This window comes from Escherichia sp. WS1368 (assembly GCF_046487485.1).
GTDB lineage: Bacteria > Pseudomonadota > Gammaproteobacteria > Enterobacterales > Enterobacteriaceae > Escherichia > Escherichia coli.
The window spans coordinates 1-57,671 of sequence record NZ_JBJQJI010000017.1; the positions used below are offsets into that span (position 1 = coordinate 1).

At 50.6% G+C, this 57,671-nt stretch carries 48 protein-coding genes, 3 tRNA genes, 1 pseudogene and 1 CRISPR repeat array (1 of these 53 running past the window's edge); of the genes and pseudogenes, 22 read left to right on the forward strand and 30 right to left on the reverse strand.

All coding sequences use genetic code 11. The features are described 5' to 3' along the window. Positions 1-236: IS3 family transposase (locus ACJHYD_RS20705; RefSeq protein WP_155104845.1), on the forward strand; the 236-nt coding region annotated here is incomplete at its 5' end. Between the two features lie 99 nt (positions 237-335). Here ACJHYD_RS20705 and ACJHYD_RS20710 read toward each other — a convergent pair. The 5 genes from ACJHYD_RS20710 to ACJHYD_RS20730 form a co-directional block, all read right to left on the reverse strand. Beyond that, positions 336-1,196: an electron transfer flavoprotein subunit alpha/FixB family protein gene (locus tag ACJHYD_RS20710; RefSeq protein WP_001521165.1), complete on the reverse strand. Its 861-nt coding sequence runs from the start codon at positions 1,194-1,196 to the stop codon at positions 336-338. Continuing rightward, positions 1,193-1,972 carry an electron transfer flavoprotein subunit beta/FixA family protein gene (locus ACJHYD_RS20715; protein ID WP_001521167.1) on the reverse strand — a complete coding sequence of 260 codons (780 nt, stop codon included), beginning with the start codon at positions 1,970-1,972 and terminating at the stop codon, positions 1,193-1,195. The genes ACJHYD_RS20710 and ACJHYD_RS20715 overlap by 4 nt, the downstream gene beginning before the upstream one ends. After that, on the reverse strand, positions 1,950-3,359 hold the full coding sequence (locus tag ACJHYD_RS20720; RefSeq protein ID WP_000147654.1) for an MFS transporter: 1,410 nt from the start codon (positions 3,357-3,359) through the stop codon (positions 1,950-1,952). The genes ACJHYD_RS20715 and ACJHYD_RS20720 overlap by 23 nt, the downstream gene beginning before the upstream one ends. A 21-nt stretch (positions 3,360-3,380) precedes the next feature. Then, the gene (locus tag ACJHYD_RS20725; RefSeq protein ID WP_000059301.1) at positions 3,381-4,835 is read right to left on the reverse strand and encodes an FAD-binding oxidoreductase; all 1,455 of its coding nucleotides are present in this window, start codon (positions 4,833-4,835) and stop codon (positions 3,381-3,383) included. 69 nt (positions 4,836-4,904) lie between these two features. After that, on the reverse strand, positions 4,905-5,690 hold the full coding sequence (locus ACJHYD_RS20730; RefSeq protein WP_001551559.1) for an SDR family oxidoreductase: 786 nt from the start codon (positions 5,688-5,690) through the stop codon (positions 4,905-4,907). Between the two features lie 318 nt (positions 5,691-6,008). On the opposite strand from ACJHYD_RS20730, the gene ACJHYD_RS20735 reads away from it, so the two are divergent. Together ACJHYD_RS20735 and ACJHYD_RS20740 are read left to right on the forward strand one after the other, a co-directional pair. Continuing rightward, positions 6,009-7,286, forward strand: coding sequence for an MFS transporter (locus ACJHYD_RS20735; RefSeq protein WP_001551560.1), 1,278 nt, complete (start codon positions 6,009-6,011; stop codon positions 7,284-7,286). Between the two features lie 26 nt (positions 7,287-7,312). Continuing rightward, the gene (locus ACJHYD_RS20740) at positions 7,313-8,791 is read left to right on the forward strand and encodes an FGGY-family carbohydrate kinase (protein ID WP_000039721.1); all 1,479 of its coding nucleotides are present in this window, start codon (positions 7,313-7,315) and stop codon (positions 8,789-8,791) included. Positions 8,792-9,428: 637 nt separating this feature from the next. Beyond that, positions 9,429-10,738: a CRISPR direct-repeat array (repeat unit 29 nt; unit sequence CGGTTTATCCCCGCTGGCGCGGGGAACTC). Between the two features lie 338 nt (positions 10,739-11,076). Here ACJHYD_RS20740 and queE read toward each other — a convergent pair. After that, on the reverse strand, positions 11,077-11,748 hold the full coding sequence (gene queE / locus ACJHYD_RS20745; protein ID WP_001199973.1) for a 7-carboxy-7-deazaguanine synthase QueE: 672 nt from the start codon (positions 11,746-11,748) through the stop codon (positions 11,077-11,079). Positions 11,749-11,886: 138 nt separating this feature from the next. Between queE and ACJHYD_RS20750 the strand changes: the two are divergent. Then, positions 11,887-12,028 (forward strand): annotated as a pseudogene (locus tag ACJHYD_RS20750) (hypothetical protein). Between the two features lie 13 nt (positions 12,029-12,041). Next, positions 12,042-12,914: a TPM domain-containing protein gene (locus ACJHYD_RS20755; protein WP_001551561.1), complete on the forward strand. Its 873-nt coding sequence runs from the start codon at positions 12,042-12,044 to the stop codon at positions 12,912-12,914. Positions 12,915-12,973: 59 nt separating this feature from the next. On the opposite strand, the gene eno is transcribed toward ACJHYD_RS20755, so the two are convergent. The 7 genes from eno to rlmD all read right to left on the reverse strand — a co-directional run bounded on the left by eno (position 12,974) and on the right by rlmD (position 21,332). Then, positions 12,974-14,272, reverse strand: coding sequence for a phosphopyruvate hydratase (gene eno / locus ACJHYD_RS20760; protein ID WP_000036723.1), 1,299 nt, complete (start codon positions 14,270-14,272; stop codon positions 12,974-12,976). Positions 14,273-14,359: 87 nt separating this feature from the next. Beyond that, positions 14,360-15,997 (reverse strand): glutamine hydrolyzing CTP synthase, encoded by a 1,638-nt coding sequence (pyrG, locus tag ACJHYD_RS20765; RefSeq protein ID WP_000210878.1) that lies wholly within the window; start codon positions 15,995-15,997, stop codon positions 14,360-14,362. Between the two features lie 227 nt (positions 15,998-16,224). Beyond that, positions 16,225-17,016, reverse strand: coding sequence for a nucleoside triphosphate pyrophosphohydrolase (gene mazG, locus ACJHYD_RS20770; RefSeq protein WP_001071643.1), 792 nt, complete (start codon positions 17,014-17,016; stop codon positions 16,225-16,227). Positions 17,017-17,087: 71 nt separating this feature from the next. Next, positions 17,088-17,423: an endoribonuclease MazF gene (mazF, locus tag ACJHYD_RS20775; protein ID WP_000254738.1), complete on the reverse strand. Its 336-nt coding sequence runs from the start codon at positions 17,421-17,423 to the stop codon at positions 17,088-17,090. Continuing rightward, the gene (mazE, locus tag ACJHYD_RS20780) at positions 17,423-17,671 is read right to left on the reverse strand and encodes a type II toxin-antitoxin system antitoxin MazE (protein ID WP_000581937.1); all 249 of its coding nucleotides are present in this window, start codon (positions 17,669-17,671) and stop codon (positions 17,423-17,425) included. Before mazE ends, mazF begins: the two co-directional genes overlap by 1 nt. Before the next feature lie 77 nt (positions 17,672-17,748). After that, positions 17,749-19,983 (reverse strand): GTP diphosphokinase, encoded by a 2,235-nt coding sequence (gene relA / locus ACJHYD_RS20785; RefSeq protein ID WP_001551562.1) that lies wholly within the window; start codon positions 19,981-19,983, stop codon positions 17,749-17,751. A 47-nt stretch (positions 19,984-20,030) separates the two neighbouring features. Continuing rightward, on the reverse strand, positions 20,031-21,332 hold the full coding sequence (gene rlmD, locus ACJHYD_RS20790; RefSeq protein ID WP_001551563.1) for a 23S rRNA (uracil(1939)-C(5))-methyltransferase RlmD: 1,302 nt from the start codon (positions 21,330-21,332) through the stop codon (positions 20,031-20,033). Positions 21,333-21,388: 56 nt separating this feature from the next. Here rlmD and barA point away from each other — a divergent pair, with 56 nt between their 5' ends. Beyond that, positions 21,389-24,145 carry a two-component sensor histidine kinase BarA gene (barA, locus tag ACJHYD_RS20795; protein WP_000186450.1) on the forward strand — a complete coding sequence of 919 codons (2,757 nt, stop codon included), beginning with the start codon at positions 21,389-21,391 and terminating at the stop codon, positions 24,143-24,145. Between the two features lie 240 nt (positions 24,146-24,385). On the opposite strand, the gene gudD is transcribed toward barA, so the two are convergent. The 7 genes from gudD to syd form a co-directional block, all read right to left on the reverse strand. After that, positions 24,386-25,726, reverse strand: a complete 1,341-nt coding sequence (gene gudD / locus ACJHYD_RS20800) for a glucarate dehydratase (protein ID WP_001551565.1) — start codon at positions 25,724-25,726, stop codon at positions 24,386-24,388. 20 nt (positions 25,727-25,746) lie between these two features. Beyond that, positions 25,747-27,087, reverse strand: a complete 1,341-nt coding sequence (locus ACJHYD_RS20805) for an enolase C-terminal domain-like protein (RefSeq protein ID WP_001551566.1) — start codon at positions 27,085-27,087, stop codon at positions 25,747-25,749. Position 27,088: 1 nt separating this feature from the next. Further along, positions 27,089-28,441, reverse strand: a complete 1,353-nt coding sequence (gene gudP, locus ACJHYD_RS20810) for a galactarate/glucarate/glycerate transporter GudP (protein WP_000097071.1) — start codon at positions 28,439-28,441, stop codon at positions 27,089-27,091. A 434-nt stretch (positions 28,442-28,875) separates the two neighbouring features. Beyond that, complete coding sequence (locus ACJHYD_RS20815) at positions 28,876-29,325, reverse strand: flavodoxin (RefSeq protein ID WP_000807756.1); 450 nt, start codon at positions 29,323-29,325, stop codon at positions 28,876-28,878. A 17-nt stretch (positions 29,326-29,342) separates the two neighbouring features. Next, a complete protein-coding gene (gene truC, locus ACJHYD_RS20820) occupies positions 29,343-30,125 on the reverse strand; it encodes a tRNA pseudouridine(65) synthase TruC (protein WP_000890001.1) in 783 nt (260 codons plus the stop codon). Next, on the reverse strand, positions 30,125-30,454 hold the full coding sequence (locus tag ACJHYD_RS20825; RefSeq protein WP_001551567.1) for a YqcC family protein: 330 nt from the start codon (positions 30,452-30,454) through the stop codon (positions 30,125-30,127). Before ACJHYD_RS20825 ends, truC begins: the two co-directional genes overlap by 1 nt. A 621-nt stretch (positions 30,455-31,075) precedes the next feature. Then, complete coding sequence (syd, locus tag ACJHYD_RS20830; protein ID WP_000342428.1) at positions 31,076-31,621, reverse strand: SecY-interacting protein; 546 nt, start codon at positions 31,619-31,621, stop codon at positions 31,076-31,078. 67 nt (positions 31,622-31,688) lie between these two features. On the opposite strand from syd, the gene queF reads away from it, so the two are divergent. From queF to xni, 5 genes are all read left to right on the forward strand, one after another. Then, the gene (queF, locus tag ACJHYD_RS20835; protein ID WP_000100411.1) at positions 31,689-32,537 is read left to right on the forward strand and encodes an NADPH-dependent 7-cyano-7-deazaguanine reductase QueF; all 849 of its coding nucleotides are present in this window, start codon (positions 31,689-31,691) and stop codon (positions 32,535-32,537) included. Positions 32,538-32,648: 111 nt separating this feature from the next. Beyond that, a complete protein-coding gene (gene ppnN, locus ACJHYD_RS20840) occupies positions 32,649-34,013 on the forward strand; it encodes a nucleotide 5'-monophosphate nucleosidase PpnN (RefSeq protein WP_000627995.1) in 1,365 nt (454 codons plus the stop codon). Positions 34,014-34,568: 555 nt separating this feature from the next. Then, entirely contained in the window at positions 34,569-35,858 is a 1,290-nt protein-coding gene (gene sdaC, locus ACJHYD_RS20845; protein ID WP_001551568.1) for an HAAAP family serine/threonine permease SdaC, read from the forward strand. Positions 35,859-35,915: 57 nt separating this feature from the next. Further along, on the forward strand, positions 35,916-37,283 hold the full coding sequence (sdaB, locus tag ACJHYD_RS20850) for an L-serine ammonia-lyase II (protein WP_001551569.1): 1,368 nt from the start codon (positions 35,916-35,918) through the stop codon (positions 37,281-37,283). 110 nt (positions 37,284-37,393) lie between these two features. Next, complete coding sequence (gene xni, locus ACJHYD_RS20855; protein WP_001314973.1) at positions 37,394-38,149, forward strand: flap endonuclease Xni; 756 nt, start codon at positions 37,394-37,396, stop codon at positions 38,147-38,149. A 54-nt stretch (positions 38,150-38,203) separates the two neighbouring features. Here xni and fucO read toward each other — a convergent pair whose 3' ends face one another. Beyond that, on the reverse strand, positions 38,204-39,352 hold the full coding sequence (gene fucO / locus ACJHYD_RS20860; RefSeq protein WP_000013588.1) for a lactaldehyde reductase: 1,149 nt from the start codon (positions 39,350-39,352) through the stop codon (positions 38,204-38,206). Between the two features lie 27 nt (positions 39,353-39,379). Beyond that, on the reverse strand, positions 39,380-40,027 hold the full coding sequence (gene fucA, locus ACJHYD_RS20865; RefSeq protein WP_000440775.1) for an L-fuculose-phosphate aldolase: 648 nt from the start codon (positions 40,025-40,027) through the stop codon (positions 39,380-39,382). A gap of 546 nt (positions 40,028-40,573) precedes the next feature. On the opposite strand from fucA, the gene fucP reads away from it, so the two are divergent. From fucP to fucR, 5 genes are all read left to right on the forward strand, one after another. After that, complete coding sequence (fucP, locus tag ACJHYD_RS20870) at positions 40,574-41,890, forward strand: L-fucose:H+ symporter permease (RefSeq protein WP_000528603.1); 1,317 nt, start codon at positions 40,574-40,576, stop codon at positions 41,888-41,890. 32 nt (positions 41,891-41,922) lie between these two features. Continuing rightward, on the forward strand, positions 41,923-43,698 hold the full coding sequence (gene fucI, locus ACJHYD_RS20875; RefSeq protein WP_001551570.1) for an L-fucose isomerase: 1,776 nt from the start codon (positions 41,923-41,925) through the stop codon (positions 43,696-43,698). A gap of 108 nt (positions 43,699-43,806) precedes the next feature. Beyond that, complete coding sequence (gene fucK / locus ACJHYD_RS20880; RefSeq protein ID WP_001551571.1) at positions 43,807-45,225, forward strand: L-fuculokinase; 1,419 nt, start codon at positions 43,807-43,809, stop codon at positions 45,223-45,225. 1 nt (position 45,226) lies between these two features. Next, on the forward strand, positions 45,227-45,649 hold the full coding sequence (gene fucU, locus ACJHYD_RS20885) for an L-fucose mutarotase (RefSeq protein WP_000920840.1): 423 nt from the start codon (positions 45,227-45,229) through the stop codon (positions 45,647-45,649). 57 nt (positions 45,650-45,706) lie between these two features. Next, positions 45,707-46,438 (forward strand): L-fucose operon activator, encoded by a 732-nt coding sequence (gene fucR, locus ACJHYD_RS20890; protein ID WP_000642344.1) that lies wholly within the window; start codon positions 45,707-45,709, stop codon positions 46,436-46,438. Positions 46,439-46,481: 43 nt separating this feature from the next. Here fucR and rlmM read toward each other — a convergent pair whose 3' ends face one another. The 4 genes from rlmM to ACJHYD_RS20910 all read right to left on the reverse strand — a co-directional run bounded on the left by rlmM (position 46,482) and on the right by ACJHYD_RS20910 (position 49,484). Further along, a complete protein-coding gene (rlmM, locus tag ACJHYD_RS20895) occupies positions 46,482-47,582 on the reverse strand; it encodes a 23S rRNA (cytidine(2498)-2'-O)-methyltransferase RlmM (RefSeq protein WP_001045520.1) in 1,101 nt (366 codons plus the stop codon). After that, the gene (locus tag ACJHYD_RS20900; protein ID WP_000203905.1) at positions 47,575-47,970 is read right to left on the reverse strand and encodes a DUF423 domain-containing protein; all 396 of its coding nucleotides are present in this window, start codon (positions 47,968-47,970) and stop codon (positions 47,575-47,577) included. The genes rlmM and ACJHYD_RS20900 overlap by 8 nt, the downstream gene beginning before the upstream one ends. Positions 47,971-47,988: 18 nt before the next feature. Then, on the reverse strand, positions 47,989-48,906 hold the full coding sequence (gcvA, locus tag ACJHYD_RS20905) for a glycine cleavage system transcriptional regulator GcvA (protein ID WP_000044401.1): 918 nt from the start codon (positions 48,904-48,906) through the stop codon (positions 47,989-47,991). 350 nt (positions 48,907-49,256) lie between these two features. Next, positions 49,257-49,484, reverse strand: coding sequence for a YgdI/YgdR family lipoprotein (locus tag ACJHYD_RS20910; protein WP_000750398.1), 228 nt, complete (start codon positions 49,482-49,484; stop codon positions 49,257-49,259). Positions 49,485-49,675: 191 nt separating this feature from the next. Between ACJHYD_RS20910 and csdA the strand changes: the two genes are divergently transcribed. Then, positions 49,676-50,881 carry a cysteine desulfurase CsdA gene (gene csdA, locus ACJHYD_RS20915; protein ID WP_001299106.1) on the forward strand — a complete coding sequence of 402 codons (1,206 nt, stop codon included), beginning with the start codon at positions 49,676-49,678 and terminating at the stop codon, positions 50,879-50,881. Further along, positions 50,881-51,324, forward strand: coding sequence for a cysteine desulfurase sulfur acceptor subunit CsdE (gene csdE, locus ACJHYD_RS20920; RefSeq protein WP_000184256.1), 444 nt, complete (start codon positions 50,881-50,883; stop codon positions 51,322-51,324). The genes csdA and csdE overlap by 1 nt, the downstream gene beginning before the upstream one ends. A gap of 50 nt (positions 51,325-51,374) precedes the next feature. Here the strand turns inward: csdE and tcdA are convergent, their stop codons facing one another. Both tcdA and mltA read right to left on the reverse strand, forming a co-directional pair. Then, positions 51,375-52,181, reverse strand: coding sequence for a tRNA cyclic N6-threonylcarbamoyladenosine(37) synthase TcdA (tcdA, locus tag ACJHYD_RS20925; RefSeq protein ID WP_000117728.1), 807 nt, complete (start codon positions 52,179-52,181; stop codon positions 51,375-51,377). Between the two features lie 75 nt (positions 52,182-52,256). Then, on the reverse strand, positions 52,257-53,354 hold the full coding sequence (gene mltA, locus ACJHYD_RS20930) for a murein transglycosylase A (RefSeq protein WP_000678646.1): 1,098 nt from the start codon (positions 53,352-53,354) through the stop codon (positions 52,257-52,259). Positions 53,355-53,562: 208 nt separating this feature from the next. On the opposite strand from mltA, the gene ACJHYD_RS20935 reads away from it, so the two are divergent. The 3 genes from ACJHYD_RS20935 to ACJHYD_RS20945 all read left to right on the forward strand — a co-directional run bounded on the left by ACJHYD_RS20935 (position 53,563) and on the right by ACJHYD_RS20945 (position 53,858). Beyond that, positions 53,563-53,639 (forward strand) — tRNA-Met (locus tag ACJHYD_RS20935). A 33-nt stretch (positions 53,640-53,672) separates the two neighbouring features. Continuing rightward, positions 53,673-53,749 (forward strand) — tRNA-Met (locus ACJHYD_RS20940). Positions 53,750-53,781: 32 nt separating this feature from the next. Continuing rightward, a tRNA-Met gene (locus tag ACJHYD_RS20945) sits at positions 53,782-53,858 on the forward strand. Positions 53,859-53,932: 74 nt separating this feature from the next. On the opposite strand, the gene amiC is transcribed toward ACJHYD_RS20945, so the two are convergent. Further along, on the reverse strand, positions 53,933-55,186 hold the full coding sequence (gene amiC, locus ACJHYD_RS20950; protein ID WP_000016907.1) for an N-acetylmuramoyl-L-alanine amidase AmiC: 1,254 nt from the start codon (positions 55,184-55,186) through the stop codon (positions 53,933-53,935). A gap of 231 nt (positions 55,187-55,417) precedes the next feature. On the opposite strand from amiC, the gene argA reads away from it, so the two are divergent. Then, positions 55,418-56,749, forward strand: coding sequence for an amino-acid N-acetyltransferase (gene argA / locus ACJHYD_RS20955; RefSeq protein ID WP_000237947.1), 1,332 nt, complete (start codon positions 55,418-55,420; stop codon positions 56,747-56,749). 61 nt (positions 56,750-56,810) lie between these two features. Here argA and recD read toward each other — a convergent pair whose 3' ends face one another. Next, on the reverse strand, positions 56,811-57,671 hold the 3' end of the coding sequence (recD, locus tag ACJHYD_RS20960; protein ID WP_000775943.1) for an exodeoxyribonuclease V subunit alpha. Its footprint extends 966 nt past the window's final position; 861 of the gene's 1,827 nt are visible here — the last part of the coding sequence; its start codon lies beyond the right edge, outside the window; the stop codon is at positions 56,811-56,813.

A 57,671-nucleotide genomic window follows, 5' to 3' on the forward strand; every position in this document is an offset into this window, starting at 1 on the left:
AAGGGTTAGTGCAGAGCATGTCGCGCAAGGGCAACTGTCTTGATAATGCGGTAATGGAGAATTTCTTTGGTCACCTGAAAGAAGAAATTTACTATCGCCGGGACTACAGAAATGTAGAAGAGCTGGAAAATGCCGTTAACGAATACATAACTTACTGGAATCAAAAAAGAATAAAACTCAGTCTTGGGGGACTCAGTCCGGTAGAATACCGGACTGAGCATCAAAAAGCCGGTTAACTGAAACTGTCCAGGTTTTGGGGTTCAGTTCATTGACGCGTCTTATCAGGCTTACAAGTCCCCAGCCCGAAACCGTAGGCAGGATCATCCGGCTGCACGTTATTGGCATTCTGCGTGAATGTTTGTCACCAGTGCCTCCAGCACCACTTTCCAGTCATCAACCACGCCAACATCTGCCTGTGAAAATACCGCTGCGCTGGCGTCATGATTAATCGCCACCACAAACTTGCTATTGCGTACGCCCGCCATTAACGCTGCTGCGCCGGAAGCGCCAACAACAATACACACCTCAGGTGCCAGCAGATGTCCAGAAATACCAATCACTTTTTCGGCATCAACGCCACCGTTCATCACTCGTGCCCGACTGTAGCCCACTTCGGCTCCCAGCTTTTCTGCCAGCATAGCGATTTCCTGGTTATCTGCCTCTCCGCCCTGCCCCACCACCAGCACCCGTCTGGCCTCAGCTAATGGGTCGCGGGTAACATTTTTCAGGTTTTCTATGCTAACCAGCCAGTCGGGAAGCGCACCTGGGACAATGTTCAGTTGCTGCATACCAGAGGGCAACGTGGCGTTTTTATCTGCTCCCGCCTGACGTGCCAGCGAAAGGCATAGCGGGCGTTTTTCTGTTTGCAGCGTCGCCGTTAGCGCATTTCCCCAGTGGGATTTGCGCACGCTTACGGTTGGAATATCTAACGAAGTCACCTGGCAGATGCTTGCACCATGTAAACGCCAGGCCAGCCGGGTCGACAGTTCATCGCCAAACGTTCCCGGCGGAAAGAGAACAACGTCCGCTGGCGTTCGCTGCCACTGTTCCACCAGCGCATCCAGCACCTGTTCCGCCACAGCGGGCTGAGGTTCAATCTTCCAGTGCGCCAGGGTACAACCGCTGAAATCCTGCGCCGCCTGCCAGCTCGCTGTTGCGGCATTCTCCTGATTTATTGTCACAATTGCGATATTCATGGCTGCATCCTTTGGCGTAAATAGTCCTGCCATAGCTTTTGCGCTTTTTCTGCTACCGTTTGCCCATCAATCAGCGTCGCTCCGCGTTGTTGCTCTGCTCTTGCCAGTTGCAGACACTGCATCGCTGGCGATTCGGCAGCAACAGTTTTACGGATAATTGCTGCTTTCCCCACCGCCATTCGCTGACGCATTCCCGGTACTGGCAAGGCCACTTCACCGCACTGACGCACGGCAATCACCGCAGGCAAGCGAACCCGGCAACAGCGCAGCCCGTTTTCAGTACGCTGTTCAAGGGTGATAAACGGCGCGTCGAGAGTAAAACGCTCCACCTGGGTGAAGCAGGGCCAGCCCAGCATTTCCGCCAGCAAAAATGGCGTTTGCCCATTCTGCCCTTCGCTGCTTTGGCAGCCAGTAATTATCAGCTCCAGCGGATTCTGGTACTGCCATTCGGCAATATGGCGAGCGACAAATTCCGGCGCAAAGCGCAGATCTGCCGCCGTCTCCAGCAATACAGCTTCCTCAAACCCAAGAGCCATAAGATAGCGCAGCCAGTGCAACGCCCGTTCATCCCCCATGCTCAACGCGGTTAAAGACATCGACGTACCGTTTTTTCTCTGCGCCAACAGCAGCGCGGCGGCAGCCTGTTCATCAGCACCGAGCAAACTTCGCAGAAGCGAAACATCCGGTCCGCTATTACCCTGAGCCGCCGCCTGCCACTCTTTTTCCGCCAGCATTCCGGCATCCGGTTCGGCTTTAAACGCTAACAGAATGTTCATTCGCACCTCCAACATTTCCCGCCGCCACCAGCGGGAGTGCTTTGGTTTCTGGTGCCCATAGCCAGGTCACGACAAAACCAACCAACAACACTGCCGCCAGGAGCAATAAGGTGACTTGCATTCCCCACTGCGCCAGCACCCACGGCAGCAGGCCAGTACTTACCGCCGCGCCCAACCGACTCATGGCGGTGGCAAAACCGACGCCCAGCGAGCGAATGTCAGTAGGAAAACTTTCCGCAGGCAAAATGCCCACCAGATTACTGACTGCCGAAATGGTGGTGCTGAAGAGAACAAAAAGCAGCAGCGTTAATGAACTGCCGGAAGGCAAACAAGCCATCACTACCAGCGTTGCCGCCAGCAGCAAAAAACTTCCCAGCAAAAATTTGCGATGTGCCAGCAGGTGCGTCAGAACTAATCCCAGCAGCGCACCCACAATTAACAACGCATTAAGCATCAGGCTAGCGGTCAACGCATCTTCCAGACCAATAGTCTGGGCGATAGTTGGCAGCCAGGTATAAATCACAAACCATGGGATTACGAGGCAGACAAAGAAGACGCTGTTAAACGCTGTGCGCCGCCAGTAGCGCGAAGAGAACAAGGTTTTGATGTGTTTATGGGTCGCCGTTGCCACTTCATCGCCCAGTAAAACATGGGGACCAAAATAGCGATGCACGATAGCGTGAGCTTCTGCAAAACGCCCCTGGCGCAGTAGCCAGCGTGGCGATTCTGGCGTTCCCCAGCGTAATAACGTAATCAACAATGCGGGCAGAGCTGCCGATGCCAGCAGCCAGCGCCAGGCCTCCGGGCTTTCGCTAATAAAGTGATGTCCGGCAATACTTGCCAGCACATAGCCTACAGTCCACACCACGCTGAACGCGCCCAGCAAAATACCGCGGTGGCGGCGCGGGGAAAATTCAGCCAGCAAGGTGTGACCGACTGAGTAATCGCCTCCCAGACCAATGCCAATCAAAATGCGCAGTCCAATAAGATGCTCTGGCGTGGTGGCAAAAAATTGTAAAAACGAAGCAAGCGTAATCAGCAAAAAGCTGAAGGTGAAGATTTTTTGTCGCCCAATATGGTCGGAGATCCAGCCCAGAACCAGGCTGCCAAGAAACAAACCAAGGAGTGCTGAGCCGCCAATCATTCCCGCCATAAACGGCGTCAGTTGCATGGCGGGCGTAAGCTGAATAATGGCGTAACCAATGACGCCGAGGACATAACCGTCGGTCAGGTGTGCGCCGAAAGTGAGCGCAGCAATGCGGCAGTGAAAACGGTTAAGTGGTAAATCATCCATTCGCACCGGTGAAGTGTTCATCTTTATCCCTTCATTGTCCGGTAATAAGAACGGCTTCTCGCCTGAGAAGCCGAAAAGGCAACGCCCCGTCATCGCGGAACGCTGCCTGACACATTATTTTTCAATCGGATAGATAGTACCCGTATTCATAATGCCGTTAGGATCGAACTGCTTTTTCAGACCTTCCAGCAACGTCCACGCGCTGCCGTGTTCCAGCTTGCTCCAGTGAACGCGATGTTTACCAATGCCGTGGTGGTGCACCATCGAACCACCGAGGCGAATGGTTTCTTCGCAGATGATTTTGTTGAGCGGATTGTGGTACTTGTCGATTTCCTCTTCCGGCTTACAGTCAACAACGTTGTAGTCGTAAACGAAGTACATGTTGGTGCCGTTCTGGTAGCTGTGAGAGGAGTGACCGCCCAGCATGGTGATGTCGTCGGCGTGCGGGAACTCGGTACGAATACGGTTAATAACGCTTTCGTAGATTTCGTGAATGCAGCTCCAGCAGCCGGACACTTCGGTGGTAAAGCCCATGTTGCCGGTTTTGAGGATCTGCACACGTTCGGCAGCTACTTTATCCGGTCCCCAGTTCAGGTTGTTAAACCAGGTTTCGATCAGCTTGCTGTCCACTCGCTGGCATTGCGGGTAACGTGCCACGATTTCAGCAATCCCTTCGCCCGTCGCCTTCGCAATGCGAGGGTTACCTTCAGCCATAAAGATCAGCACGCATTTTCCGTCAGCAAAATGGGTGAAGTGTTGGGTGCCATCTTCAGCGTCATACAAACGAGCGATCGACGGACGATACCCTTCCACCATGATTTCACGCAGGATGTTGAAGCCGGTTTTCATGTCTTCCAGGATATAGCCGTAGAAGAGGTTGTTTTCCGGGGTGAACTTAAAGATTTTCACAGTTACTTCAGTGATATAGCACAATGCACCTTCGTTGCCGATGATGATGTGACGAATGTCCGGGCCTGCCGCGCGGCGTGGTACGTTTTTAATGCGTGTTACGGTGCCATCAGCCAATACTGCTTCCAGACCAACGACCATATCTTCGATTGCGCCGTAGAGTGTGGAGAACTGCCCGATACTGCGGGTTGCTACCAGGCCGCCCATCTGCGCCAGCGGCTTTGACTGCGGAGAATGCCCCGTGGTGTAACCTTTTTCACGCAACGCGTTTTCCAGCACTTCCAGCGGAACTCCGCATTGCGCCGTGGCCTGCATATTCTCAATATCAATATTAATGATTTGATTCATGGCAGAGCCGTCGAGCACCACCGAGTTTTCCACAACGGTTTCCAGCCCACCTTCGGTAGCGGAAGCACCGGTACGCGGCACACCGTTAATTTTGTGCGCATTCATAAAATTCAGCACACGGGATACTTGTTCTGTGGAACCGAGTTTTACGACCGCTGCCGGAATCGGCAAAGTATAAATGCCATGAATATCCGGAAATTTGCGAAAACGGTCAATACTGTTCTTCTTTAATACTGTTTCATCGGTAATTACGCGATCTGCACCAACAATTTCCTTTAGCTGGTCGACAATCGCTGCGCGAGATAAAGACATAGTAATTCCTTCCTGATAATAAAAATGGAATAATCATTAATAAGAGAAAACAGAAACCACCGTTATGGATTAGCGCACTAAATAACCACCATCAACCACTAATAAATGTCCGTTGACATAATTCGATGCCGGACTTGCGAGGAATACGGCTGCGCCCATTAAATCCTGAGTATCGCCCCAACGGTTTGCCGGAATATGATCAAGAACGCGCTGATTGGTTTCTGGATTACTGCGTGTCGCCAGCGTAATATCTGTTGCATAATAGCCAGGGGCAATACCATTTACCTGAATATTATATTGACCTAGTTCATCACAGTAAGCTTTGGTGAATCCGGCAAGAGCATGTTTAGTGGCAGAATATGCAGGTGACCATTGTCCACCTAAGTAAGAGAATAATGAACAGATATTAATGATTTTACCGCTTTTCTGCGGGATCATAATTTTTGCAGCTTCATAGCTTAACTCGAATGCGGCGGTCAGGTTCACATCAATCATCGGGTCCCAGTCGGCACGACCGAAGTTCAGCACCTTATTCAGCTTACAAATACCGGCATTGTTAATCAGAATATTGACGGTACCGAAACGTTCGCAACAGGCGGCGATTATCTTCTGCGGCGCGCCTTCTGCGGTGATATCCACCTGCATGAAGTCCACCTCAACACCCTGTTTTTCAATCATTTCCTTTGTTTCGCCGTTATCTTTAACGAAGCTTGGAATAAAGATATTTGCGCCTGCTTTGGCCAGCGCCATGGCAAATGCCTGGCCTAAACCGCTATTCCCGCCGGTAACAATTGCGGTTTTACCTTTCAGGGAGAAAAAATCCATTGAGAACGCATTGAGAGATTCGATTGACATAGTTAGCTCCAATTTCCGTAAGGCAAAAAAAAAGAAAGGTAACTTCCCCCGCGAGAGGGAAGTTACCTTTCTCATTATCTCTGGTAACTGGAGATAATTTTTATCATAAGGGCATAATCGCTAATGTGATCGTAATCACAGTGTGATATTCGAATTGTCAAATAATTTTAAAAAGCAGAAGCGTGATTACTCTCACACAACACCACTGCTTTCCATGTTATTTCTTATTGCAATTACTAGAGACCTGAGAAAAGTAATCCACCTGAAAGGGCGGCTTACTTTTCTCTTTTTTTTGTCTATTACAAATGGGAATACGATATGCAACACAACTCATATCGCCGTTGGATAACCCTCGCGATAATTAGTTTTAGCGGCGGCGTTAGTTTCGACCTGGCTTATTTACGTTATATTTATCAAATTCCCATAGCGAAATTTATGGGATTCAGCAATACCGAGATAGGTTTAATAATGAGTACATTTGGTATTGCGGCCATTATTCTTTATGCCCCCAGCGGCGTTATTGCCGATAAATTTTCACACCGCAAAATGATTACTTCCGCGATGATCATTACCGGATTACTGGGTCTGTTAATGGCAACATATCCACCGCTGTGGGTAATGCTCTGTATTCAGGTCGCCTTTGCGATAACCACTATTTTAATGCTGTGGTCGGTGTCGATTAAAGCCGCCTCATTGCTGGGCGATCATAGCGAGCAAGGGAAAATTATGGGCTGGATGGAAGGGCTGCGCGGCGTCGGTGTAATGTCGCTGGCGGTGTTTACCATGTGGGTCTTTTCTCGCTTCGCTCCGGATGACAGCGCCAGTCTGAAAACGGTCATCATCATCTATAGTGTGGTTTACATCTTGTTGGGGATTCTGTGCTGGTTTTTTGTTAGCGATAACAACAATCTGCGCAGTGCCAATAACGAAGAAAAACAGTCATTCCAGCTTAGCGACATCCTGGCCGTTTTGCGCATCAGCACCACCTGGTATTGCAGCATGGTGATTTTTGGCGTCTTCACCATCTACGCCATTCTGAGTTACTCCACCAACTATCTGACCGAAATGTACGGCATGTCGCTGGTGGCGGCGAGCTACATGGGGATTGTGATCAACAAAATCTTCCGCGCGCTGTGCGGCCCACTTGGCGGCATTATCACCACCTACAGCAAAGTGAAATCCCCTACCCGCGTGATCCAAATCCTTTCCGTACTCGGCTTGCTGGCGTTAACTGCCCTGCTCGTCACGAACTCTAACCCGCAATCGGTCGCGATGGGGATTGGCCTGATTTTACTGCTGGGATTCACCTGTTACGCCTCACGCGGGCTGTACTGGGCCTGCCCTGGCGAAGCGAGAACACCGTCTTACATTATGGGCACCACGGTAGGTATTTGTTCGGTGATTGGATTCCTGCCGGATGTCTTCGTTTACCCGATTATCGGCTACTGGCAAGACACCCTGCCCGCTGCAGAAGCCTACCGCAATATGTGGCTGATGGGCATGGCGGCGCTTGCCATGGTGATCGTCTTTACCTTTTTGCTGTTCCAAAAAATTCGTACTGCTGATAGCGCCCCTGCTATGGCTAGCAGCAAGTAAGTCCAGAAAATTACAGGAGAAAAATCATGTCGAAAAAATACATCATAGGGATTGATGGTGGAAGTCAGAGCACAAAAGTGGTGATGTACGATCTGGAAGGTAATGTGGTTTGCGAAGGCAAAGGCTTATTGCAGCCGATGCACACGCCAGATGCCGATACCGCAGAACATCCTGACGACGATTTATGGGCATCATTATGCTTTGCCGGTCACGATTTGATGAGTCAGTTTGCCGGAAATAAAGAAGATATTGTCGGTATTGGTCTGGGATCCATCCGTTGCTGCCGTGCGTTATTGAAAGCCGATGGCACGCCAGCTGCGCCGTTGATTAGCTGGCAGGATGCACGCGTTACACGCCCTTACGAACATACGAATCCTGACGTGGCATATGTCACCTCTTTTTCGGGTTATCTGACGCATCGCTTAACCGGCGAGTTTAAAGACAATATCGCCAACTATTTTGGTCAGTGGCCGGTGGATTATAAGACCTGGGCATGGAGTGAAGATGCCGCAGTCATGGAGAAGTTTAATATCCCCCGTCATATGCTGTTTGATGTGCAAATGCCGGGCACTGTTCTTGGGCATATCACTCCTCAAGCCGCGCTGGCGACACATTTCCCGGCTGGGCTGCCGGTTGTTTGTACCACCAGTGATAAACCGGTAGAAGCACTGGGAGCCGGGTTACTGGATGATGAAACTGCGGTAATTTCTCTTGGCACTTACATCGCGTTGATGATGAACGGCAAATTACTACCGAAAGATCCGGTAGCGTACTGGCCGATTATGTCTTCTATTCCGCAAACCTTGCTGTATGAAGGTTACGGTATTCGCAAAGGCATGTGGACGGTGAGCTGGCTACGCGACATGTTAGGCGAGTCGTTAATTCAGGATGCCAAAGCACAGGATCTTTCACCGGAAGATTTGCTCAACAAAAAAGCGTCTTGTGTGCCGCCAGGCTGTAATGGTCTGATGACGGTGCTGGACTGGCTGACCAATCCGTGGGAACCGTACAAACGCGGGATTATGATTGGCTTTGATTCCAGCATGGATTACGCATGGATATATCGTTCGATACTGGAAAGCGTGGCGCTGACGCTGAAGAACAATTACGACAATATGTGTAATGAAATGAATCACTTTGCAAAGCATGTGATCATTACTGGCGGCGGTTCGAACAGCGATCTGTTTATGCAGATTTTTGCCGACGTGTTCAACCTTCCGGCACGCCGTAACGCCATTAATGGTTGTGCAAGCCTGGGGGCAGCGATTAATACGGCGGTAGGTCTGGGGCTATACCCGGATTACGCAACGGCTGTCGACAAAATGGTTCGCGTGAAAGATATCTTTATGCCTGTTGAGAGCAACGCCAAACGCTACAACGCGATGAATAAAGGCATTTTCAAGGAGTTAACCAAACATACTGATGTAATCCTGAAAAAATCGTATGAAGTGATGCATGGGGAATTGGGGAATGCGGATTCGATCCAGAGCTGGTCGAATGCGTAAGTGAGGAAGACCGGGCGGGAAACTGCCCGGCCTGAACATACCTGAATGGTTATCCCCGCTGGCGCGGGGAACATAAGTTCGACAACTTAAAAAATGATAACAAGTCCGGTTTATCCCCGCTGATGCAGGGAACATAATAAAAACTTTAACTAGTTCGGTTTATCCCTGTTTTTACAAGGAATATTAACTACACTCGATGTCTTTAGAATAAAAGACAATACGAATCGCACTTTATCAATTTTCACTTAAAGTATGAACTGGATATCTTTATTCATAAGAACTATTCATCAACAGCGTATAGAGGCGATTATGTAAAACCACTCATTAGCCTCAAAACAAAGACAAATTTCCAGATTTATTACTTAATCAATGAATAACAAGCTTAAAAAATACACTGTTATTCTAAAGAAAAAATTAACAGGCATTAATTAATATTAAAAAAATAATATGTTAAAATTTCTTAACGGTTTAAGGATTATACAAATAACACTTTGATTAAATTTGATTTTTTGTATCGATAATTGTGAACTTCTCATATATGGAGAGCTATTTTGAACATGAGGTGTTACGTGGATATGTTGCTTAATACGAGTACTGCTAATATAAAAACTTGAGAAAGAGATAACGGGTTATATGGTGGTTTATTCCCGCTGGTGCGGGGAACTCATCAGTGATATCCAACATTGCGGAGCTAAACGCGGTTTATCCCCGCTGGCGCGGGGAACTCACGAACGCGGCACACCAGGGCGTCTCATCGTCCGGTTTATCCCCGCTGGCGCGGGGAACTCGGCACATGCCTGATCATATGTGTAGCAACGGTCGGTTTATCCCCGCTGGCGCGGGGAACTCACGATGTATGACCGGAAAACCTCAGACTGGCGCGGTTTATCCCCGCTGGCGCGGGGAACTCCCATTCTGGAATTTGTAATCTGGACTCCCATGCGGTTTATCCCCGCTGGCGCGGGGAACTCATCCAGCGCATTCCTGTGTGCCGTATCTAAATCGGTTTATCCCCGCTGGCGCGGGGAACTCAGCACCATTTACCCACCATTGCTCAACGGTACCGGTTTATCCCCGCTGGCGCGGGGAACTTTGCCACTGGTTTCATGCAGGCCGCGCAAAAATCGGTTTATCCCCGCTGGCGCGGGGAACTCCAATTCATATACTGATAAATCATCAAAACAAACGGTTTATCCCCGCTGGCGCGGGGAACTCGCAGTACCATTACATCAAAGAGTGCAGAATCCCGGTTTATCCCCGCTGGCGCGGGGAACTCGGTGCTGTCTTTACCGTACATTGCGCGAATCTCGGTTTATCCCCGCTGGCGCGGGGAACTCATATCCTTATTGGAATACATGAGCTGCGCCCACGGTTTATCCCCGCTGGCGCGGGGAACTCCGCGACACGCTGGCAGAGCAGCTATCCCACCACGGTTTATCCCCGCTGGCGCGGGGAACTCTTTTTCCAGCTCCAGCATTGCTGTTGTATTGACGGTTTATCCCCGCTGGCGCGGGGAACTCTTAATCAGGTCGTCGTACTCAGCGCCGCTGGCCGGTTTATCCCCGCTGGCGCGGGGAACTCAGCACGGCAGGCCATATGAAATACCTGTTGCTCGGTTTATCCCCGCTGGCGCGGGGAACTCGCACCCATCAAGGAATAACGCGTTTATTTTCCCGGTTTATCCCCGCTGGCGCGGGGAACTCTAATATCCCTGGCGATAATCAACCGGCTTACTCGGTTTATCCCCGCTGGCGCGGGGAACTCGAGAGCGAGGGGAGATTCCGGCAGGGCGTGCACGGTTTATCCCCGCTGGCGCGGGGAACTCAAAACCGATATTTACCAGGTTGTTACTGATAGCGGTTTATCCCCGCTGGCGCGGGGAACTCTGATGTTCAAGTGTGTATGCACACTCAGCAAACGGTTTATCCCCGCTGGCGCGGGGAACTCACTAAACATAACCTATTATTAATTATTGATTTTTTAAGTCAGTCACAATCTACCAACTTAACAGAAACACACAAACAACACATCCATTATGTTAAAGAGCACTTAATTCATTGATTGAAAAGCCAAATATTTAAAGTAATTCTATACCGACTAAAATCCACCAAACTCCGACGTAATAATTTTCACTCCAACGAAAAATTAACGCCACAGAATTTGTAGAAAATGATAATGATTAGTCCAGGATGGGCAAAATGGAGGTTTTTTAGAGGCGACAAAGAATATAAATGAGTAGAAGTCTTTACAGGTTCCACCCATTTATAACGCTTATAAATGTGTAATCAGGCAATATTTAAATATTTATGTGTTTGCATCGACAAACGCCAATTACGCGCAATGCAGGTTTCAATGCACAAACGTGTGGCATCATCCTTTTGGCTAATCGGCTGCAGTGCAATGACTCGCGGTTTATCATCGGTCAGCGTCGCAAGCAATTCATCCAGTGCTTCGATATCACGTACGCGTCCAACTGGGTGTTTGATTTCGTTAGCTCGCTCCAGGGCTTGCGACAATACTTCATAACCACCACGCATATTTAGCTTTGGCGACACGGTGACCCAGGTATTCGGCGTACAACGCACTTCATGAGTACCGCTGGTTTCTATCTGGCAGCTAAAACCGTTCTTTTCGAGCAGGTCAGTCAGTGGCAGCAAATCATGAATGCAAGGCTCACCACCCGTAATCACCACATGCCGCGCGGTGTATCCCTGGCGACCAATGACAGCCAGCAAGTCTTCACTGCTCGCCGCCCCCCACTTATCACTCTCTTTGGTCTTCGCCAGAATGCTGAAAAGGGAGACTTCCCGATCCTCAAGCTTTTCCCAGGTGTGTTTGGTGTCGCACCAGGCACAGCCAACCGGGCATCCCTGTAAACGAATAAAAATGGCGGGGACGCCGGTAAAGTAACCCTCACCTTGCAGGGTCTGGAACATCTCGTTAATCGGGTACTGCATAGCATTCTCTGTGAAGTGGATAATTGTTAATTATTGCAGATCCTGCCACAACAATCATGTCTTATTAACATTCTGTTACAGGCAGGTTTAAAGAAAAATGAGAAACAGATCGTTAATAATAAAAGGGAGTAACGTATTATGTCAGAAATAAATAAAGTAAAGGGATTTAATCATGTCAAAAACATTCACCAAAATTATACTTATTTTTTCTGTGTTCGTTTTTAATTATAACGAATCTCAAATTACCGATGCCGCCGTCAATTTATTTATCCAGCTTTAATGGGACATTTATAATGCGCTATTTCATACTAATATTCACATTCGTGTGTTCCTTTGTTGCAGCCCAACCAACTATTGTCCCATCATTACAGCAACAAGTTACGGATCTTACGAGTAGCTTAAACTCACAAGAAAAGAAAGAACTGACGTACAAGTTAGAATCTATTTTCAATAATACCCAAGTGCAAATTGCTGTATTAATTGTTCCCACAACCAAAGACGAGACAATTGAAAAATATGCTACACGGGTTTTTGACAATTGGCGTTTAGGAGATGCCAAACGTAATGATGGGATACTGATCATTGTTGCCTGGTCGGATCGTACTGTCCGCATCCAGGTAGGTTATGGGCTGGAAGAAAAGGTAACCGATGCTCTGGCTGGAGATATCATCCGTAGCAACATGATACCCGCATTTAAACAACAAAAATTAGCTCAGGGATTAGAGCTAGCTATAAACGCTTTGAATAACCAACTCACTTCACAACACCAATATCCGGCTAATCCTTCAGAAATTGAATCAGCGTCTTCCAGTGATCATTATTACTTTGCTATTTTTTGGGTATTTGCAGTGATGTTCTTCCCTTTCTGGTTTTTTCATCAAGGCAGTAATTTTTGTCGCGCATGTAAAAGCAGTGTCTGTATTTCAGCAATCTATCTTTTAGATTTATTCCTGTTCTCCGATAAAACTTTTTCCAGTGCTGTATTTTTCTTCTTTTTTACTTTCACCACCATTATGGTCTTTACCTGTTTATGTGTACTTCAGAAAAAAGCATCTGGTAGAAGTTATCATTCAGACAACAGCGGTTCCGGTGGCGGCTCAAGTGGCGGCGGATTTAGCGGCGGGGGCGGTTCTTCTGGCGGTGGCGGCGCGTCCGGTCGCTGGTAACTCAACCATAAAAAATGCCAGCCCGAAGGCTGGCATTTTTAAATCAGATAAAGTCAGACTTATGCCTGGCCTTTGATCTCTTTACGACCGTTGTACGGTGCTTTTTCGCCCAGAGCTTCTTCGATACGAATCAGCTGGTTGTATTTAGCAACGCGGTCAGAACGGCTCATAGAACCAGTTTTGATCTGGCCTGCAGCAGTACCAACAGCCAGGTCAGCGATGGTAGCATCTTCAGTTTCGCCAGAACGGTGAGAGATTACTGCAGTGTAGCCAGCGTCTTTCGCCATCTTGATTGCAGCCAGAGTTTCGGTCAGAGAACCGATCTGGTTGAATTTGATCAGGATGGAGTTAGCGATACCTTTTTCGATACCTTCTTTCAGGATCTTGGTGTTGGTTACGAACAGGTCGTCACCAACCAGCTGGATTTTGTCGCCCAGAACTTTGGTCTGGTATGCGAAACCGTCCCAGTCAGATTCGTCCAGACCGTCTTCGATGGATACGATCGGATACTGTTTGGTCAGTTCTTCCAGGAAGTGAGTGAATTCTTCAGAGGTGAATGCTTTGTTGCCTTCGCCAGCCAGAACGTATTTACCGTCTTTGTAGAATTCAGAAGCTGCGCAGTCCATCGCCAGAGTGATGTCTTTGCCCAGTTCATAGCCAGCAGCTTTAACAGCTTCAGCGATAACAGCCAGAGCTTCAGCGTTGGAACCCAGGTTCGGCGCATAGCCACCTTCGTCACCAACAGCAGTGTTCATGCCTTTCGCTTTCAGAACTTTTGCCAGGTGATGGAAAACTTCAGAACCCATGCGGATGGCTTCTTTCACAGTTTTCGCGCCAACCGGCTGAATCATGAATTCCTGGATATCAACGTTGTTGTCAGCGTGCTCACCACCGTTGATGATGTTCATCATCGGAACCGGCATGGAGTATTTGCCCGGAGTGCCGTTCAGTTCAGCGATGTGCTCGTACAGCGGCATACCTTTAGCAGCTGCAGCAGCTTTGGCGTTAGCCAGAGATACAGCCAGGATTGCGTTCGCGCCGAATTTGGATTTGTTTTCGGTGCCGTCCAGGTCGATCATGATCTTGTCAATGCCAGCCTGATCTTTGGCATCTTTGCCAATCAGTGCCTGAGCGATCGGGCCGTTTACCGCAGCAACAGCTTTGGTTACGCCTTTACCCAGGAAACGGGATTTGTCGCCATCGCGCAGTTCCAGAGCTTCACGGGAACCAGTAGAAGCACCTGACGGAGCAGCTGCCATACCGACGAAACCACCCTCCAGATGTACTTCGGCTTCAACAGTCGGGTTACCACGGGAGTCGATGATTTCACGACCGATGATTTTTACGATTTTGGACATTAGGTTTTCCTCAAGTCACTAGTTAAACTGAAACTCCAGACAAACAACGCGTACCCAGGGTACGCGTTGCCGTTCTAACTTTTTTACTTACTTCGCCTGACGTTTCTGGAACTCGCTGGCGGCTTTCACAAAGCCTGCAAACAGCGGGTGACCATCACGTGGAGTAGAAGTAAACTCCGGATGGAACTGGCAAGCCACGAACCACGGGTGATTCGGAACTTCGATGATCTCGACCAACTGATCATCCCCGGAACGGCCCGCAACGCGCAGACCTGCATCTTCAATCTGTTTCAACAGCATGTTGTTGACTTCGTAACGGTGACGATGACGCTCAACAATTGTCGGCGCATTGTACAGCTGGCGAACCAGGCTATCGTCAACCAACTGGCACTGCTGTGCGCCGAGACGCATGGTACCGCCGAGATCGCTCTTCTCGCTACGAACTTCAACGTTGCCGTTTTCATCGCGCCACTCGGTAATCAGCGCCACAACCGGGTACTTACAGTCTGGCACAAATTCCGTAGAGTTGGCGTTCTCCATGTTGGCAACATGGCGAGCGTAATCAATTAACGCCACCTGCATACCCAGGCAAATGCCCAGATAAGGAATATTGTTCTCACGCGCAAAACGCGCGGTCGTAATCATGCCTTCTACGCCACGATAGCCGAAACCGCCAGGTACGAGGATTGCGTCCAGACCTTTAAGAATTTCAACGCCGCGCGTTTCAACATCTTGTGAATCGATCAGTTTGATGTTGACGCTGACACGATTCTTCAGCCCACCGTGTTTCAGTGCTTCGATCACGGATTTGTAAGCGTCCGGCAGTTCAATGTACTTGCCGACCATACCAATGGTGACTTCACTTACCGGATTCGCTTCTTCGAAGATAACCTGTTCCCATTCGGACAGATTCGCTTCCGGGCAGTTTAAGCTGAATCGTTTACAAATATAATCGTCCAGCCCCTGCGATTTCAACAGGCCCGGAATTTTATAGATGGAATCGACGTCTTTCAGAGAAATAACCGCTTTTTCCGGAACATTACAGAACAATGCAATCTTCGCACGTTCGTTCGCCGGAACGGCGCGATCTGAACGACAAATCAGGATGTCAGGCTGGATACCGATGGAGAGCAGCTCTTTTACAGAGTGCTGAGTCGGTTTGGTTTTGACTTCACCAGACGCTGCCATGTACGGCACCAGCGTCAGGTGCATAAACAGGGTGTGCTCACGGCCAATTTCAACAGCCATCTGGCGAATCGCTTCGAGGAACGGCAGGGATTCGATATCACCTACTGTACCGCCGATTTCGACCAGTACTACGTCATGACCTTCGCCGCCTTCCAGCACGCGCTCTTTGATAGCGTTAGTGATGTGCGGAATAACCTGTACGGTTGCGCCGAGGTAGTCGCCACGGCGTTCTTTACGCAGAACGTCAGAGTAGATACGACCCGTGGTGAAGTTGTTGCGGCGGCTCATTTTGGTACGAATGAAACGCTCGTAGTGCCCCAGGTCCAGGTCGGTTTCAGCGCCGTCTTCAGTAACGAACACTTCCCCGTGTTGGATTGGGCTCATAGTACCTGGATCGACGTTGATGTACGGATCCAGTTTCATGATGGTCACATTGAGGCCACGGGCTTCAAGAATGGCTGCGAGGGAGGCTGCGGCAATGCCTTTACCCAGAGAGGATACGACCCCGCCGGTCACAAAAATATAGTTCGTTGTCATGCTGAACCTGAGAAGTTAGGTTGAAAAGACGATGGAATAACCAGGACGGGAAAGCAGTATACCCGAACATGACCAGTGCCACAAACTTTCATTATCCCTCCTCTTCGCCAGCGCACTATTGAAATCAGGAGTGAGAAAATAGCCCCTTTGGGGTAAATGTTTTTGACGCAAATCAAGCGCTTGTCATTTAAAAAATGACACAAATCGCGCTTGACCACGTAATTCCCTTAGAGATCAATTTCCTGCCGTTTTACCTGTTGCCAGACTTCTTCCATTGTTTCGAGGTCAACACCTGTCATTTCCAGTCCACGCGCGGCAACAATACGCTCCACTTCGCGAAAACGACGCTCGAATTTTTCGTTCGCTTTTTGCAATGCGATTTCCGCTTTTGTCCCTAAATGACGAGCCAGATTGACCGTGGCAAACAGCAGGTCGCCCATTTCCTCCTCCAGTTTAGCCTGGTCGATAACAGCCTGCCGTGCCTCGTACATCACCTCGTCGATCTCTTCGTAGACTTTATCGACTACCGGACCAAGCGTCGTCCAGTCAAAACCAACGTTGGCGCAACGTTTCTGGATTTTTTGCGCACGCATTAAAGCCGGTAAACTACGAGGAATATCGTCCAGCGCCGAATGCTGCGCTTTCTGCGCGCGCTCTTCGGTTTTGATTTGCTCCCAACGGGCAAGCACTTCACTACTGTTTTCGGCAGAACTGTCAGCAAAAACATGCGGATGGCGACGTTCTAATTTATCGCTGATCGCGGCGCATATATCATTAAAGTCAAAGCGCCCTTCTTCCTGAGCCATTTGTGCGTAAAACACCACCTGGAACAGCAGATCGCCCAGTTCACCGCGAAGATCGTCAAAATCTTCACGGGCGATGGCGTCCAGCACCTCGTAGGTTTCTTCAAGGGTGTAAGGCGCAATGGTGGCAAATGTCTGCTCTTTATCCCACGGGCAGCCGTTTTCCGGATCGCGCAGGCGCTGCATGATGGTGAGCAAACGGTCGATTTGATTCATTAGAATGTCCTGAAAATTGCGGGTCCGTCAGGTGGAAACCTGTGACCAGAATAGAAGTGAGTTAGTAACACCTACCCAATCAGCACGTTAATTTTGGCTTTAATGAGCTGTAATTCCTCTGGGGCAACCGTTCCTTTCTTCGTTGCTCCTCTTGCCCGCCAGGCGATACTTTTTACCTGATCAGCTAACGCTACGCCATCACGTTCCTGACCGGATAAAACAACTTCGAACGGATATCCTTTTGATTGCGTTGTACAAGGAACACACAGACACATACCTGTTTTGTTGTTGTACATGAACGGACTCAGGACAACAGCCGGACGATGTCCGGCTTGCTCGCTACCTTTTGTCGGGTCAAAATCAACCCAAATCAGATCGCCCATATCGGGTACGTATCGGCTTACCATTACCAGACTTCCTTATCTTTCGGCTCTCCCCAGTCGATATTCTCGTGGAGGTTTTCCGGCGTGATGTCGTTGACCAGTTCAGCAAGCGTAAATACGGGCTCTTTACGCACTGGCTCAATAATTAATTTGCCATCCACCAGGTCAATCTTCACTTCATCATCAATATTCAGATTGAGCGCCTGCATTAACGTAGCCGGGATCCGCACCGCCGGTGAATTTCCCCAACGCTTTACGCTACTGTGGATCATAACCCTTTCCTCAAACCGCTATCATATGTAGATACAGTATATATCAATCTACATTGTAGATACGAGCTAATTTCGGCCTAACTCCCGTGCAACCGACGCGCGTCGATAACATCCGGCACCTGGTTGAGTTTACCCAGCACGCGACCCAGCACCTGCAGGTTGTAAATCTCAATGGTCATGTCGATGGTCGCCAGTTGCTGTTTGGTGTCGCTACGGCTGGCAACGCCAAGCACGTTCACCTTCTCGTTGGCGAGAATGGTCGTGATATCACGTAACAACCCACTACGATCATTAGCCACCACGCGGACCACTAGCGAATATCCGGCGGAGTAGCTCTCGCCCCATACCGCGTCAACAATGCGTTCTGGCGCATGGGAGCGCAGTTCCGCCAGTTGCTCACAGTCTGCACGATGCACTGAAATACCGCGTCCCTGGGTAATGAAGCCGACAATCTCATCTCCAGGAATCGGCTGGCAGCAGCGCGCGATGTGGTGCATCAGGTTACCGACACCTTCAACCACCACACGACCGTTATCTTTACTGCGGTTTTGCGGCGTATAGCTTTTTTGCTGAAGTTGCTTCAGCGCGGCGGCATCCTGCTCTTCGGCACTCGGCTTATTAAATTGCGATTGCAGGAAGTTCACCATCTGATTGAGACGGATATCCCCGCCACCAATTGCCGCCAGCAACTCGTCGACATCATTGAAGTTGTAACGCGGCAGCAGATGTTTTTCTGCTTCTTTCAGGCTGATCCCCAGATGTTCCAGCTCGTCGTCAAGGATTTGCCGCCCAGCCAGAATGTTTTTGTCACGGTCCTGTTTACGGAACCAGGCGTGAATTTTCGAACGCCCACGGCTGGTTGTGACGTAACCGAGGTTTGGGTTTAACCAGTCACGGCTGGGGTTCGGCTGTTTCTGGGTGATAATTTCAATCTGGTCGCCCATCTGCAGCTGGTAGGTGAACGGCACAATGCGCCCGCTAATTTTTGCCCCGATGCAGCGGTGCCCGACATCACTGTGGATGTGGTAAGCGAAGTCCAGCGGCGTTGATCCCGCAGGCAAATCAACGACGTCACCTTTCGGCGTAAAGACGTACACCCGGTCGTCAAAGACCTGGCTGCGTACTTCGTCGAGCATTTCGCCGGAATCAGCCATCTCTTCCTGCCACGCAATCAGTTTACGCAGCCAGGCAATCCGGTCTTCATGTCCCGAACGTGCGCCGCCAGCTGCCGCGCCCTCTTTATATTTCCAGTGCGCAGCAACACCCAACTCTGCATCTTCATGCATCTGTTTAGTGCGGATTTGGATCTCAACGGTTTTGCCACCTGGTCCCAGAACCACGGTATGAATAGACTGATAACCGTTTGGTTTCGGGTTAGCGACGTAATCGTCAAACTCATCCGGCAGGTGGCGATAGTGAGTGTGCACTATCCCCAGTGCGGCATAGCAATCCTGTAAACGCTCGGCGACAATACGTACCGCACGCACATCAAACAGCTCATCGAAGGCGAGGTTCTTTTTCTGCATTTTGCGCCAGATGCTGTAGATGTGTTTCGGTCGACCATACACTTCAGCTTTAACGCCTTCAGCTTTCATCTCAGCGCGCAGATGGCCGACAAACTCTTCGATATAGTGTTCGCGGTCGAGACGGCGTTCATGCAGCAGTTTTGCGATGCGTTTGTATTCGGTCGGGTGGAGATAACGGAAGCAGTAATCTTCCAGCTCCCATTTCAGTTGTCCAATCCCAAGACGGTTCGCCAACGGCGCGTAGATATTGGTGCACTCTTTTGCCGCCAGTACACGTTCATCTTCCGGCGCATCTTTTACTTCGCGCAGATGAGCAATACGCTCTGCCAGTTTGATGACCACGCAGCGAAAATCATCGACCATCGCCAATAACATCCGGCGAACGTTATCGACCTGTTCGGAGGAAACAGAATCGGTATGCGTCGCTTTCAGCTGGCGGATCGCCGCCATATCACGCACGCCGTGAATAAGGTTAACGACCGACTTACCGACGCTCTCACGCAGCACATCTTCGCTGACTACGTTGGCATCGGCCAGAGGGAACAACAGCGCCGCCCGCAGCGTGTCAATGTCCATACTTAATGTCGAGAGGATCTCCACCATCTCAACACCACGCCACAATAACAGACTGGCATCCGGATGCCCCTGCGTCTGTTGCAGACAATACGCCCAGGTTTCGGCTAAGCACTCACACGACTTCTGGCTGGTAATACCCAGACTTGCGATCCATTTTTCCGGATCAAATTCACCAGCCTTATTGATATGTGCACTTCTTACCGCAACCATCGTCCTCTCCTTTAGGGACCAGACCTGCCGAAATCGGCAAATCGTAACTATTTAACGCGCGAGAAAAGTACCATCGATTCCAGATGTCCCGTGTGTGGGAACATATCCAGCATCGCCAGTCGCGCAATGGTATATCCTGCTTTTAATAACGCTTCGCTATCCCGAGCCAGCGTTGCAGGGTTACAGGATACATAAACTATACGAATAGGTTCCAGTTTTATAATTTGCTGCATAACACCTGCGGCACCTGCTCGCGCGGGGTCCAGCAACACTTTATCGAAGCCGTTTTTCGCCCACGGCTGCTTTGTGACATCTTCTTCAAGATTTTCGTGATAAAACGTCACATTGTGTAAGTCATTAAGACGCGCATTCTGCTGGCCTTTTTCCACCAGCGCCGGAACACCTTCTACACCCACCACACTGGCAGCTTGTGTCGCCAATGGCAGTGTAAAGTTGCCCATACCGCAGAACAGATCCAGTACGCGATCTTCAGGTTGCACATCCAGCCATTCCAACGCACACGCTACCATTTTTTGGTTCACACCCGCATTGACCTGAATAAAATCGCGCGGGCTAAAAGTTAAGCGCAACCCGTTTGAGTCATACCAGGGCATCTCACCAGCGACGGTTTCGAGTATCTCACTATCGGGGGCGAGATACAGATCCAGGCCTTCAGAATGCGAAAAGCGTTCCAGTTTTTCGCGATCTGCCGAACTTAGCGGTGCGGTATGGCGCAAAATCATCAGCGTGCCGCTGGTTGCCTGTACCAGTTCAACATGACCAAGATGGCGCATAGCTTGTAAGCTGCCCAGGCATGCCCTGACTTTGGGCAGCAATGCTTCAAGTTGGGGCACTAAAATGGGGCATTGTTTAACGTCGACAATGTCACTGGAGCCCGCTTTGCGAAAGCCCATCTGAAGTTGCTGTGTTTTCGGTAAGTAGTTCAAACTTAAACGCGCGCGACGGCGATAGCCCCAGGGAACATCGGCGATCACTTCAGAGACCTCGTGTTTCATTAATCGGGCGAGTGCCGCACTTTTGCTTCGCTGCTGTAAATCCTCGCTGGCGTGTTGTTGCTGACAGCCGCCGCATACGCCAAAATGAGGGCAGCGTGGCGTTTCGCGTTCCGGGCTATCGCTTAACCGGCGTACGACTTTAGCGCGGGCGTATTGTTTTTTATCTTCAGTAACAGTAACTTCCGCGTTTTCCTGTGGCAATAATCCAGGAATAAATAACGCTTTGCCGTTATGTCGTGCCACGCCCTGACCAAAAGAGTCGAGGTCGTTGACTGAAACAGTTATGATCTGACGCGTCGTCGTGCGTCGTTTTGCAGAGTAGAATTGCGCCATTGGCGAGACTTTCTCAATTTAACAGTGTGACCTTAATTGTCCCATAACGGAACTCCATGACCAACTACAGCCTGCGCGCACGCATGATGATTCTGATCCTGGCACCGACCGTCCTTATTGGTTTATTGCTGAGTATCTTTTTCGTTGTGCATCGCTATAACGACTTGCAGCGTCAACTGGAAGATGCCGGAGCCAGCATTATTGAGCCGCTTGCAGTTTCTACTGAATATGGCATGAGCCTGCAAAATCGCGAATCTATCGGTCAGTTAATAAGCGTACTGCATCGTCGCCATTCCGATATTGTTCGCGCGATTTCGGTTTATGATGAAAATAACCGACTCTTTGTCACCTCCAATTTTCATCTTGATCCCTCATCAATGCAGCTCGGCAGCAACGTGCCGTTTCCTCGCCAGCTCACTGTCACTCGTGACGGCGATATTATGATCCTCCGCACGCCGATTATTTCTGAGAGTTACTCCCCCGACGAATCGCCCAGTAGCGATGCCAAAAATAGTCAAAATATGTTGGGATATATTGCGCTTGAGCTGGATCTTAAATCGGTTCGCTTGCAGCAATATAAAGAGATCTTTATTTCCAGCGTGATGATGCTGTTTTGTATCGGTATTGCGCTTATTTTTGGCTGGCGCTTAATGCGCGATGTAACCGGTCCGATTCGCAACATGGTGAATACCGTCGACCGCATCCGTCGCGGGCAACTCGACAGCCGGGTGGAAGGATTTATGCTCGGCGAGCTGGATATGCTGAAAAACGGTATCAACTCGATGGCAATGTCGCTGGCTGCTTATCACGAAGAGATGCAGCACAATATCGACCAGGCGACGTCCGATCTGCGTGAAACGCTGGAGCAGATGGAAATTCAGAACGTTGAGTTGGATCTGGCGAAAAAGCGTGCCCAGGAAGCGGCGCGTATTAAATCCGAGTTTCTGGCAAATATGTCACACGAGCTGCGTACACCACTGAATGGTGTTATTGGCTTTACTCGCCTGACGCTGAAAACAGAATTAACACCAACGCAGCGCGATCACCTGAATACGATTGAACGTTCGGCAAATAATTTGCTGGCAATTATTAATGATGTTCTCGACTTCTCGAAACTGGAAGCAGGTAAGCTGATTCTGGAAAGTATTCCATTCCCACTACGCAGCACGCTGGATGAAGTCGTTACCCTGCTGGCACATTCTTCTCACGATAAAGGGCTGGAACTGACGCTCAATATTAAGAGCGACGTGCCCGATAACGTAATTGGCGACCCACTGCGATTACAGCAAATCATCACTAACCTGGTAGGGAATGCAATTAAATTCACCGAGAATGGCAACATTGATATTCTGGTAGAAAAACGTGCGCTGAGTAATACCAAAGTGCAGATTGAAGTGCAGATTCGGGATACCGGCATTGGTATTCCTGAACGCGATCAATCGCGCTTATTCCAGGCCTTCCGACAGGCTGATGCCAGTATTTCCCGCCGTCATGGTGGCACCGGGCTGGGGCTGGTGATTACACAAAAACTGGTTAATGAAATGGGCGGCGATATTTCGTTCCATAGCCAGCCGAATCGCGGTTCAACTTTCTGGTTCCACATTAATCTCGATCTGAACCCGAACATTATTATCGAAGGGCCATCCACCCAGTGCCTAGCCGGCAAGCGCCTGGCCTATGTCGAACCAAACTCCGCAGCAGCGCAATGCACGCTGGATATTTTAAGTGAAACGCCGCTGGAAGTGGTTTATAGCCCAACGTTCTCCGCGCTGCCTCCCGCGCATTACGACATGATGTTATTAGGCATTGCGGTGACCTTCCGCGAGCCGCTAACAATGCAACATGAGCGATTAGCGAAAGCGGTATCGATGACCGATTTTCTGATGCTGGCACTTCCTTGCCATGCACAAGTCAATGCTGAAAAACTTAAGCAAGATGGTATCGGCGCGTGTCTGCTGAAACCATTAACACCTACGCGCCTGTTACCTGCCCTGACGGAATTTTGTCATCACAAACAAAACACGCTTTTGCCTGTAACCGATGAAAGTAAGCTGGCAATGACAGTCATGGCGGTTGATGACAACCCCGCTAACCTGAAACTTATCGGCGCATTGCTGGAAGATATGGTGCAACATGTGGAACTTTGCGATAGCGGGCATCAGGCGGTTGAACGGGCGAAACAGATGCCGTTCGATTTGATCTTAATGGATATTCAAATGCCGGACATGGACGGCATTCGGGCCTGCGAACTCATCCACCAGCTCCCCCATCAGCAACAAACGCCAGTTATCGCGGTAACGGCGCATGCAATGGCCGGGCAAAAAGAGAAGCTGCTTGGCGCAGGGATGAGCGATTATCTGGCGAAACCGATTGAAGAAGAGCGATTGCATAATTTGTTGTTGCGCTACAAGCCTGGCAGCGGTATTTCGTCTCGCGTCGTGACGCCCGAAGTCAACGAAATTGTGGTGAACCCGAATGCGACCCTCGACTGGCAACTGGCACTACGCCAGGCAGCAGGAAAAACCGATTTAGCGCGCGATATGCTGCAAATGTTACTCGATTTCCTGCCTGAAGTTCGCAACAAAGTTGAGGAACAGCTGGTTGGAGAAAACCCGGAAGGCCTGGTTGATTTGATTCATAAACTGCATGGCAGTTGCGGCTATAGCGGTGTGCCGCGTATGAAGAATCTCTGCCAGCTGATCGAACAACAGCTACGTAGCGGTACTAAAGAAGAAGATTTGGAGCCGGAGCTGCTGGAACTGTTGGACGAGATGGATAATGTCGCGCGCGAAGCCAGCAAAATTCTCGGGTAATGGACGTCTTGTCGAGTCAAAATAGGTTCCGTCCAATGCCAATGCTGGGAGCAGCACAGACAGTCCCCTCGCCCCTCCGGGGAGAGGGTTAGGGTGAGGGGAACAGGCCAACGCAAGTGCGAATGATTACCCTCACCCCGCCCCTCTCCCTGAAAGGGCGAGGGGGAAAACCGGCCCCGTAAACCACTTCGTCAGTAATCTCAAACCGACTTCTTATGAAGCCGGTTTTGGTTTTCTGTCTTAACGCACCATGCACGGGCGCTTGTTATCAAACGTCCAGCCAGGAATCAGGTACTGCATTCCCATCGCATCGTCACGCGCACCAAGCCCATGTTTCTGATACAGCTCGTGGGCTTTCATCACCTGATCCATATCGATTTCTACGCCCAATCCTGGTTTTTGCGGCACCTGTACCAGCCCGCCTTTGATCTCAAACGGTTCTTTGGTCAGACGCTGATTGCCTTCCTGCCAGATCCAGTGCGTATCAATAGCAGTAATTTTACCCGGTGCAGCAGCGGCTACATGGGTAAACATCGCCAGGGAAATATCGAAGTGGTTGTTAGAGTGTGAACCCCAGGTCAGCCCAAATTCATGGCACATTTGCGCCACACGTACCGAACCTTGCATCGTCCAGAAATGCGGATCCGCCAGCGGGATATCAACGGATTGTAACGAGAGCGTATGGCCCATCTGCCGCCAGTCGGTGGCGATCATATTGGTTGCGGTCGGCAGGCCAGTCGCGCGACGGAACTCCGCCATCACTTCACGCCCGGAGAAACCTTGCTCCGCACCACACGGATCTTCTGCATAAGCCAGCGACCCTTTCAGGTATTTACCAATTTTAATCGCTTCGTTCAGCGACCAGGCACCGTTAGGATCGAGCGTAATACGCGCCTGCGGGAAACGTTTCGCCAGTGCCACAATAGACTCGGCTTCTTCTTCCCCGGCCAGTACACCGCCTTTCAGTTTGAAATCGTTGAAGCCATATTTTTCATACGCCGCTTCCGCCAGGCGCACCACCGCATCCGGCGTCATCGCTTCTTCGTGACGCAGGCGATACCAGTCACATTTATCATCCGGCTGGCTTTGATACGGCAGCGGTGTGGCTTTGCGATTACCGACGAAGAACAGATAACCGAGCATTTCGACTTCGCTACGCTGTTGACCATCGCCCAGCAGGGATGCCACGTTAACCCCCAGATGCTGCCCCAGCAGATCCAGCATTGCCGCTTCTATCCCGGTAACCACATGAATAGTGGTCCGCAGGTCAAATGTCTGCAAACCGCGCCCGCCGGCATCACGATCGGCAAATGTATTACGTACCAGCGTCAGAACGTTTTTGTATTCACCCAGCGTTTTACCCACCACCAGCGGAATCGCATCTTCCAGCGTTTTACGGATTTTCTCGCCGCCGGGAATTTCCCCTACGCCAGTGTGACCGGAATTATCTTTGATAATCACAATATTACGCGTGAAGAACGGTGCATGTGCACCACTCAGATTCATCAGCATACTGTCATGACCCGCCACCGGGATGACCTGCATTTCAGTAACAACAGGCGTCGTAAATTGAGAACTCATATTTATGTCCTTTTTCAGAATCAATGACGGCCGAAAACGGGACGTTTACGGTCAAAGGTCCAGCCGGGGATCAGGTACTGCATCGGACCTGCGTCGTTACGCGCACCGCCAGGCAGACGTTTATAGGCCTCATGTGCCTTTTGTACCTGTTCCCAGTCCAGTTCCACGCCCAGACCGGGCGCATCAGGAACTGCAATTTTTCCGTTTTTAATCTCCAGCGGATTTTGGGTCAGGCGACAATCTCCCTCCTGCCAAATCCAGTGGGTATCGATAGCGGTAGGATTACCCGGTGCCGCCGCACCCACATGGGTAAACATCGCCAGAGAGATATCAAAGTGGTTGTTGGAATGACAGCCCCAGGTCAGCCCCCAGTCGTCGCAAAGCTGCGCCACGCGGACTGCACCGGAAAGCGTCCAGAAGTGCGGATCGGCAAGTGGAATATCTACTGCATTGAGCATTACCGCATGACCCATTTCACGCCAGTTGGTGGCGATCATGTTAGTCGCGACGGGCAAGCCGGTCGCCCGCCGAAACTCCGCCATCACTTCACGACCGGAGAAACCCTGTTCTGCGCCGCATGGATCTTCGGCATAGGTAAGAACATCATTCAGCCCTTTGCACAAAGAAATGGCTTCATCAAGCAGCCATGCACCGTTGGGATCAACGGTAATCCGCGCATCCGGGAAGCGTTTCTTCAATGCACGAACAGTGTCGATTTCTTGCTCGCCAGGTAACACTCCGCCCTTAAGTTTGAAATCTTTAAAGCCATAACGATCCTGTGAAGCTTCCGCCAGACGCACAACGGCTTCGCTGTTCATCGCTTTCTGATGGCGCAACTGATACCACTCATGGTTGCCCGGCGTATTTTCCAGATAAGGAAGATCGGTTTTGGTCCGATCACCGATATAAAACAGATAACCGAGGACGGTAATAGCCTCGCGTTGCTTGCCTGGCCCCAACAGTTCGCAGACCGGAACATTCAGCGCCTTACCTAGCAGGTCAAGCAAGGCGGCTTCCAGCGCCGCCACGGCATTAACGCGCAATTCAAAAGTCCAGGCACCTTTGCCGAAGGTATCAAAATCGGCTGCCTGATTACCTTTATGCACCTGCTGAACCACTTTATTCAGGCGCGCAACTTCCTGGCCCAACACCATCGGAATAGCATCGACAAGCGTCTGATAAATCACCTCTCCGCCTGGCGCTTCACCAATGCCGGTATGCCCGGCGTTATCGGTGAGTACCACAATATTGCGAGTGAAATATGCGTTATGCGCCCCACCAATATTAAGCAACATGCTATCGTGCCCGGCGACCGGAATGACTTTCATATCAGTAATAACAGGACTGGATTGTGTCGTCATCTTATTGCCCCGCGACAGGTTTCAGCTCGATACGCTTGATATCGCCCACCAGCACCAGGTAGCTCAGTACCGCGATTAAGGCATGAACACCAACATAAATCAGCGCCCCATTAAACGAGCCAGTCGTGCCAACGATATAACCAATTGCGATTGGCGTGACGATGCCAGAAATGTTACCGAACATGTTGAACAGGCCACCGGAAAGACCGCTGATCTCTTTTGGCGCGGTATCTGCCATTACTGCCCAACCCAGCGCCCCGATGCCCTTACCGAAGAAGGCCAGCGCCATAAAGCCGATGATCATCCACTCAACGTTGACGTAGTTGCAGAACACCATCACCATCGACAGCAACATGCCCATTACGATCGGTGTTTTACGCGCAATGTTCAGCGATCCCGTGCGGCGCATCAGCCAGTCGGAAATAATCCCACCCAGCACACCGCCGATAAAACCGCAAACCGCCGGAACGGAAGCCACAAAGCCCGCTTTCAGAATCGACATCCCGCGTGCCTGCACCAGATAAACCGGGAACCAGGTAATAAAGAAGTAAGTCAGGGCGTTGATACAGTACTGACCGATATAAACGCCGATCATCATCCGTGACCCTAGCAGCTGTTTGATCTGCCCCCACTTCACGCTGAACGGTACTTTAACTTTGGTGTTTTGCTGATCCATATTGATCAGCGCGCCACCCGCGGCGATGTACTCCAGCTCTTTCTGATTTACACCCGGATGTTGATTTGGCTCGTGGATGACTTTCAGCCAGAAAAAGCTGATGACAATGCCCAGACCGCCCATAAAGAAGAAGACGTGTGACCAGCCCACTTCATGAGTCAGCCAGCCCATAATCGGCGCGAAGATCACCGTTGCGAAGTATTGAGCGGAGTTAAAAATAGACACCGCCGTTCCCCTTTCCTGCGCCGGAAACCAGGCCGCAACAATGCGACTGTTGCCGGGGAAAGATGGCGCTTCAGCAAGCCCGACCAGGAAGCGCAGCGTAAACAGGGCAACGATAATGCCGAATCCACTAAAGATATCGACGAAGCCTTGCAGCAAGGTAAACATCGACCAGATAAAGATCGACCAGAAGTAGACGCGTTTTGAACCAAAACGATCCAGCAACCAACCACCTGGGATCTGCCCGATAACATAAGCCCATGAGAAAGCAGAGAACACATAGCCCATTCCCACAGGATCAAGGCCGATATCTTTGGCCATTTCCGAACCGGCGATAGAGAGCGTAGCGCGGTCGCCGTAGTTGAAGGATGTGACGATAAACAACATCACCACTATCCAGTAACGAGCATTTGTGCGTTTTTCCACACTGCTCGCAGCCTGACTTAAAGAACTCATTGTTGCACTCCTGAAAATTCGCGTTAGCCACGCTCACTCTGGACTGCGACATCGCCAGGAAATCAGAGGTGACGTAGGGTGTTTTTTGCCGTTTTTATAGGTCGTTCGCCGAATACGGCGCGTGTTTATATCTGGCAATAGCAGTATAAAAAGCGCGCCATAGCGGCTCACCGTGCAACAACACAACATTAATGCGTTCAATGAGGCCCGATTTTGGCATTAGCCCTGGACGGTGGAATCCACTTCACGGAAATGAAAACAAGAACAAGAAAGGAAGGGTTAAAACGAAGAAATAAAGAAGAGTATGAAATGGATCGCTTGACTCCAGGCAAACGCCAGTAAAAATCCGCGCTATGAAGCAGTTTTTACTGGCATTTGCCTGAAAAGATTCGATTCAGCACCGCTAAAACGGCATTTACCGCTCGCTGAACGTATCAGGACAGCAGCGTGCCCCAATGTTCGACCCACGGATTTGATTCCGTTTCCGGTTCCGGGTTCTCACTGGCGTCAATCAACAGCATTTCGCCAACCCGCTGAGCGCTCTGTTCCTGCAACAAGGCATCGAACTGTTTGCCACCATTGCAGAAATTCACATAACTACTGTCGCCGAGCGCAATCACGCCATAACGCAGATTCGGCTGGAAGCCCAGGGTATCTTTGATTCCCTGAAAGAGCGGCACAATGCTATCAGGAAGGTCGCCCTGCCCGGTCGTGGACGTAACCACCAGAACATACTTATCCTGATAGGGCAGCCAGTCGCTTAATTCAGGATCTTCAAATACCGTTGCTTTGTGGCCCTGCGCGGTCAGAATTGCTTCCGCTTCTTCCGCCACTAACAGCGAATTTCCGTACATAGTGCCGACAAAAATACCAATTTCCGCCATACCGTTTTCTCCCTGGATTAGGAACTTATCTCTCCATCCTGACCCGATGGCGCACTGAACTCAACCCTTTCATTTTCAGGAAGCAGACCCCGCCAGCCAAATTGTGATAACGCCTGCATCCAGGTGTCGTCCAGGCCCGCGTGAATAGTCAACGGCTCGCCAGTAAAAGGATGCGTCAATGACAACTGACTGGCATGCAGCATTAACCGCTGAAGGCCAAAATGTTCAGCACCGCTGCGATTCTGGCGTAAATCACCATGTTTGCTGTCGCCAATAATCGGGTGGCGCAAATGGGCAAGATGGCGACGGAGCTGGTGCTTACGTCCGGTTTTCGGCTCCAGTTCCACCAGGCCGTAGCGCGTGGTCGGGTAACGTCCGGTCGCTACCGGCATTTCTACGGTCGCCAGACCGCGATAATGCGTCACTGCTGGCTGTGGGCCTTTATCTTCGCGGGCAAATTTATCAGCGATTTTGTCCAGTTCTTCCACCAGTGGATAATCCAGAACTGCTTCTTCCATCAACCAGCCGCGCACAATCGCATGGTAACGTTTCTGGATTTGGTGCTGTTCAAACTGTTGTGCCAGCAGCCGTCCGGCCTCGCTGGATAATCCCATCAACAACACACCAGAAGTGGGTCGGTCCAGACGATGAGCAGTAAACACATGCTGGCCTATCTGGTCACGCACGGTTTGCATGACCACTACTTTCTCGTCGCGATCCAGCCAGCTACGGTGAACCAGCCAGCCGGAGGGTTTATTTACCGCAACCAGCCATTCATCCTGATAGAGTATTTCCAGCATTAGCTCGCATCATCCGCAAAAAGAGCATCCAGTTTTTCCAGCTCAGCCAGAATAAGCGCGCGTTGCGGGTGGTCCGTCGCCAGCGCCATTTCATAATAGGGAGCAACGGCAAAAGCGCCCGGTAACGGCTGGTTGTTTTCTAACAAATCGTGCATTCGCGGGATCAGCACCCACTGCAACCACTCCAGTGGTTCCATGGTGTCCATAAAGAACGGTTGGGTACTGTTAAATTGATGCGGCTGGGGTTCATCGTTTTGCCAGTGCTGATGTTCACGCAGTAATGCTTCAAGCGCCTGCAGCTGGAGACGAACGCGGTCATGAGTGGTCATAAAGCAACCTCAATAAGAAAAACTGCCGCGAAGGATAGCAGGAATAAAAAAAGGGAGCACTGTATTCACAGTGCTCCCGGTTCGTTTCGCAGCATTCCAGCTACTTTTGTTGCTCCCTGCTCATCCTTGACAACTTTTCCTCTGGCCTTGCGGCCAATCGTTCATCCTGAACTATTGCTTCCTGCTCACACCACCCCGATGTGATACTTCATCCTGAAGTGTCCCTGGCCTTCCTGACCCACCGAATCATCCTGACCGGTTCTCATTCTCCATCCTGGAGGTGTCCTTTAACGCGTCCTGCGTCATCCTCTTCGCTTCATCCAGAAGCCTTTCCCTGAAACACCATCCTGGTGTGTCCTTCAGAAGTGTCATCATCCTGATGTTCACTTCGTTGTCTGACTCCCTGTCGACGAAGATAGAATCGTCTTTTTCGCGAAGTCTTACAAGGCGCTTACAGACAATGCCTTAAGGAAAATTTCATATGAAAGTTAAGGATTTACAAGCAATATATTGATTTTAAATGAAAATAACGATTCTTATCTTTTTAAGTAATCGCTTATTTCCTGGCGATCTCCTACAGAGTCTGTAAGAGATCTCTCACAACCAGATGGGGTATTTGGATTACAGAAGAGGCTTAAGTTGATTAAGGAATTCCGCAAGATTTGAGGCTAAATGCGCCCGTTTACGTGTTCCCAGCGTCTCTTTACACACTTCACCGGAGAGATTACACACCGAGATCACCTCTAACTCTTCTTCCAGCGTCGCGATAAATAGCGTGGGCGGCAATTTTAGCCTTTTCTGAGTCACCAGATGACCAATCAGATTTTCCTGCACCCGACGGAAGTCGTCTTCACTCCAGGTTTGCAGCAATGTCAGTTTAATATCGCCAAACTGCGCGTGCATATCCCCGGCAAACTGAGTCGTATAAAAGGTATGAATTGTGGGTTGTATCACAATATCAAAAGCGCGTTCAACCGCGTTTACATTTTGTTCCCCGGTAAACGGCTGGGGTTGCCAGTATACGGCGTCTTCGGTGGTTGAAATAATGCACGGTGAAGGAACGCCGTACAGTTCCTCACTCAACGGCCAGCTTTTATGCTCTTCATGCCACGCATCGCAGTAGCGTGCAGTAAAATCTTTCAGGGCTTGTGCGGTCAAATCGTCCACTAATTTCTCTCTTCACTTAAACCAGATACACTTGTCGTTTAGTTTATCTGGTTTATGACGGTGAAACATGTCTTCTTATGCAAACCATCAGGCACTTGCGGGCCTGACTCTTGGAAAATCAACCGATTACCGGGATACCTATGACGCCAGCCTACTGCAAGGCGTTCCGCGTAGTCTGAATCGCGATCCGCTGGGTCTGAAAGCGGATAACCTGCCTTTTCACGGTACGGATATCTGGACGCTATATGAACTTTCCTGGCTGAATGCGAAAGGTTTGCCGCAGGTCGCCGTCGGTCATGTTGAACTTGATTACACCAGCGCAAATCTGATTGAGTCGAAGAGTTTTAAGCTCTATCTCAACAGTTTTAACCAGACGCGTTTTAATAACTGGGATGAGGTGCGCCAGACGCTGGAGCGCGACTTAAGCACCTGCGCTCAGGGTAAGGTTAGCGTGGCGTTATATCGTCTTGATGAACTGGAAGGCCAACCGATAGGTCATTTCAATGGCACTTGCATTGATGACCAGGATATCACTATCGATAACTATGAATTCACTACTGACTATCTGGAGAATGCCACCAGTGGTGAAAAAGTAGTGGAAGAGACGCTTGTCAGCCACCTGCTGAAATCAAACTGCCTGATCACCCATCAACCAGATTGGGGTTCGATCCAAATTCAGTATCGTGGACGCCAAATTGACAGAGAAAAACTGCTGCGTTACCTGGTTTCTTTCCGCCATCACAACGAGTTCCACGAACAGTGCGTGGAACGCATCTTTAATGACCTGTTACGCTTCTGCCAGCCAGAGAAATTGAGCGTTTACGCACGTTATACCCGTCGTGGCGGTCTGGACATTAACCCGTGGCGCAGTAATAGCGATTTTGTCCCATCGACCACAAGACTGGTTCGGCAATAAATTTTTTCTCAATTTTGCGTGCTGGATTCACGCAGAAGGTTGTGAAAGGTCATCAGGCAGGGCTATTGTAATCAAAGGGAATGACGATATTCGTCCCATAAGGAGTTTTTCTTGATTACACATATTAGCCCGCTTGGCTCCATGGATATGTTGTCGCAGCTGGAAGTGGATATGCTTAAACGCACCGCCAGCAGCGACCTCTATCAACTGTTTCGCAACTGTTCACTTGCCGTACTGAACTCCGGTAGCTTGACCGATAACAGCAAAGAATTGCTGTCTCGTTTTGAAAATTTCGATATTAACGTCCTGCGCCGTGAACGCGGCGTAAAGCTGGAACTGATTAATCCCCCGGAAGAGGCTTTTGTCGATGGGCGAATTATTCGCGCTTTGCAGGCCAACTTGTTCGCGGTTCTGCGTGACATTCTCTTCGTTTACGGGCAAATCCATAACACCGTTCGTTTTCCCAACCTGAATCTCGACAACTCCGTCCACATCACTAACCTGGTCTTTTCCATCTTGCGTAACGCTCGTGCGCTGCATGTCGGTGAAGCGCCAAATATGGTGGTCTGCTGGGGCGGGCACTCAATTAACGAAAACGAATATTTGTATGCCCGTCGCGTCGGGAATCAGCTGGGCCTGCGTGAGCTGAATATCTGCACCGGCTGTGGTCCGGGAGCGATGGAAGCGCCAATGAAAGGTGCTGCGGTCGGACACGCACAGCAGCGTTACAAAGACAGTCGTTTTATTGGTATGACAGAGCCGTCGATTATCGCCGCTGAACCGCCTAACCCGCTGGTCAACGAATTGATCATCATGCCGGATATCGAAAAACGTCTGGAAGCGTTTGTCCGTATCGCTCACGGTATCATTATCTTCCCTGGCGGTGTGGGTACGGCAGAAGAGTTGCTGTATTTGCTGGGAATTTTAATGAACCCGGCCAACAAAGATCAGGTTTTACCATTGATCCTCACCGGCCCGAAAGAGAGCGCCGACTACTTCCGCGTACTGGACGAGTTTGTCGTGCATACGTTGGGTGAAAACGCGCGCCGCCATTACCGCATCATCATTGATGACGCCGCTGAAGTCGCTCGTCAGATGAAAAAATCGATGCCGCTGGTGAAAGAAAATCGCCGCGACACAGGCGATGCCTACAGCTTTAACTGGTCAATGCGCATTGCGCCAGATTTGCAAATGCCGTTTGAGCCCTCTCACGAGAATATGGCTAATCTGAAGCTTTACCCGGATCAACCCGTTGAAGTGCTGGCTGCCGACCTGCGCCGTGCGTTCTCCGGTATTGTGGCGGGTAACGTAAAAGAAGTCGGTATTCGCGCCATTGAAGAGTTTGGTCCTTATAAAATCAACGGCGATAAAGAGATTATGCGTCGTATGGATGACCTGCTACAGGGTTTTGTTGCCCAGCATCGTATGAAGTTGCCAGGCTCAGCCTACATCCCTTGCTACGAAATCTGCACGTAATCTCCCTCCCCCGGTGACGTTTGTTGCCGGGTTTTCTCGTTTTTGGTCACATACCCATCAATTTATTTCATTTGTTATATGAATGTTTCTTACCACCCTCACGCGATAAATATCATTACAGTTAATATGTCATACAATTTATGTCGTAACGCAAACGTTTCCCTATTTTCATAAACCACATTTTATCGCTACGAAAAAGAAATTATCGCCATGATTAACTAAAAGTATTGATTTTTTCAGTTCAACCTACATATATTGCGCGCCCCGGAAGAAGTCAGATGTCGTTTAATGGGCAAATATTGCCCTTAAATTCTCTTTTACTTTTGATTTACAGAGTAAAGCGTTGGGATAATCTATCTTCCAAGTAGATTATTGTATTTGGGATCAAGATCACTGATAGATACATAACTTGTGTGTATCTTTCCGCCCTCAAATTATTACGGCGGTAAATGATTAAGCCATCGCCGATAGACAGATTTCATTTTTACGGTCAGGCACCTTCCCGGGCTGAACTGGCTAAAAGCTGAATTATTTGCATTCCTCCAGGAGAAATAGATGGAAACGACTCAAACCAGCACGATTGCGTCGAAAGACTCTCGTAGTGCCTGGCGCAAGACAGACACCATGTGGATGCTGGGCCTTTACGGCACGGCAATCGGCGCGGGCGTGCTGTTCCTGCCAATCAACGCCGGTGTTGGCGGTATGATCCCGCTGATCATCATGGCTATCCTTGCGTTCCCGATGACATTTTTTGCTCACCGCGGCCTGACTCGCTTCGTACTGTCTGGTAAAAACCCAGGCGAAGACATCACCGAGGTTGTAGAAGAACACTTTGGTATTGGCGCAGGTAAACTGATTACCCTGCTCTACTTCTTCGCTATCTACCCGATCCTGCTGGTTTATAGCGTGGCAATCACCAATACAGTTGAAAGCTTCATGTCTCACCAGCTGGGTATGACACCACCGCCGCGTGCGATTCTGTCGCTGATCCTGATCGTGGGTATGATGACCATCGTTCGCTTCGGTGAGCAGATGATCGTTAAAGCGATGAGTATTCTGGTATTCCCGTTTGTTGGCGTACTGATGCTGCTGGCTCTGTACCTGATCCCGCAGTGGAACGGCGCAGCACTGGAAACGCTGTCTCTGGACACTGCATCGGCAACCGGAAACGGTCTGTGGATGACCCTGTGGCTGGCAATTCCGGTAATGGTGTTCTCGTTCAACCACTCTCCGATCATCTCTTCTTTCGCCGTTGCGAAGCGTGAAGAGTACGGCGATATGGCAGAACAGAAATGTTCGAAGATCCTGGCATTCGCACACATCATGATGGTGCTGACCGTAATGTTCTTCGTCTTCAGCTGCGTACTGAGCCTGACTCCGGCAGACCTGGCTGCGGCTAAAGAGCAGAACATCTCGATTCTGTCTTACCTGGCTAACCACTTTAACGCACCGGTTATCGCGTGGATGGCTCCGATTATCGCGATTATCGCTATCACCAAATCCTTCCTCGGCCACTACCTGGGCGCACGTGAAGGCTTCAACGGTATGGTGATTAAATCTCTGCGTGGTAAAGGTAAGTCTATCGAAATCAACAAGCTGAACCGTATCACTGCGCTGTTCATGCTGGTAACGACCTGGATTGTTGCCACCCTGAACCCGAGCATCCTGGGTATGATTGAAACCCTGGGCGGCCCAATCATCGCGATGATCCTGTTCCTGATGCCGATGTACGCAATTCAGAAAGTACCGGCAATGCGTAAGTACAGCGGTCACATCAGCAACGTATTCGTTGTCGTGATGGGTCTGATTGCAATCTCCGCAATCTTCTACTCTCTGTTCAACTAAGTCCTTTCGCGCCGCTTTCGGGCGGCGCTTCCTCCGTTTTAACGCGATGTATTTCCTATGATTAGCGTATTCGATATTTTCAAAATCGGCATTGGCCCTTCCAGTTCTCATACCGTTGGACCAATGAAAGCGGGTAAACAATTTACCGACGATATGATTGCCCGTAACCTGCTTAAAGACGTGACCCGCGTGGTGGTTGACGTGTACGGCTCGCTCTCTCTGACTGGTAAAGGCCACCACACTGATATCGCCATTATTATGGGCCTGGCGGGTAACCTGCCGGATACCGTGGATATCGATTCCATCCCTGGTTTTATTCAGGATGTGAATACTCATGGTCGCCTGATGCTGGCAAATGGTCAGCATGAAGTGGAGTTCCCGGTTGATCAGTGCATGAACTTCCATGCCGACAACCTTTCTCTGCATGAAAACGGTATGCGCATTACCGCGCTGGCGGGCGATAAAGTCGTTTACAGCCAGACTTATTACTCTATCGGCGGTGGCTTTATTGTTGATGAAGAACATTTTGGTCAGCAGGATAGCGCACCGGTTGAAGTTCCTTATCCGTACAGTTCAGCTGCCGATCTGCAAAAACATTGTCAGGATACCGGGCTGTCACTCTCTGGCCTGATGATGAAAAACGAGCTGGCGCTGCACAGCAAAGAAGAGCTGGAACAGCACCTGGCCAACGTCTGGGAAGTCATGCGTGGCGGTATTGAGCGCGGTATTTCCACCGAAGGCGTGTTGCCTGGCAAACTGCGCGTTCCACGCCGTGCTGCGGCACTACGCCGGATGCTGGTCAGCCAGGATAAAACCACCACTGACCCGATGGCGGTTGTTGACTGGATCAACATGTTTGCACTGGCAGTGAACGAAGAGAACGCTGCTGGCGGTCGCGTGGTGACTGCGCCGACTAACGGTGCGTGCGGGATTATCCCGGCTGTGCTGGCGTACTACGATAAGTTTATCCGCGAAGTGAACGCTAACTCACTGGCTCGTTACCTGCTGGTAGCCAGCGCCATTGGTTCTCTTTATAAGATGAACGCGTCGATTTCTGGTGCCGAAGTGGGTTGCCAGGGTGAAGTTGGCGTGGCGTGCTCTATGGCGGCAGCTGGTCTGGCAGAACTGTTAGGCGCAAGCCCGGCGCAGGTGTGCATCGCGGCGGAAATCGCCATGGAGCATAACCTCGGTCTGACGTGTGACCCGGTTGCTGGACAGGTGCAGGTACCGTGCATCGAGCGTAACGCCATTGCGGCAGTAAAAGCGGTGAACGCCGCGCGTATGGCGCTGCGCCGTACCAGCGAGCCGCGCGTCTGCCTCGATAAAGTTATCGAGACCATGTACGAAACAGGTAAAGATATGAACGCCAAGTACCGCGAAACCTCTCGCGGTGGCCTGGCAATGAAGATCGTTGCCTGCGATTAATCTCTCCCGGAGGCCTCGTTTTGCGAGGCCTCTTCCCGTTTTCTCAACCAGCCATAGCCTGTTCCGGCATCGAATGTTACCCTTATCGCCTGATCTTTAAGGGGGTTATCGTGGCTGTTCATTTGCTTATTGTCGATGCACTGAATCTTATTCGTCGCATTCATGCCGTTCAGGGTTCGCCCTGTGTCGAAACCTGCCAGCACGCGCTCGATCAGCTCATTATGCACAGCCAACCAACCCACGCGGTCGCCGTTTTTGATGATGAAAACCGCAATAGCGGCTGGCGTCATCAGCGTTTACCAGATTACAAAGCGGGTCGACCGCCAATGCCGGAAGAGTTGCACGACGAGATGCCTGCACTACGCACCGCCTTTGAGCAACGCGGCGTCCCGTGCTGGTCAGCCAGCGGTAACGAAGCCGATGACTTAGCCGCCACGCTGGCGGTCAAAGTGACACAGGCCGGGCATCAGGCAACGATTGTTTCGACAGATAAAGGCTACTGTCAGTTACTTTCACCGACATTACGTATTCGTGATTACTTCCAGAAACGTTGGCTGGATGCGCCATTTATCGATAAAGAATTTGGCGTTCAACCGCAGCAGTTGCCCGATTACTGGGGGCTTGCGGGGATCAGCAGTTCAAAGGTACCGGGTGTTGCGGGGATCGGACCCAAAAGCGCCACGCAGCTGCTGGTCGAGTTTCAGAGTCTGGAAGGGATATATGAGAATCTGGATGCGGTTGCCGAAAAGTGGCGCAAAAAATTAGAAACCCATAAAGAGATGGCGTTTCTGTGCCGCGATATTGCCCGCTTACAAACCGATTTGCATATCGACGGCAATTTACAGCAATTGCGGTTGGTAAGGTAACGGCGTGCCGGATACGGCGCAAACGTCGCATCCGGCATTATCACATCAGCGCATTTACCAGGCGGTATGGTAAAGCTCTACAATATCCTCAAGCGTTGCTTCACGCGGGTTGCCACCGGTACAAACATCATCCAGTGCCGCCTGCGCCAGTGCCGGAATGTCTTCCTTGCGTACCCCAACATCACGCAAATGTGGCGGAATACCGACATCACGGTTGAGAGCAAACACAGCTTCAACAGCGGCATTACGCGCCTCTTCCAGGCTCATACCTTCCACTTTCACGCCCATAACGCGCGCGATATCGCGGTACTTCTCACCGGTAAAGTCAGCGTTATAGCGCATGACATGCGGTAACAGGATGGCGTTCGCGACACCGTGTGGAGTGTTATAAAACGCGCCCAGTGGATGCGCCATACCATGCACCAACCCTAACCCAACATTCGAGAAGCCCATACCCGCAACATACTGCCCGAGCGCCATTTCTTCTCCGGCATCCTTATCACCAGCAACCGATCCTCGCAGCGCCCCAGCAATGATTTCAATCGCTTTAATGTGCAGTGCATCGGTTAGCGCCCACGCGCCACGGGTAATATACCCCTCAATAGCATGAGTGAGCGCATCGACACCCGTCGCAGCTTTCAGCGCTGGAGGCATACCATCCATCATGTCAGCGTCAATAAACGCCACCTGCGGGATATCATGCGGATCAACGCAAACAAACTTGCGCCGTTTTTCTTCGTCAGTGATCACGTAGTTAATGGTCACTTCTGCCGCAGTGCCTGCTGTGGTGGGGATTGCCAGAATCGGTACACTGGGTTTATTGGTCGGGGAAAGTCCTTCCAGGCTACGCACATCGGCAAACTCCGGGTTGTTGCTGATAATGCCAATCGCTTTACAAGTATCCTGTGGAGAACCACCACCAATAGCGATCAGGTAATCCGCGCCGCTATTCTGGAATACACCGAGCCCTTCTTTGACGACAGTAATTGTTGGGTTGGGCACTACGCCGTCGTAAATCGCCCATGCCAGCCCTGCAGCATCCATCTTATCGGTCACTTTTGCCACCACGCCGCATTGCACCAGCGTTTTATCGGTGACGATCAGCGCCTTCTGATAACCACGGCGTTTCACCTCATCGGTTAAAGCCCCAACAGCACCCCGACCAAACCATGCCGTTTCGTTCAGAATCATTCTGTTAGCCATCATCCTTCTCCTTGTTGCTTTACGAAATTACTCTTCAATCCGTAACCCATAGGTTTTGAATTTCTCCAGCACTACGGCAATCTCTTCATCGCTCAGCACTGGCACCGGGTCCGTAATCGCCAGGGTCGTCAGGTAAAGTTGCGCCAGCACTTCAACTTCATGCGCCAGCCATAACGCTTTTTCCAGATTCACCTCACAAGCGATAAGCCCATGATGTTGTAACAAAGTTGCCTTACGATTTTTGAGAGCCAGCGCAACATGTTCAGAAAGTTCACGTGTTCCAAAGGTCGCATAAGGCGCGCAAGGAATAGAATTACCGCCAGCCGCCGCAATCATGTAGTGAATAGCGGGGATTGGTCGGTTAAGAATGGAAACTGCCGTGCAATGAACGGCATGATTGTGAACAACCGCGTTGGCATCCGGTCTGCTTTGATAGGCCGCCATATGGAAACGCCATTCGCTTGAGGGGAGCTTTCCTTCCTCATGTTTACCGTTGCCATCAATAAAGACAATATGCGACTCCGTCAGTTTTTCATATGGAATACCTGTAGGCGTAATCAGCATCCCATCCTGATAACGTACACTGACGTTACCCGCTGTCCCCTGGTTCAGTCCCAGGCGGGTCATTTCCAGGCAAGTGTCAATAATCTGACGAGCAAGTTTATTTCGTTCCATTAGCTACCTCTCTCTGATTCAAAACAGGGCAATAATGTTGTTCCTTTCACACTATTGAATTAGCCGTTTAATTACCCACCATCTTCTTCCTGATTAACCAGAAAGAAATTCACAAGCTTATATTTTGTGACCTGGTTCAACTAATCATAGTAAATAACCGCAAGTTCTCTTTTTATAACCCTATTAAAAATGACCGCTCTTAAAAATATTTATCAAAACGGTCATTTTTCCATTCCCCCTCGCCAGAAATGCCCGTTTTCGGCACAAACAATTAATACGGTCATCGGGTTTGTGTTTTTTATGATTTATTTTCTGAAACGGGCATGAAATTTCGATTATTAAAGTGATGGTAGTCACATAAAGTCACCTCCCAGCTAATAAGTGTGACCGCCGTCATATTACAGAGCGTTTTTTATTTGAAAATGAATCCATGAGTTCATTTCTGACAGGCAAATATTCACTGATATGAAGCCCGAACTCGCTGGTTTTGCACTTTTGAAAACATAACCGATTACGTGCTTAAGCTTCTGAACCTAAGAGGATGCTATGGGAAACACATCAATACAAACGCAGAGTTACCGTGCGGTAGATAAAGATGCAGGGCAAAGCAGAAGTTACATTATTCCATTCGCGCTGCTGTGCTCACTGTTTTTTCTTTGGGCGGTAGCCAATAACCTTAACGACATTTTATTACCTCAATTCCAGCAGGCTTTTACGCTGACAAATTTCCAGGCTGGCCTGATCCAATCGGCCTTTTACTTTGGTTATTTCATTATCCCAATCCCTGCTGGGATATTGATGAAAAAACTCAGTTATAAAGCAGGGATTATTACCGGATTATTTTTATATGCCTTGGGCGCTGCATTATTCTGGCCCGCTGCAGAAATAATGAACTACACCTTATTTTTAGTTGGCCTATTTATTATTGCAGCCGGATTAGGTTGTCTGGAAACTGCCGCAAACCCTTTTGTTACGGTATTAGGGCCGGAAAGCAGTGGTCACTTCCGCTTAAATCTTGCGCAAACATTTAACTCGTTTGGCGCAATTATCGCGGTTGTCTTTGGACAAAGTCTTATTTTGTCTAACGTGCCACATCAATCGCAAGACGTTCTCGATAAAATGTCTCCAGAGCAATTGAGTGCGTATAAACACAGCCTGGTATTATCGGTACAGACACCTTATATGATCATCGTGGCTATCGTGTTACTGGTCGCCCTGCTGATCATGCTGACGAAATTCCCGGCATTGCAGAGTGATAATCACAGTGACGCCAAACAAGGATCGTTCTCCGCATCGCTTTCTCGTCTGGCGCGTATTCGTCACTGGCGCTGGGCGGTATTAGCGCAATTCTGCTATGTCGGCGCGCAAACGGCCTGCTGGAGCTATTTGATTCGCTACGCTGTAGAAGAAATTCCAGGTATGACCGCAGGCTTTGCCGCTAACTATTTAACCGGAACCATGGTGTGCTTCTTTATTGGTCGTTTCACCGGTACCTGGCTCATCAGTCGCTTCGCACCACACAAAGTCCTGGCAGCCTACGCATTAATCGCTATGGCACTGTGCCTGATCTCAGCCTTCGCTGGCGGTCATGTGGGCTTAATAGCCCTGACTTTATGCAGTGCCTTTATGTCGATTCAGTACCCAACAATCTTCTCGCTGGGCATTAAAAATCTCGGCCAGGACACCAAATACGGTTCGTCCTTCATCGTTATGACCATTATTGGCGGCGGTATTGTCACTCCGGTCATGGGGTTTGTCAGTGATGCAGCGGGCAACATCCCCACTGCCGAACTGATCCCGGCACTCTGCTTCGCAGTCATCTTTATCTTTGCCCGTTTCCGTTCTCAAACGGCAACTAACTGAACATATTTTCCGAATAAAGTGAGGAATCTGTAATGAAAAAAATCAGCTTACCGAAAATTGGTATCCGCCCGGTTATTGACGGTCGTCGCATGGGTGTTCGTGAGTCGCTTGAAGAACAAACAATGAATATGGCGAAAGCTACGGCCGCACTGCTGACCGAGAAACTGCGCCATGCCTGCGGAGCTGCCGTCGAGTGTGTCATTTCCGATACCTGTATCGCGGGTATGGCTGAAGCCGCTGCTTGCGAAGAAAAATTCAGCAGCCAGAATGTAGGCCTCACCATTACGGTAACGCCTTGCTGGTGCTATGGCAGTGAAACCATCGACATGGATCCAACCCGCCCGAAAGCCATTTGGGGCTTTAACGGCACTGAACGTCCCGGCGCTGTTTACCTGGCAGCGGCTCTGGCAGCTCACAGCCAGAAAGGTATCCCGGCATTCTCCATTTACAGTCATGACGTTCAGGATGCCGATGACACATCGATTCCTGCTGATGTTGAAGAAAAACTGCTGCGCTTTGCCCGCGCCGGTTTGGCCGTCGCCAGCATGAAAGGTAAAAGCTATCTGTCGCTGGGCGGCGTTTCGATGGGTATCGCCGGTTCTATTGTTGATCACAACTTCTTTGAATCCTGGCTGGGAATGAAAGTCCAGGCGGTGGATATGACCGAACTGCGTCGCCGTATCGATCAGAAGATTTACGACGAAGCCGAACTGGAAATGGCGCTGGCCTGGGCTGATAAAAACTTCCGCTATGGCGAAGATGAAAATAACAAACAGTATCAACGCAATGCCGAGCAAAGCCGCGCAGTTCTGCGCGAAAGTTTACTGATGGCAATGTGTATCCGCGACATGATGCAAGGCAACAGCAAACTGGCCGATATTGGTCGCGTGGAAGAATCACTTGGCTACAACGCCATCGCTGCGGGCTTCCAGGGACAACGTCACTGGACCGATCAATATCCCAATGGCGACACCGCCGAAGCGATCCTTAACAGTTCATTTGACTGGAATGGCGTGCGCGAACCCTTTGTCGTGGCGACCGAAAACGACAGTCTTAACGGCGTGGCAATGCTAATGGGTCACCAGCTCACCGGCACCGCTCAGGTATTTGCTGATGTGCGTACCTACTGGTCACCAGAAGCAATTGAGCGTGTAACGGGGCATAAACTGGACGGACTGGCAGAACACGGCATCATCCATTTGATCAACTCCGGTTCTGCTGCGCTGGACGGTTCCTGTAAACAACGCGACAGCGAAGGTAACCCGACGATGAAGCCGCACTGGGAAATCTCTCAGCAAGAGGCTGACGCTTGCCTCGCCGCTACCGAATGGTGCCCGGCGATCCACGAATACTTCCGTGGCGGCGGTTACTCTTCCCGCTTCCTTACCGAAGGCGGCGTCCCGTTCACCATGACTCGTGTCAACATCATCAAAGGCCTGGGACCGGTACTGCAAATCGCGGAAGGCTGGAGCGTGGAATTGCCGAAGGATGTGCATGACATCCTCAACAAACGCACCAACTCAACCTGGCCAACCACCTGGTTTGCACCGCGCCTCACCGGTAAAGGGCCGTTTACGGATGTGTACTCGGTAATGGCGAACTGGGGCGCTAACCACGGGGTTCTAACCATCGGCCACGTTGGCGCAGACTTTATCACTCTTGCCTCCATGCTGCGTATCCCGGTATGTATGCACAACGTTGAAGAGACCAAAGTGTATCGTCCTTCTGCCTGGGCCGCGCACGGCATGGATATTGAAGGCCAGGATTATCGCGCTTGCCAGAACTACGGCCCGTTGTACAAGCGTTAATACATTACTCCCTGATGTGATGCCCGGTCGCTCCGGCTACCGGGCCTGAACAAGCAAGAGTGGTTAGCCGGATAAGCAATGTTATCCGGCTATATTGCAGGAGCGATTATGAAACAAGAAGTTATCCTGGTACTCGACTGTGGCGCGACCAATGTCAGGACCATCGCGGTTAATCGGCAGGGAAAAATTGTTGCCCGCGCCTCAACGCCTAATGCCAGCGATATCGCGATGGAAAACAACACCTGGCACCAGTGGTCTTTAGACGCCATTTTGCAACGCTTTGCTGATTGCTGTCGGCAAATCAATAGTAAACTGACTGAATGCCACATCCGCGGTATCGCCGTCACCACCTTTGGTGTGGATGGCGCTCTGGTAGATAAGCAAGGCAATCTGCTCTATCCGATCATTAGCTGGAAATGTCCGCGAACAGCAGCGGTAATGGACAATATTGAACGGTTGATCTCCGCACAGCAGTTGCAGGCTATTTCTGGCGTCGGAGCCTTTAGTTTCAATACGTTATATAAGTTGGTGTGGTTGAAAGAAAATCATCCACAACTGCTGGAACGCGCGCACGCCTGGCTGTTTATTTCGTCGCTGATTAACCACCGTTTAACCGGCGAATTCACTACTGATATCACGATGGCCGGAACCAGCCAGATGCTGGATATCCAGCAACGCGATTTCAGTCCGCAAATTTTACAAGCCACCGGTATTCCACGCCGACTCTTCCCTCGTCTGGTGGAAGCGGGTGAACAGATTGGTACGTTACAGAACAGCGCCGCAGCAATGCTCGGCTTACCCGTTGGCATACCGGTGATTTCCGCAGGTCACGATACCCAGTTCGCCCTTTTTGGCGCTGGTGCCGAACAAAATGAACCCGTGCTCTCTTCCGGTACATGGGAAATTTTAATGGTCCGTAGCGCCCAGGTTGATACTTCGCTGTTAAGTCAGTACGCCGGTTCGACCTGCGAACTGGATAGTCAGGCAGGGTTGTATAACCCAGGTATGCAATGGCTGGCATCCGGCGTGCTGGAATGGGTGAGAAAGCTGTTCTGGACGGCTGAAACTCCCTGGCAAATGTTGATTGAAGAGGCTCGTCTGATCGCGCCTGGCGCGGATGGCGTGAAAATGCAGTGTGATTTATTGTCGTGTCAGAACGCTGGCTGGCAAGGAGTGACGCTTAATACCACGCGGGGGCATTTCTATCGCGCGGCGCTGGAAGGGTTAACCGCGCAATTACAGCGCAATCTACAGATGCTGGAAAAAATCGGGCACTTTAAAGCCTCTGAATTATTGTTAGTAGGTGGAGGAAGTCGCAACACATTGTGGAATCAGATTAAAGCCAATATGCTTGATATTCCGGTAAAAGTTCTCGACGACGCCGAAACGACCGTCGCAGGAGCTGCGCTGTTCGGTTGGTATGGCGTAGGGGAATTTAACAGCCCGGAAGAAGCTCGCGCGCAGATTCATTATCAGTACCGTTATTTCTACCCGCAAACTGAACCTGAATTTATAGAGGAAGTGTGAAATGCTGAAAACAATTTCGCCGTTAATTTCTCCCGAACTATTGAAAGTGCTGGCAGAGATGGGACATGGAGATGAAATTATTTTTTCCGATGCTCACTTTCCCGCCCATTCGATGGGACCGCAGGTGATCCGCGCTGATGGCCTGTTGGTGAGCGACTTGCTCCAGGCGATAATCCCGTTATTTGAACTGGACAGTTATGCACCGCCGCTGGTGATGATGGCGGCGGTAGAAGGTGACACTCTCGATCCTGAAGTAGAACGACGTTATCGTAATGCGCTTTCACTACAAGCCCCGTGTCCTGACATCATCCGCATCAATCGTTTTGCGTTTTATGAACGGGCACAAAAAGCCTTTGCGATCGTTATCACAGGCGAACGAGCGAAGTACGGGAATATTCTTTTAAAAAAAGGGGTAACACCGTAATCTCATACCGGTACGCCCGCATGACGCGGGCGGTTATCGAATGATGGGGTGAAAAATATGAAAGCGGCACGCCAGCAAGCGATAGTCGACCTGCTGCTGAACCATACCAGCCTGACCACGGAAGCTCTCTCTGAACAGCTAAAGGTCAGTAAAGAAACCATTCGTCGCGATCTCAATGAATTACAGACGCAGGGTAAAATTCTGCGCAATCATGGGCGCGCTAAATATATCCACCGTCAAAATCAAGACAGTGGCGATCCCTTTCACATCCGGCTGAAAAGCCATTATGCGCATAAAGCAGATATCGCGCGCGAGGCGCTCGCGTGGATTGAAGAAGGGATGGTAATAGCCTTAGACGCCAGTTCAACCTGCTGGTATCTGGCACGCCAGTTGCCTGACATCAACATCCAGGTCTTCACCAATAGCCATCCGATTTGCCATGAACTCGGTAAACGCGAACGCATTCAACTAATCAGTTCCGGCGGCACACTTGAGCGCAAATATGGCTGTTACGTCAATCCCTCGCTGATTTCCCAACTTAAATCGCTGGAAATCGATCTGTTTATTTTTTCTTGTGAAGGGATCGATAGCAGCGGCGCACTGTGGGACTCCAATGCCATCAACGCTGATTACAAATCAATGCTATTAAAACGCGCCGCGCAATCGTTGTTATTGATTGATAAAAGTAAATTTAATCGTTCAGGGGAAGCCCGCATCGGGCATCTGGATGAGGTAACGCACATTATTTCTGATGAGCGCCAGGTTGCAACTTCTTTGGTAACAGCCTGACGGAAAGGGTAGCAGGCCGGAGACGACGCCCCGGCCTTGCCTGTTATCGCTCGTCGCGACGACCACCCACCGCAGCCCAGATACGGCGGACGTGCACCGTCACTTCTTCGCGATCGTGATACAACTGCCGCGCCTGAATCTGAGCATTTATGCCATGTTCATCAAGCTGTGCCTGAATATACGCCAGATTGTGTGACACTTCTTCGTAGCGTTTTTTCATCGGCAGTTTGAGGTTGAAAATGGTTTCACGGCACCAGCCATTAACCAGCCACTGCGCCATCAATGCCGCAACTTTCGCCGGTTTTTCAACCATATCGCATACCATCCAGGAAATATTGCTGCGTGTCGGACGGAATTTGAAACCATCTTCCCGCAGCCACGTCACCTGCCCGGTATCCATCAGACTTTGCGCCATCGGGCCGTTGTCGACGGAATAAACCCACATGTTGCGCTTCACCAGTTGGTAGGTCCAGCCACCAGGGCAAGCGCCCAAATCCACCGCCCACATCCCGTTCGCCAGGCGTTCATCCCACTCATCCGCAGGAATAAACACATGAAATGCCTCTTCCAGTTTGAGCGTGGAACGACTCGGCGCATCTGCCGGAAATTTCAGGCGCGGAATGCCCATATAGAACGGCGAATTATTGTTGCTGTATGAGTAACCGGTATAGCAGCAGCCTGGTGCAATAAAGAATACATGCACAACCGGACGCTTCGGCGTTTCATAGTTCGCCAGCACACCCGCATCGCGCAAGGCAGCGCGTAGCGGCACGGTGAATTTACGGCAGAATTTCAGCAACTCTTTGCTTTCGTTGGTATCGGCAACTTCAACACGCAGTTCACCGCCCTTCTCTACTACGCCCTGTAACATGCCGACAATGGGAGTAATACGATCTTCTGGCGGCAAATGCTGCAGGAGTTCCCCCACCACAAACCACTGGCGGGCAAAAATTAATGAACTGAACGGCAGCTCACGGATTAACTTATCGCCATCATCAGGTTGATAACATTCATAAATGACATAACCCGCATTCTCTTTCACGCGGGCAAAACCGAAAATTTCCCGCTGGCCGGCTTTATCGGTAATTTCTGCGGCGCACTCTTTTTCAAAGCCCGGACGGCACAGCAATACAACCTTATTCATGACTTACGCCCTTGCGCTTTAAACGGATAGCACCAACTAACATTAACGCCCAGCCCGCGAGGAAGCTCACGCCGCCAACCGGTGTGACAAATGCCCACAAACGCAGATGGGACAGCGCCAGGCAATAAAGGCTGCCGCTGAACAGCACCGTGCCTAACGCGAGGAAAACGCTACTCCAGTAAAACCAGATACTGATGCGACGCTGCATTGCCACCGCCAGACCTAAGATCGCCAGCGTATGGAACGCCTGATATTCGAGACCGGTCTGGATCCAGCCCATCTCAACGGCCCCCATGGTTTTACTTAACACATGCGCGCCAAAAGCGCCCAGAGCCACAAAAATGAAGCCGCTAATGGCGGCGAAAATCAGCATAAAACGGCTGGTCATGGTCGTACCCTACGTAAATTATTGTTCATAACGAAAGCGGAATTTTTCTTGTTCAGCAGCGGCTTTCGCCAGGATCCATTGGCGAAAGGCGGCTATTTTACCCAGTTCTGCCTGGCTGTCATGACAAACCAGATAAAAAGCGTTTTTACTGACCAGTACATCATTAAACGGGCAAACAAGACGTCCAGCCTCAATTTCAGATTGCGCCATCACGTTATTTGCCAGCGCCACTCCCTGCCCGTGGATAGCCGCTTGCAGCACCATGGCGCTATGGCTAAAAATTGGCCCTTGCTGAACGTTGATATGATTTAACCCCAACTGTCGGGTATATGTCTGCCAGTCACGGCGCGACGCATCATGTAATAACGTATGTTTAGCCAGATCTTCCGGGGTCTTCAAGGGTTTTTCGCCAGTCAGCAGTAGCGGCGAACACACCGGCAATAAATATTCGGCGTACAGTTTTTCCACCCGTAGCCCCGGCCAGTTGCCCCGACCATAAAATATCGCCACATCAACATCATCCGCCAGCTTATCTTCCTGACGATCAACCGCCTGGATTCGAACGTCAATTCCCGGATAAGCTGAATTAAAGCTGGAAAGTCGCGGAACCAACCAATGAATGGCGAAACTGGGGAGTAAACTGACCGTCAACGCCCCCTTGGCGCTACGGGCCTGGAGTTTACGCGTCGCTTCGGTTAATTGCGAAAATATCTCTTTGATATCGAGGAAATAGCTTTGCCCTTCCTCGGTCAGCAGGAGTGAACGATTACGGCGGCGGAACAGTTTTAGCCCCAGAAAATCCTCAAGAGACTTGATTTGATGACTTACTGCGGCCTGGGTCACAAAAAGCTCTTCTGCTGCGCGAGTGAAACTTAAATGGCGTGCTGCGGCATCAAAAACTCGTAAGGCATTTAGCGGTGGTAATCGTTTAGACATGGCTTTTAAACTTTGATGTTAAATGAATTTAACAATTAGATCACACTGTGTAACCTATTAGTTTTTTTAATCTGAGCCATTATAAATTGTCCGTTGAGCTTCTACCAGCAAATACCTATAGTGGCGGCACTTCCTGAGCCGGAACGAAAAGTTTTATCGGAATGCGTGTTCTGGTGAACTTTTGGCTTACGGTTGTGATGTTGTGTTGTTGTGTTTGCAATTGGTCTGCGATTCAGACCATGGTAGCAAAGCTACCTTTTTTCACTTCCTGTACATTTACCCTGTCTGTCCATAGTGATTAATGTAGCACCGCCTAATTGCGGTGCTTTTTTTTACCTTGCGATCGCGAATTACTGATCCAGTTCGACCATCTCTTTCACGTCAGTACGGTTGATCTGCTGTTTGTTGCCATTAGCGTCTTTATACGAAATCATACCGGTATCGTTATCAGTCTGTGGTTTGCCGTCAGAGACGATGGTACGTCCGTCATTGGTGTGCATCACATAGTTCGAACCGGAACAGGCGCTCAGGGCAAAAGTCAGCATACAGGCAGAAATAATTGCGGCAGTCTTTTTCATCATCTTCTCCTTAAAGCGATTAATAAATCTTAATAGTATTGATTAACAGGCTAAAATTAACGCCTAACACTATTCAGCATATGTTACTTACGCGGCTTCGCCAGGATATCCAGATAATTCTGATGGTTAGCACTCTCCTTGTATCAAAGTGAATTTTGCGTCACGATCGGTTCATCAAGCCGAGGAGTACCATGAACGTTTTTAATCCCGCGCAGTTTCGCGCCCAGTTTCCCGCACTTCAGGATGCGGGCGTCTATCTCGACAGCGCCGCGACCGCGCTTAAACCTGAAGCCGTGGTTGAAGCCACCCGACAGTTTTACAGCCTGAGCGCCGGAAACGTCCATCGCAGCCAGTTTGCCGAAGCCCAACGCCTGACCGCGCGTTATGAAGCTGCACGAGAGAAAGTGGCGCAATTACTGAATGCACCAGATGACAAAACTATCGTCTGGACGCGCGGCACCACTGAATCCATCAACATGGTGGCACAATGCTATGCGCGTCCACGTCTGCAACCGGGCGATGAGATTATTGTCAGCGTGGCAGAACACCACGCCAACCTCGTCCCCTGGCTGATGGTCGCCCAACAAACGGGAGCCAAAGTGGTGAAATTGCCGCTTAATGCGCAGCGACTGCCGGATGTCGATTTGTTGCCAGAACTGATTACTCCCCGTAGTCGGATTCTGGCGTTGGGTCAGATGTCGAACGTGACTGGCGGTTGCCCGGATCTGGCGCGAGCGATTACCTTTGCTCATTCAGCCGGGATGGTGGTGATGGTTGATGGTGCTCAGGGGGCGGTGCATTTCCCTGCGGATGTTCAGCAACTGGATATTGATTTCTATGCTTTCTCTGGTCACAAACTGTATGGCCCGACGGGTATCGGCGTGCTGTATGGCAAATCAGAACTGCTGGAAGCGATGTCACCCTGGCTGGGTGGCGGCAAAATGATTCACGAAGTGAGTTTTGACGGCTTCACGACTCAATCTGCGCCGTGGAAACTGGAAGCCGGAACGCCAAATGTCGCTGGTGTCATAGGATTAAGCGCGGCGCTGGAATGGCTGGCAGATTACGATATCAACCAGGCCGAAAGCTGGAGCCGTAGCTTAGCAACGCTAGCGGAAGATGCGCTGGCAAAACGTCCTGGCTTCCGCTCATTTCGCTGCCAGGATTCCAGCCTGCTGGCCTTTGATTTTGCTGGCGTTCATCACAGCGATATGGTGACGCTGCTGGCGGAGTACGGTATTGCCCTGCGGGCCGGGCAGCATTGCGCTCAGCCGCTACTGGCAGAATTAGGCGTAACCGGCACACTGCGCGCCTCTTTTGCGCCATATAATACAAAGAGTGATGTGGATGCGCTGGTGAATGCCGTTGACCGCGCGCTGGAATTATTGGTGGATTAATGACGAACCCGCAATTCGCCGGACATCCGTTCGGCACAACCGTAACCGCAGAAACGTTACGCAATACCTTCGCACCGTTGACGCAATGGGAAGATAAATATCGCCAGTTGATCATGCTGGGGAAACAGCTTCCTGCTTTGCCAGACGAGTTAAAAGCGCAGGCTAAAGAGATTGCCGGATGCGAAAACCGCGTCTGGCTGGGATATACCATGGCTGAAAACGGCAAGATGCATTTCTTTGGCGACAGCGAAGGGCGCATTGTGCGCGGCCTGCTGGCGGTGTTGTTGACTGCCGTTGAGGGGAAAACCGCCGCCGAATTGCAGGCACAGTCGCCGCTGGCATTGTTTGATGAGCTGGGATTGCGTGCGCAGCTTAGCGCCTCACGAAGCCAGGGGTTGAATGCGTTAAGCGAGGCGATTATCGCTGTGGCGAAGCAGGTTTAAGCACAGAACCAGGTCGGATAAGACGTTCGCGTCGCATTCGACCTGATTGTTTACCCCTGACGGGCCGCTTTCGCCATCATCTTCTTCAGCGCATGAGAAACCGCAACAAAACCAAAGGTGGCGGTCACCATCGTCGCGGCACCAAATCCAGATGCACAATCCATCCGCTTTGGCCCTTCCGCCGTAGCTTTCATTGCACAGACCGTGCCATCTGACTGCGGGTACACCAGCGCTTCGGTAGAGAACACGCAATCCACGCCGAGCTTACCTTTGCTGTTTTTCACTACGCCAAAATCGCTTTTCAGGCGCTCGCGCAACTTCGCCGCCAGCGGGTCCTGAATCGTTTTCGCCAGATCGGTAACCTGAATCTGCGTCGGGTCAATCTGCCCACCCGCGCCACCAGTCGTGACCAGCGGGATTTTATTGCGCCGACAATAAGCAATCAGCGCCGCTTTGGGCCGTACACTATCAATGGCATCAATCACGTATGAATAACCCACGCTCATATACTGCGCTACGTTATCCGGCGTCACGAAATCATCCACCACCGTTACACGGCACTCCGGGTTAATCTGGCGAATACGCTCCGCCATAACTTCCGCTTTTGCCAGCCCAACGTTATCGCGCAGGGCATGAATTTGCCGATTGGTATTGGTGACGCACACATCATCCATATCGATAAGCGTGATTGCGCCAATCCCTGTGCGCGCCAGCGCTTCCGCCGCCCAGGAACCGACACCGCCAATACCGACCACACAAATATGCGCGTCAGCAAACAGTTGCAACGCTTTTTCACCATACAGACGCGCTGTGCCACCAAAACGCTGACGCCATGCATCACTAATTACCACAGACATAGCACCTCAGAATAAAAAGGGCGAGGTTATCCCTCACCCTGTCGTATCCGTAAAAACGGCATACAGAATATCACATCAGCCGCTAAAGACGTTACCTGCGCCCGGAGCCGTTTTCAGCACCCAGACACGTCCATAGTGGTTGTACCAACCTGCGCGGTGCCCGGCTTCCGGCCCGATCCCTTGATAGATATCGAAGTGTTGGCCTTTGATTGCGCCACCGACATCCAGCGCCACCATCAGACGCAATTCGTACTGACCGTTAAATTTGCCGTTATTATCCAGCAGCGGCACTTCTGCCAGCAAGGTAGTACCTGGCGGAATAATTGAACGATCGGAGGCAACAGAAGCACGGCCAACCAGCGGCACCGCACTTGCCCCTTTCACCGGTGCAAAAGATTGCGGTTTAAAGAAGACGAAAGACGGGTTCTGTTCCAACAGCTCGCGAACCTCGGCTTCACTGTGTGTTTCGCCCCAGTGACGAATCGCCTGCATCGACATATCTTCTTTTTTCACTTCGCCACGGTCGATCAGCACCTTACCAATGCTGCGATATGCATGACCGTTTTTCCCTGCATAGCTGAAAAAGTTAAGCGGACTGCCATCACCAAAGTCAATATACCCGCTACCCTGCACATCCATAATGAAGTTATCCATCAGGGAGTTGCTGTAAGCGAGGATGTATTTATCGCTCAATGCCCCCGCGTAGATCTCCGCACGAGACGGCAGACGACCACGTTTTGGCGGCATACGGTAAATAGGATACTGGAACTCGCCCTGGCGGGTATGGCGCGCCTGAATTACCGGCGTGTAATAGCCTGTAAACTGCACGTTACCATAGTTGTCGGCACCTTCCATCTGCCAGGCATCAATGCCGAACTGGCGCATATTGCGGGTATCACCGCCTGCGCGCAGCCACTCTTGCACCGCGTTATAAACATTACTCTGGTTGCCATACAGACGCGGTGACGAATTACGGATATGGTTAATTTGCTCGGCAAAATCACCGGCGTTAATCGGCGCGCCAACGGCATCTGGCTGGTTCACCAGAGAGAAAGGCTGGGTAAATTTCCCGTCTTTATATTGCTGTCCGCGATCGGTTGGTTTGGAAGAGCAGGCGGCAAGCATTGCCACAACCGTGCCCATAAGAAGGTACTTTACCCAACGTCCTTTCATTGTTCTCTTCTTCAGGTTAAAAAATAAGGCGCAACGAAGATAACAAACCGCCGCGTTTAATGAAATGAGCAGCCTCTCCCTGACGCAAATTTTGCACAAAAAATAGGCTTTAGTGATTTGTTTTTGTTCAAAATCATGCCGAATCCGTGATCGGGGTAAAAAAAAGGTTGCATGAAAACGCGAGCGGAGTATAGTGCGCATCCACGGACGCGGGGTGGAGCAGCCTGGTAGCTCGTCGGGCTCATAACCCGAAGGTCGTCGGTTCAAATCCGGCCCCCGCAACCAATTAAAATTTGATGAAGTAAAGCAGTACGGTGACGCGGGGTGGAGCAGCCTGGTAGCTCGTCGGGCTCATAACCCGAAGGTCGTCGGTTCAAATCCGGCCCCCGCAACCAATCAAATTTGATGAAATAAAGCAGTACGGTGACGCGGGGTGGAGCAGCCTGGTAGCTCGTCGGGCTCATAACCCGAAGGTCGTCGGTTCAAATCCGGCCCCCGCAACCAATTATTGAACACCCTAACGGGTGTTTTTTTGTTTCTGTTCTCCCATAAAAAAAGCGCCATTCAGCGCCTTTTTATCATCCCCTTCTCGCCAGCGTCGCCCCATCGGCAAAATACGCTTTAATCCCCGCAAGAATAGACTCCGCAACTTCCTGCTGGAAAGTCGCCGTTTTCAGTTTACGTTCTTCCTCAACGTTACTGATAAACGCCGTTTCGACCAGAATGGAGGGAATATCTGGTGCCTTTAGTACGGCAAACCCGGCCTGTTCAACTTGATTTTTATGCAGCTTGTTGATTTTCCCGAGCTTATTCAGCACCGCTTTACCAAACTTCAGGCTGTCGGCAATGGTCAGCGACTGCACCATATCGAACATGGTGTGGTCGACATAGCGGTCACCGCTTTTGCTCACGCCACCAATCAAGTCCGAGGCGTTCTGGGTTTGTGCCAGATATTTTGCCGCAGTACTGGTTGCACCTTTGGTTGAGAGCGCAAACACAGAGGAACCGCTCGGCTGACGACTGGTAAAGGCGTCGGCATGGATAGAGACAAACAGGTCAGCACGCTGTTTCTGGGCTTTTGCTACGCGCACTTGCAACGGAATGAAGATGTCTTCATTGCGCGTCATGTACACCTTCATATTGCCCTCTTTCTCGATCAGAGAGCGCAAACGGCGAGCTATTTGCAATACCACGTCTTTTTCGCGCGTTTTGTATTTCCCCACCGCACCGGAGTCTTCGCCACCGTGGCCAGGGTCAAGCATAATGACAATCGGACGATCGCGCCCTGCTTTACCTGGTTGTGGACCACTTTGCGCTGGCGGCACCTGCTTTTCGAGGTCGCCTTTGTTGTAATCCTCCAGCAGCGCCAGCAGCGGGTCCTGCATATCCTGTGCATTGGCCGGATAGAGGTCCATCACCAGACGCTCTTTAAACCCGGCGACCGGCGCAAGGGCAAACAGCTGCGGTTTTACGTTTTGCTTTAATTCAAAAACCATGCGTACGGTTTGCGGGTCAAATTGCCCGACGCGCGCCGACTTGATGAACGGGTCGTCTGCACGAATTTGTGCCGCCATCCCCTTGAGTACCGAGTTCAGGTTTACATCTTCGATATCCACCACCACGCGTTCCGGGTTACTCAACGCGAACTGCTTATATTTCAGCTGACGATTTGATTCTACCGTCACGCGGGTGTAGCTGGACGCAGGCCAGACGCGCACCGCCACGACCTGGCTGACCGCAGCCAGACTGACCTGACTTACGCTCAATAGCCACATGGCACCCGCGCCTTGCAGTAAACGACGACGGCTGATTGCAGTGTTGGATCCTGACATGCCTCTCCCGAGCAAAAGAAATCTAAGCTGTGTAACAAGTAAACGACTAATTTGACCGGAAACTTTAGCGAAAGACGCATAATCTGTCATCTAATAAACGGTAAACATTCTTTTTATATTCACGGCATTACTGATAAAAAAGTCGCTCTCGCATAAAATTTACACTTGCACCCTGCGAAAAAACAGAATAAAAATACACTAATTTCGAATAATCATGCAAAGAGGTGTGCCGTGGTAAAGGAACGTAAAACCGAGCTGGTCGAGGGATTCCGCCATTCGGTTCCCTATATCAATACCCACCGGGGAAAAACGTTTGTCATCATGCTCGGCGGTGAAGCCATTGAGCATGAGAATTTCTCCAGTATCGTTAATGATATCGGGTTGTTGCACAGCCTCGGCATCCGTCTGGTGGTAGTCTATGGCGCACGTCCGCAGATCGACGCAAATCTGGCTGCGCATCACCACGAACCGCTGTATCACAAGAATATACGTGTGACCGACGCCAAAACATTGGAACTGGTGAAGCAGGCTGCGGGAACATTGCAACTGGATATTACTGCTCGCCTGTCGATGAGTCTCAATAACACGCCGCTGCAGGGCGCGCATATCAACGTCGTTAGTGGCAATTTTATTATTGCCCAGCCGCTGGGCGTCGATGACGGCGTGGATTACTGCCATAGCGGGCGTATCCGGCGGATTGATGAAGACGCGATCCATCGTCAACTGGACAGCGGTGCAATAGTGCTAATGGGGCCGGTCGCTGTTTCAGTCACTGGCGAGAGCTTTAATCTGACCTCGGAAGAGATTGCCACTCAACTGGCCATCAAACTGAAAGCTGAAAAGATGATTGGTTTTTGCTCTTCCCAGGGCGTCACTAATGACGACGGTGATATTGTCTCCGAACTTTTCCCTAACGAAGCGCAAGCACGGGTAGAAGCCCAGGAAGAGAAAGGTGATTACAACTCCGGTACGGTGCGCTTTTTGCGTGGCGCAGTGAAAGCCTGCCGCAGCGGCGTGCGTCGCTGTCATTTAATCAGTTATCAGGAAGATGGCGCGCTGTTGCAAGAGTTGTTCTCACGCGACGGTATCGGTACGCAGATTGTGATGGAAAGCGCCGAGCAGATTCGTCGCGCAACAATCAACGATATTGGCGGTATTCTGGAGTTGATTCGCCCGCTGGAGCAGCAAGGTATTCTGGTGCGCCGTTCTCGCGAGCAGCTGGAGATGGAAATCGACAAATTCACCATTATTCAGCGCGATAACACGACTATTGCCTGCGCCGCGCTCTATCCGTTCCCGGAAGAGAAGATTGGGGAAATGGCCTGTGTGGCAGTTCACCCGGATTACCGCAGTTCATCACGGGGCGAGGTTCTGCTGGAACGCATTGCCGCTCAGGCGAAGCAGAGCGGCTTAAGCAAATTATTTGTGCTGACCACGCGCAGTATTCACTGGTTCCAGGAACGTGGATTTACCCCAGTGGATATTGATTTACTGCCCGAGAGCAAAAAGCAGTTGTACAACTACCAGCGTAAATCCAAAGTGTTGATGGCGGATTTGGGGTAAGCGATGAAAATCGCCGGATGCGACATGCGTAACACCCGTGCGTCGCATCCGGCAATTACGTTTATTCCCGCGAACTAAACAATGCCGCCAGACCACTGCGCCGCTCAGTGCGCGTGGCGATTGCCGCACTCAAAATACGCTCATCGGCATACAGCGACAAACGTCGACGCGCGCGGGTTACCGCAGTGTAAACCAGCTCTCGTGTTACTACCGGCGTGCGTTGGCTCGGTAAAATCAACGCCGCATGGTCGAACTCCGATCCCTGCGATTTATGTACCGTCATCGCCCACGTAGTTTCGTGCTCTGGCAAGCGACTCGGTTGCACAGACTTAATATTGCCGTCCGGCATCGCAAACCAGACGCGCGTCCCCTGCCCACGATCCAGAGCGATACCGATATCGCCATTAAACAACCCAAGCGCGCTGTCATTACGGGCAATCATCACCGGTCGGCCTTCGTACCAACGAGAGTGCGGATTACGATGAATTTTGCGCTTCTGTTGCATAAACTGCTCAATTCGCTCATTCAGTCCAGCCACGCCAAATGGCCCTTCCCGCAGGGCGCACAAAAGTTGGTACTCATTGAACGCCTGAATGATTAAATCCGGCTCGGCACGCGCTTGCAGCAGATCCAGATAACGTCCATAACCCGCAAGAGCTTCCTCAAGCATCGCAATATAATCTTCGCCGCTCTGTAAAAGCCGTTTTTCGATATCAGAAAAATCCTGCTGAAAAACGGTTTTCACTGCCGTTTTATCACCACGGTTGATCGCCGCAGCTAACTGACCAATGCCAGAATCGCTGCCGAAACGATAGCTTTTTTGCAGCAGGCAGAGACTGTCGCGCAAAGATGCCGCTTCTGTGCCAGTTCCTGCCGGAACGTGAGTTCCCGTCAGGCGGCTTAGCTGCCCGGCACGCTCGGC

Excerpts from the sequence above, each read along its gene's own strand:
- gcvA (WP_000044401.1), bottom strand. The coding sequence starts at position 48,906 with ATGTCTAAACGATTACCACCGCTAAATGCCTTACGAGTTTTTGATGCC.
- ACJHYD_RS20825 (WP_001551567.1), bottom strand. The coding sequence starts at position 30,454 with ATGACCACTCATGACCGCGTTCGTCTCCAGCTGCAGGCGCTTGAAGCA.
- ACJHYD_RS20730 (WP_001551559.1), bottom strand. The coding sequence starts at position 5,690 with ATGTCAATCGAATCTCTCAATGCGTTCTCAATGGATTTTTTCTCCCTG.
- csdE (WP_000184256.1), top strand. The coding sequence starts at position 50,881 with ATGACGAACCCGCAATTCGCCGGACATCCGTTCGGCACAACCGTAACC.
- fucA (WP_000440775.1), bottom strand. The coding sequence starts at position 40,027 with ATGGAACGAAATAAACTTGCTCGTCAGATTATTGACACTTGCCTGGAA.
- ACJHYD_RS20720 (WP_000147654.1), bottom strand. The coding sequence starts at position 3,359 with ATGACGGGGCGTTGCCTTTTCGGCTTCTCAGGCGAGAAGCCGTTCTTA.
- ACJHYD_RS20815 (WP_000807756.1), bottom strand. The coding sequence starts at position 29,325 with ATGGCGGAAATTGGTATTTTTGTCGGCACTATGTACGGAAATTCGCTG.
- ACJHYD_RS20900 (WP_000203905.1), bottom strand. The coding sequence starts at position 47,970 with ATGACCAGCCGTTTTATGCTGATTTTCGCCGCCATTAGCGGCTTCATT.
- ACJHYD_RS20725 (WP_000059301.1), bottom strand. The coding sequence starts at position 4,835 with ATGTCTTTATCTCGCGCAGCGATTGTCGACCAGCTAAAGGAAATTGTT.
- gudD (WP_001551565.1), bottom strand. The coding sequence starts at position 25,726 with ATGAGTTCTCAATTTACGACGCCTGTTGTTACTGAAATGCAGGTCATC.
- fucP (WP_000528603.1), top strand. The coding sequence starts at position 40,574 with ATGGGAAACACATCAATACAAACGCAGAGTTACCGTGCGGTAGATAAA.
- queE (WP_001199973.1), bottom strand. The coding sequence starts at position 11,748 with ATGCAGTACCCGATTAACGAGATGTTCCAGACCCTGCAAGGTGAGGGT.
- ACJHYD_RS20735 (WP_001551560.1), top strand. The coding sequence starts at position 6,009 with ATGCAACACAACTCATATCGCCGTTGGATAACCCTCGCGATAATTAGT.
- rlmD (WP_001551563.1), bottom strand. The coding sequence starts at position 21,332 with ATGGCGCAATTCTACTCTGCAAAACGACGCACGACGACGCGTCAGATC.
- mazF (WP_000254738.1), bottom strand. The coding sequence starts at position 17,423 with ATGGTAAGCCGATACGTACCCGATATGGGCGATCTGATTTGGGTTGAT.
- mazG (WP_001071643.1), bottom strand. The coding sequence starts at position 17,016 with ATGAATCAAATCGACCGTTTGCTCACCATCATGCAGCGCCTGCGCGAT.
- fucR (WP_000642344.1), top strand. The coding sequence starts at position 45,707 with ATGAAAGCGGCACGCCAGCAAGCGATAGTCGACCTGCTGCTGAACCAT.
- mazE (WP_000581937.1), bottom strand. The coding sequence starts at position 17,671 with ATGATCCACAGTAGCGTAAAGCGTTGGGGAAATTCACCGGCGGTGCGG.
- eno (WP_000036723.1), bottom strand. The coding sequence starts at position 14,272 with ATGTCCAAAATCGTAAAAATCATCGGTCGTGAAATCATCGACTCCCGT.
- ACJHYD_RS20805 (WP_001551566.1), bottom strand. The coding sequence starts at position 27,087 with ATGACGACACAATCCAGTCCTGTTATTACTGATATGAAAGTCATTCCG.
- ACJHYD_RS20740 (WP_000039721.1), top strand. The coding sequence starts at position 7,313 with ATGTCGAAAAAATACATCATAGGGATTGATGGTGGAAGTCAGAGCACA.
- fucI (WP_001551570.1), top strand. The coding sequence starts at position 41,923 with ATGAAAAAAATCAGCTTACCGAAAATTGGTATCCGCCCGGTTATTGAC.
- fucU (WP_000920840.1), top strand. The coding sequence starts at position 45,227 with ATGCTGAAAACAATTTCGCCGTTAATTTCTCCCGAACTATTGAAAGTG.
- csdA (WP_001299106.1), top strand. The coding sequence starts at position 49,676 with ATGAACGTTTTTAATCCCGCGCAGTTTCGCGCCCAGTTTCCCGCACTT.
- ACJHYD_RS20910 (WP_000750398.1), bottom strand. The coding sequence starts at position 49,484 with ATGAAAAAGACTGCCGCAATTATTTCTGCCTGTATGCTGACTTTTGCC.
- mltA (WP_000678646.1), bottom strand. The coding sequence starts at position 53,354 with ATGAAAGGACGTTGGGTAAAGTACCTTCTTATGGGCACGGTTGTGGCA.
- sdaC (WP_001551568.1), top strand. The coding sequence starts at position 34,569 with ATGGAAACGACTCAAACCAGCACGATTGCGTCGAAAGACTCTCGTAGT.
- gudP (WP_000097071.1), bottom strand. The coding sequence starts at position 28,441 with ATGAGTTCTTTAAGTCAGGCTGCGAGCAGTGTGGAAAAACGCACAAAT.
- barA (WP_000186450.1), top strand. The coding sequence starts at position 21,389 with ATGACCAACTACAGCCTGCGCGCACGCATGATGATTCTGATCCTGGCA.
- ACJHYD_RS20710 (WP_001521165.1), bottom strand. The coding sequence starts at position 1,196 with ATGAATATCGCAATTGTGACAATAAATCAGGAGAATGCCGCAACAGCG.
- fucO (WP_000013588.1), bottom strand. The coding sequence starts at position 39,352 with ATGGCTAACAGAATGATTCTGAACGAAACGGCATGGTTTGGTCGGGGT.
- truC (WP_000890001.1), bottom strand. The coding sequence starts at position 30,125 with ATGCTGGAAATACTCTATCAGGATGAATGGCTGGTTGCGGTAAATAAA.
- relA (WP_001551562.1), bottom strand. The coding sequence starts at position 19,983 with ATGGTTGCGGTAAGAAGTGCACATATCAATAAGGCTGGTGAATTTGAT.
- ACJHYD_RS20755 (WP_001551561.1), top strand. The coding sequence starts at position 12,042 with ATGCGCTATTTCATACTAATATTCACATTCGTGTGTTCCTTTGTTGCA.
- fucK (WP_001551571.1), top strand. The coding sequence starts at position 43,807 with ATGAAACAAGAAGTTATCCTGGTACTCGACTGTGGCGCGACCAATGTC.
- queF (WP_000100411.1), top strand. The coding sequence starts at position 31,689 with ATGTCTTCTTATGCAAACCATCAGGCACTTGCGGGCCTGACTCTTGGA.
- amiC (WP_000016907.1), bottom strand. The coding sequence starts at position 55,186 with ATGTCAGGATCCAACACTGCAATCAGCCGTCGTCGTTTACTGCAAGGC.
- ACJHYD_RS20715 (WP_001521167.1), bottom strand. The coding sequence starts at position 1,972 with ATGAACATTCTGTTAGCGTTTAAAGCCGAACCGGATGCCGGAATGCTG.
- rlmM (WP_001045520.1), bottom strand. The coding sequence starts at position 47,582 with ATGAATAAGGTTGTATTGCTGTGCCGTCCGGGCTTTGAAAAAGAGTGC.
- pyrG (WP_000210878.1), bottom strand. The coding sequence starts at position 15,997 with ATGACAACGAACTATATTTTTGTGACCGGCGGGGTCGTATCCTCTCTG.
- tcdA (WP_000117728.1), bottom strand. The coding sequence starts at position 52,181 with ATGTCTGTGGTAATTAGTGATGCATGGCGTCAGCGTTTTGGTGGCACA.
- sdaB (WP_001551569.1), top strand. The coding sequence starts at position 35,916 with ATGATTAGCGTATTCGATATTTTCAAAATCGGCATTGGCCCTTCCAGT.